Genomic DNA, 57,671 nt, shown 5'->3' on the forward strand with positions numbered 1-57,671 from the left:
CGCCGCCCGGCGCGTGGCCGGGCTACCCCTGCTGATCGTCCTCAGCGAGTCACCCCGGACCGGGCCGTGGCATCCCACCGTCTACGCGGAGCTGTTGCAGCCCGCGCGCCTGCACCGCGTCCGGCTCCCCCTGCTCAGCCGGGACGGGACGTACCGGGTCCTGGCCGACCGGCTCGGCGCGCCGGTGGCCCGGACCATCACGGAGGAGGCGCACCGGATCAGCGGCGGCAACCCCCTGCTGGTGCAGGCGTTGGCCGACGACCACCTGGCCGCCGGCGGGCGGGCCGACCGGCCGGTCGCCGCGGAGGCGTTCCGCGAGGCGGTGCTGAGCTGTCTCTACCGCTGCGACCGTCTGGTGCTGGAGGCCGCCCGGGCCCTGGCGGTGACCGAGGAGCCGTTGCACGGCCCCCTGCTCTCCCACCTCGTCGGTGTCCGCTCGGAGTGGAACCTGCGGGCGATCGACGCGTCGACCAGCGCGGGTCTGATCACCGAGGACGGGCTGTGTCACCCGGCGGTCGGCCAGGCGGTGCTCGACGGCATGACGGCGGAGGAGCGTGCCCGGCTGCACCGGGCCGCCGCCTGCCTGCTGCACTCCGACGGCGCACCGCCGGTGCGGGTGGCCGCGCACCTGGTCCGGACCGACGCCCTCAACGAGCCCTGGATGGCCCAGACACTGCTGGACGCCGGAGAACAGTCGATGCTCGACGGCGAGGTGGACACCGCGCGGCGGTTCCTGCGCCGCGCCAACCGCGACTGCGTCGACGAGTGCCTGCGGGCCCGGATCCGCTCCGCCCTGGCCCGCGCCGAGTGGCGCCTCGACCCCCAGGCCGCCGTCCCCCACCTGCTGGGGGTCGCCACCGCCGTGCAGGCGGGACACCTGGGCAGCCGGCAGGCGGCGGGACCGATCCAGTACCTGCTGTGGCACGGCCAGATCGACCGGGCGGTCGAACTCGTCCGCCATCTGGACCGGCGGGCCGACAGCGACGACCCCCGCTCCGCCGCCGAACTGCTCATCACCAGGGGCTGGATGGCCACCCTCTACCCCGGGGTGGCGGTGTGCGACCGGGGCCGGCCGCACGTCGCCGGCCGGGATCCGCTGACCCTGGCCCGGGTCAAGCGCCGTCTGCGCGGGGTCACCCTGCTGGGCTCCGTGCTCGAACGCGGGGACACCGGCGCGGTCGAGGACGCCGAACGGGCCCTGGCCACCCTCGGCCTGGACGACGAGGCGAGCATGTGGACCGCCGTCTGCGCGGTCACCGCAATGATCTACGCCGACCGGCTCGACCTCGCCGGGGACTGGTGCGAGCGGCTGGAGCGCGCGGCCGCCACCCGCGGACACCCCACCCCGACGGCCATGATCGCCGCCCTGGCGGCAGTTGTCGCCGGCCGGCGAGGTGAGCTGACGCGGGCACGGGACCTGGCCGAGGGGGCACTGGACCGACTCTCGCCGAAAGGGTGGGGTGTGGTCGTGGGCCTGCCGCTCGCCGTCCGGCTGGGGGCCCTGACCGGCCTGCAGGAGTGGGACGAGGCGGCGGCCTGCCTCCGGGTCCCGGTGCCGCAGGCGCTGTTCGAGACTCCGTTCGGCCTGCACTACCTGCACGCCCGCGGTGCGCACGCGCTGGCCTCCGGCAGCCCGGACACCGCGCTGGCGGACTTCCAGCTCTGCGGCCAGCTGATGACGTCCTGGCGACTCGACCTGCCGGCCCTCGTGCCGTGGCGGACCGAGTCGGCCCGGGCGCTGCTGCTGATGGGCCGCCGGCAGCAGGCCGAGCGGCTGGTCCGGGAGCAGCTGAGGCTGCTGCGCCCCATGCACGTGCGGTACCGGGCGGGCGCGTTGCGGGTGCTGGCCGCGACGGAGGACGGACCCGAGCGCGTCCGGCACCTGCGCACCGCCGTCCGACTGCTGCGCCAGTGCGGCGACCGGATGACGCTGGCACACACCCTCACCGATCTCGGCCAGGCCTACCAGCAGGCCGGTGACCTGCGGCAGGCCCGGGACGCGTCCCGGGCGGCCCGCACGCTCGCCCAGGAGTGCGGCGTCCCCGTGCTGCGCGCCGCCGCCTCCGCCGCCCGGGACGGATCCGTCGACCCCGGCGGCGAGGCGGCGCTGCTGGTGACGGGGCTCAGCGAGGCCGAGTCCCGGGTGGCCACGCTGGCCGCCCAGGGGCACACCAACCGGGAGATCGCCGAGCGGATGTTCCTCACGGTCAGCGCCATCGAGCAGCGGCTCACCCGGATCTACCGCAAGCTCGACGTCCACTCCCGCAGCGAACTGGCCGCCCGGCTCCGACCCGGCCGCTGACCCCGGCGACCCACGCCGTCCACCGCCGTCCTCCCGGGCCCGACGGTGGACGGTGGCACGGCCACGGACCGGCGGGCGAGAGCGGGACGTGGTCCCGCCGGGCGACGCCGGTATCCCCTGCCGGGACCACGATGGAGGCCACCGGGGGTGGCGGTCGGCCGGCGTTCCCGGCGGGCGACAGCGGCCCCGGCGGCCTGCCGCCGGAACGGACACACCGTCGCGCCACACGCGGGAAACCCGCTGTCCACCGTGGCGACACCTGCCGCCGCACAGCCGGCACCACACCCCCTGACGGCCGGTCGCGCAACCCCTAACGTGCCACCAGGGCCGCACGTTTACGGAAGAAACGATGGGGTCCCGGGCCCGTTGTCGCACGCCGAAGCCGGTGCCAGACTCCCTGCAACCGGATCGATCGCCGTCGGGGGAAGGCGCGGTCCGATGAGGACAGTCATGTCCACCCGGCTCGGTGGCCGGGTGCGTCCACCCCTACCCGAGGTCCTGACCGGGTGCGCGGAGTGGAACGGCCACCGTCCGGTACTGGGGGGGCGGTGTCGGCCAGCATCGGTACGTCTGGCGCGGCACCGCGCGGGAGAGGGGTCGACACACGGTGCTGGTACAGCGAGAAGAGCAGATGGCCCGACTGCGGCGGGCCTTCCACGCCTGCGAGGAGCAGCAGCGGGGACAGGTCGCGCTCGTCACGGGGGCGGTGGGCAGCGGCAAGACGAGCCTGCTGGAGGCGTTCGGCGAGTGGACGGTGTCCGCCGGGGGGCGGGTGCTGGCCGGGGCGGGCTCCCGGGCGGAACGCGGACTCCCGCTGGGGGTGCTGGGACAGCTGCTGCACAGCGCGCGCTTCGACGACGCGACGGCGGCCCGCCTGCAGGATCTGGTACGCGACGCCGTCGCCGTACCCCTGCCGGAGCCGGGCGCGGACGCGTCGTCCGCCGGGGACCGGGTCTGGGCACCCCTGCTGCACGGGCTCTTCACCGCGCTGCTCGACCTCGCCGGCCCCGGACCACTCGTGCTCCTCGTCGACGACGTGCACCACGCCGACCCCGCGTCCCTGCACTGCCTGCTCTACGTCACCCGCCGGCTGCGCCACGCCCCCATCATGGTGGTGCTCGCCGAGGCGTCGGCGCTGCGTCCGGCGCACCCGCTGTTCCGCGCCGAGCTGCTCAGCCAGCCGCACTTCTCCCGGATCACGCTGCCACCGCTGACCGTCGACGCCATCGCCCGCCTGGTCGACGACGAGGCCGGGGCCGCCCGGGAGACCGCCGAGCGCTGCCTCAGCATGACCGGCGGCAACCCGCTGCTCACCCGCGCGTTGATCGACGAGCGGAGCCCGGACGGGACGGACGACGATCCGACGCCGGAGCTCGCCCTCGGTGACGCCTTCGACCAGGCGGTGCTCGGCTGCCTCTACCGCCACGAGCCCGGCGTCCGGCGGGTCGCGCAGGCGCTGGCGGTGCTGAACCGCCCGACCCCGACGGAACTGCTCGGGCACCTGCTCGACATGGTGCCCGAGGCGGCCGTGCCGGCGGTACGGGTGCTGCGTACGTCGGGGCTGATGAAGAACGACCAGCTGCGCCACCCGCGGATCCTGCGCTCGATCCTGGCCGACATGTCCCCCGACGAGCGGCGCGGCATGCACCAGCGGGCGGCCGAGGTGCTGCACGAGCACGGCGCGGAGCCGACCACGGTCGCCGGGCACCTGGTCGCCGCGGGCTGGGCCGACGCCGGCTGGACGGTGCCGGTGCTGCAGGACGGCGCGGCCCACGCGCTGGCCTCGGGACGGCCCGACGTGGCCGCCACGTGCCTGCGCCTGGTGGCCCGCGCCGAGGTGGACGAGCCGCAGCGGGCCGCCACCGCCGCGATGATGGTCAGCGCCCGATGGCAGGTCAACCCGCTGGCCGTCAACGGGCAACTCGCCCACCTGGTGCAGACCGCCCGCGCCGGTCGGTGGCCCGCCTCCGACGCGCTGGCCGCCGTGCCGTACCTGCTCTGGCAGGGGCGCGCGGAGGAGGCCGCCGAGCTGGTCGAGGGCTGCGCGGCGGACGACGACGGGCCCGCCGGCGCCTCCGGTCGACTGCGCGCCACGCAGCTGCTGCTCTCCCTCTCGCACCCCGAGCACCTGGCGAGCCTGCGCGACACCCTCGGCGCCGGCGGTCGGGCGGGCACCGGCAGCCCCCAGTTGCAGGCGCTCACCACACTCGGCGCGGCGCTGACCCCGACGGGCGAGCACGACGCCGTGAACGCCGCCGAGCAGATGCTGCACCGGCACCACGGCGACGACGGGACCCTGCCCCTGCTGACCGCCCCGCTGCTGGCCCTGCTCTGGTCGGGTCGCGCCGACCGGGTCGCGTTCTGGGGCGACCTGCTGCTCGACCGGCCGGCCGTGCGGCACGCCCCGGTGTGGCGGGCGGTGATCCGGGCGCTGCGGGCCGAGGCGGCGCTACGCCTGGGCGACCTCCCCGGCGCCGAGGACCGCGCCCGGGCGGCGCTGGAGGACGTCCCGGCACCGGCCTGGGGGGTGGCCGTCGCCGGACCGCTGGCCACCCTGATCGGCTGCGCGACCGAGGCCGGCCGGTTCGGTGAGGCCGACCGCTGGCTGGCCCAGCCCGTGCCCCCGGGCATGTTCCGCACCCCGCTCGGCCTGCACTACCTGGCAGCCCGGGCGCGACACCACCTGGCGCTGGGTCGCCCGCACGCGGCGAGCGCCGACCTGCGTCGCTGCGGCGAGCTGATGCGCACCTGGGGCGTGGACGTCGCCGGACTGGCGCCGTGGCGGCTGGAGATGGCCCGGGTGCAGCTGGGCATCGGCAACAAGACGCACGCCACCCAACTGCTCCAGGAGCAGCTGCGCGTGCCGCACGGCGTGGACGACCGGACCCGGGGCCGTACGCTGCGGCTGCTCGCCACCACCGCCGCCCCCGACCACCGGCGCAAACTGCTCTCCGAGGCGGTCAACCTGCTCCAGTCGTGCGGGGACCGGCTCGAACTGGTCCGGGCCCTGGGCGACACCGGCCAGACGCTGCAACGGGCGGGCGACTCGGCGCGGGCCCGGCTGCTGGTCCGCCGGGCGTACCAGCTCGCGCAGGACTGCGGGGCGTCGGTGCTGGCCCAGCGGCTGGTCCGCCGCGAGCCGGGCGTCGGCGTGCCGGCCGGGTACCCGACGGCGGAGACGCCGGAGCCGGAGGACGGGCTGAGCGAGGCCGAGCGCCGGGTGGCCGCGCTGGCCGCCCAGGGGCACACCAACCGGCAGATCTCCAGCAAGCTGTTCATCACGGTGAGCACGGTGGAGCAGCACCTCACCCGGGTCTACCGCAAGCTGGACGTCAAGCGCCGCACCGATCTGCCGGCCCGGCTCGTCGCGCACGCCGAGCCGCTGGCCGAGGAGGTCTCCGGCGCGGCGGTGTGAGCGACCGTACCCGACGACGCCCCGGTGGACGACCCACCGGGGCACCGTCGTGCCGGGGTCCGGCCTCAGCGGCCGACGACGAACCGACCTGCCTCGTCGCGCAGCCGCAGCACCAGGTCGGCGGCTGCGGTCACCCCGCCGGCCTGCCGCAGCCGCCGGCGCCACAGCGCCGCCCGGTCGGCGAAGGTCCGCTCGGTGAGCAACCGGCGCAGCTTGGCCACGATGTCGGCGACGTCGAGGCTGTCGTCGTGCTCGACGGCCAGCGCCACGCCCGCGTCGACGACCCGGACCGCGCCGTCGTGGCAGTCGAACCAGAACGGCATCACCAGTTGCGGGACGCCGAACCAGGCCGCCTCGTGCACGGCGTTGGCGGCGGCGTGGTTGAAGAACACCCGTACGTGCGGATGGGCCAGGACCTCGACCTGCGAGGGCAGCCACGACTCGATCCGCAGGTTCGCCGGCAGGTCCGCGGCGGGCGGCAGGAACCGTTGCCGGTCGGCCGGCAGCTTCCACAGCACGTGGTGCTCCGGCCCGATCCGGGTGGCGACCTCGACCAGCGCGGCCACCTGGGCGGCCGACGGGCGCATGATGGTGCCGAAACCGATGTACACCACCGAGTCGTGCGCGTCCAGCCAGGCGCGCAGGTCGGCACCGTCCGGGCTCGAGGGGATCTCCCGGGGCACCATCGAGCCGACCATCCGCAGCTTCGCCGGAGCGGTGGCGAACGGGTACTCCAGGCCGAAGACCGTGTACGCCAGCAGCGCCTGCGCGGCCTCGGCGTACCGGGAGGGACGCAGCTCGACGTTGTCGATCCCGGCGGCCCGGCGACGTTCGGCGGCGGCGGTGTTGCGGGCCAGCCGCTCCGGCGCCATCAGGGTCCTCAGCAGCGCGTCCCGGTAGCGGCCGTTGGCGGCCTGCTGGCCGGGGCTCATGTGCAGCGGCAGGCCGGACAGCGGCATCGGGTACGTCGGCGGCAGGTTGTCCTGCAGGAAGTTCGACGGCGGCACCGAGACGCTGATGACGAACGGGACCCCCCGGGTGGTCATCGCGTCCATGCCGAACGAGGCGAACGAGTCGACCACGGCCAGCGCCGGGCGCACCTCGTCGACGAGGTCCAGGCAGCGTCCGTAGAGCTCGTGCAGGTGCTCGTAGTCCACGGAGGTGTCGACGTAGCTGGCGAAGTTGTCGACCCGCGACCCGGTCGACATCCGCCGGTGGGTCTCGTCGTCCCAGTGCTCCGGGCGTACCTCGAGCCGGGGCGGGCCGAGCGACAGGAAGCGCACGTCCCCGTCGCCCGGCAGGCCCTCGATGTCGGCCCGACGCTCGTCGGTGCAGGCGAACCGGACCCGCCGGGTCCCCCGGCGCTTCAGCTCGCCGGCCAGGGTCAGCAGCGGGTTGAACAGCCCGGAGCTGCCCGAGCTGACGATCAGCAGCGCGCCGTCGTCGGCCGTCACCGCGCCGGTCCCTAGTCCATCGCCCGGCGCATGAAGCCGCGGATGCCGATGGTGGTGAACAGCACGAACACCCCGGCCAGGACGAGCAGGTCCAACCAGAGCGGCACCGATTCGACCCCTGGCGGAGCGACCAGCGACCGGGTGGCCTCGCTGACGTAGGTCAGCGGGTTGATCGCGCAGACCACCTGGAACCAGGGCAACGAGTCCAGGGCCCGCAGCGGGAACTGGGTGGCGCCGGTGAACATCAGCGGCGTCAGGGTCACCGTGAACATGATCTGGATGCGGTGCGGCGGGACCAGGGTGCCGAACGTCAGCCCCATCGCCGCGCCGACCAACGCCCCGATCACCAGGACCCCGAGAACCTGGAACACCGTCGACAGCGGCCAGGTGACACCGAGCATGAGCATGCCGATCGGGATGAGGACGATCCCGGCGACGAGGCCCCGGATCGCCCCGAAGACGATCTTCTCGAAGGCGACCAGCGGGACGGCCATCGGCGCGAGCAGGCGGTCCTCGATCTCCCGGGTGAAGGAGAAGTCCATCACCATCGGCAGCGCGGTGTTCTCCAGGCCGATCAGGAAGGCGTTGAGCGCGATCACGCCGGGCAGCAGCACGTTGGCGAAGTCGTCGCTGGCGTACCCGAGGTCCTTGAGCACCTTGCCGAAGATCAGCAGCATGAACAGCGGCTGGAGGAACACCTGGGCGAAGAACGCGCCCAGCTCCCGTCCGGTGACGAACAGGTCGCGCCAGAGCACCGCCCGGAAGGTGGCGAGCTGGTCCAGCACTCGCACCGACGCGGGCGTGACGGCCGGCGACGGCATGGGCGGGCTGGCGGGGGCGGTGACGCTCACCGAAGTTCCCTTCCGGTCAGGTGGATGAAGACGTCTTCGAGGCTGGGCTGGCCGATGCTGAGGTCACGGACCTCGCACCGCAGGTCGGTGAGGATCTTCAACGCCATCGGCACGGCGTTGGCCGGCGCGGAGCCGGTGTAGAGGCGGAACGACAGGGTGGCGTCCGGGTCGGGCGCGGCCTCCGGCATCGGCATCGGCGGCATGCCCGGGAACATCGGCATGCCCACCGGGCCGCCGGCGCGCAGCCGCTCCACCCGCTCGACGTCGGGGACGTTGCCGAGGGCGGCCTGCACCTCCTCGGCGGGGGCGCCGGCGGCGACCACCAGGGTCAGCGTGCTGCTGCCCGGCAGGGTCCGGGTCAGCGCGGCCGGGGTGTCCAGGGTGAGCAGCTTGCCGTGGTCGACGATGCCGACCCGGTCGCAGAGCTTCTCCGCCTCGTCCATGTCGTGGGTGGTCACCACGACCGTGACCCCGGACTGCTTCAGCTCGGCGATCCGGTCGTGCACGAAGAGCCGCGACTGCGGGTCGAGACCGCCGGAGGGCTCGTCGAGGAAGAGCACCCGGGGCGAGTGCATCAACGCCCGGGCGATCATGGTGCGTTGCGCCAGGCCGCCGGAGAGGAAGTCCGTCCGGGCGTTGGCGAAGTCCTTGAGCCCCATCTGCTCCAGCAGCTCGTCGGCCCGCCGGATCCGCCGCGCCCGGGGCACCCGGTGGTACGCCGAGTGGAACAACAGGTTCTGCCGGACGGTCAACGCCCGGTCCAGGTTCACCCGCTGCGGCACCACCGCCAGCAACTGCCGGGCCACGGCCGGGGCGCGGACCACGTCCGCCCCGCAGACGGTGGCCCGTCCCGAGGTGGCCCGTACCCGGGTCGTCAGCACCCCGATCGTCGTGGTCTTGCCGGCGCCGTTCGGCCCGAGCAGACCGAAGACCTCACCGGCGGCGACGGAGAAGCTCAGTCCGTCCACCGCCGGCGGCATGTTGGGCTGGTACTGCTTGACCAGCTCCTCGACCACCACTGCTTCGTCCACGTCGCCATGCTCCCGTCCTGGTCCCCTCAGGGGACAGATGTCCGTCACGTCGATAGGGGGTGCTAGGGGCAGGCCAGGGGCGCGCCGCACCCCTGGTCACAAACCGCGTCCGGCCAGCCACTCGTCGACGGTCGCGGCCAGCTCCGGGCCCCGCTCGCCGACCATGGTGAAGTGGTCGCCGGTCGCGTCCACCGCCTCGTGCGGGTACGGCCACCGCGACCGCCAGCCGTCGGGCTCACCGGTCCACTCCCCCAGCGGTCGGCTGGCCCGCACCAGCAGGGTCGCCGCGTCCATCGGCGCGGGCTGCCAGTCGAGGAACAGCGGCAGGTACCCGGCCCAGGCCGTGGTCCGGTAGTCGTCCATCGGGGTGTACGCGCTGTCCCGCTCGACCATCCCGTCGAGCAGCTGCGACGTCCAGCCGCCGAGCACCTCGCTGTTCGCCGGGTAGGTGTCCATCAGCACCACCGCGGCCGGTGGGTGGCCCTGGTGTTCCAGCTCGCGGGCGAGCACGTTGGCCACCATCGCGCCACCGGAGTGCCCGGCCAGCACGAACGGGCCGTCGCCGACGGTGCGCAGCACGGTGTCGGCGTGCACCCGCAGCAGCGCGGGCAGGTCGGCGGGGAGTTCCTCGCCGACGCCGAACCCGGGGTTGGGCAGCGCCCACACGTCCCGCCGGCCACGGAAGCCGGCCGCGACGCGGGCGTACTCGTGCGGGCCGGAGAGCAGCGACATGGTGCAACAGCAGACGACCGGGACGCCGGGCCCCTCGGCCAGCCGCAGGACGCCGGCCGGGCGGGTGAGCTGCGCCGGCTCGGTGAAGGCGGGCCGGAACTGGGCGAGCTTGACCAGCAGCTCGGCGTACCCGGCCGCGTCCTCGCGCGCCTTCGGCTGACGGAACAGGCCGCCGAGGATGCCGCCCGCCCCCTCCGGGGTGCCCTCGGCGGCGCCGCCGTCCGGGTCGCCGGCCGCGTCCGCGCCGAGGATCCGGTCGAGCAGGTGCCGGGCCAGCGCGGTCGGGGTGGGATGGTCGAACAGCAGGGTGGCCGACAGTTCCGCGCCGGTGTCCTGGCGCAGCGCGTCGCGCAGCTCCAACGCGGTCAGCGAGTCGAAGCCCAGCTCCAGGAAGTCCCGGTCGGCCTCGATCGCCCCGGGTGAGGCGTGCCCCAGCACGGTGGCCACGTGCGCCCGGACCAGGTCCAGCAGGATGCGGTGCCGGTCGGCGGCGGCGCTGCCGGCCAGCCGGTCGCGCAACGCCCGGGCCGGGTCGGCCGGCTGAACGCCGTCGCGCCCGTGCGGGTCGGTCACCGCCTCGGGCACGCCGCGCAGCAGCGCGCTGGGGCGTACCACGGTGAAGGCCGGCATGAACGTGGGCCAGTCGACGTCGGCGACGGCGACCTCGTCGTCGCCGCGCCCGAGCGCCTGCTGCACCGCGGCGACGGCCAGGTCGGCGTCGAGCGGCCGGATCCCCCGGCGGCGCAGCGGGGCCGGCTCGGCGACCTCGTCGGCCCACGGCACCCAGGCGAGCACGGTCGCCGGCCGGCCGGCGGCCCGGCGGCGGGCGGCCAGCGCCGACAGGCCGGCGCCGGTGGCGGCGGCGACGGCCGCACCGCCGCTGCCCCAGGTGGCGGCGGTGGAGGTGAAGACGACGAACTCGTCGACCGGCCGGTCGGCGACGGCGGCGTCGAGCGCCGCCACGGCGCTGACCTGATCGGCGACGGCGGCGGCCAGCCCGGCCGGGTCGGTCGCGGTGACCGGGTCGCCGGCCCCGCCGGAGTCGGCGACGTGCACCACCGTGCGCACCGGCGTGCCGGCGGCGGCGAGCAGGTCCAGTGCGGCGGGCAGCGCGGCGGGGCCGTCGACCACGGTGACCGCGACGGGCAGGTCGGCGGGGGCGTCGGGTCCGGCGAGCAGCAGGTGGGACGCGCCGCGCTCGGCGAGCCAGCGCAGCAGGTGCGGGGCACGCACGGCCGCCGTCCCGTGCACCAGCACCGCACCCCGGGGCCGCCAGTCCTCGTCGGACGCCGGGCCGGTGGGGGCCCGCTCCAGCCGCCGGGCGTACACCCCGCCGGCCCGCACGGCGAGCTGGTCCTCGCCGCCGCCGCCCGCGACCACGCGGGCCAGCGCGGCGTACGCGGCGTCGTCCGGGTCGGCCGGCAGGTCCACCAGGCCGCCCCAGAGCCGGGGCGTCTCCAGCGCCAGCACCCGCCCGAGCCCCCAGACGGTTGCCCCGGCGACGTCCGGCGCGGCGTCGTCGGTGTCGGCGACGACCGCGCCCCGGGTCACGCACCACACCGGCGCGGTGGACCCGGCGGCGGCGAGGGCCCGGACCAGGGCGGCGGTGCCGGCCAGCGGACCCGACGCCCAGACCCCGCCGCCGTGCGGGGTGGCGGTGTCCACGGCGAGCAGCGAGAGCACCAGGGCCGGGGGCGGGCCGGCGAGGGCGGCCGGCAGGTCGTCCGGCGACACGGGCACCGGGGACAGGCCGGCGGCGGCCAGCGCGATCAGCAGCGGATCGGGGGTGGCGCCCGGGTCGGCGACGACCAGGCATGCGCCGGCCGCAACGGTGGCGGGCGGCGGATCGACGCGGGTCCACGTGCCGCGGTACCGCAGCGCGTCCAGCTCGTCGCGGCGACGCCGCCGGCCCCGGTAGGCGGCGAGGGCGGGCAGCAGGTCGGTCAGGGTGGCCCGCCGCTCGGCGTCGACGCCGAGGACGGCGGCCAGCGCGGCCGGCTCGTCGCTCTCCACGGCGGCCCAGAACTCCCCGTCGGCGGCGTCGGCCGCCGGCCGGGGGTCCAGGTCGAGCACCACCGGCTCGGGCCAGTACCGCTCGTGGTCGAAGGCGTAGGTGGGCAGCTCGACCCGGGTGGCGTCGGTGCCGGCGAAGAGGGCGGCCCAGTCGACGCCGGCCCCGCGCAGGTCGACGGCGGCCAGAGCGGCGAGCAGGGTGGCGGCCTCCGGCTGGTCGCGGCGGCCGACCGGGACGAAGGCCCCCGGGTCGGCGTCGGGCAGGCACTCCCGGGCCATCGCGGTGAGCGCGCCGTCCGGCCCCAGCTCCAGGAACGTGCCGGCCCCGGCGGCGGCGAGGGTGGCCATACCGTCGTGGAAGCGGACCGTGTCCCGGACGTGGTCGACCCAGTAGCCGGGGTCGGTGGCCTCGGCGGCGGTGAGCACCGCGCCGGTGCGGTCGGAGACCAGCGGCAGCGTCGGCGGGTGCCAGGTGACCTTCTCCGCGACGACCCGGAAGTCGGCCAGCACGGCATCCATCCGGGCGGAGTGGAAGGCGTGGCTGACCCGCAGCCGGCGCACCTGCCGGCCCTGGGCGCTGAGCCGGTCCCCGGCCGCCAGCACCGCGTCGGCGTCGCCGGAGAGCACCACCGACGCCGGCCCGTTCACCGCGGCCAGGGCCACCCCGTCGCCGAGCAGCGGGGTCACCTCGGCCTCGCCGGCGCGTACCGCCAGCATCGCCCCGCCCTCGGGCAGGGCCTGCATGAGCCGGCCCCGGGCGGCCACCAGGGCGGCGGCGTCGGCCAGCGACAGCACCCCGGCGACGTGCGCGGCGGCCAGTTCGCCGACGGAGTGGCCGAGCAGCTGCTGCGGGCGCAGCCCCCACGCGGTGACCAGCCGGTACGCGGCCACCTCGTACGCGAACAGCGCCGGCTGGGTGAACTCGGTGCGGTCCAGCAGGGCCGCCTGCGGCGTACCGGCTTCGGCGAAGACCACCTCGCGCAGCGGGCGGGCCAGGTGCCGGTCGAGTTCGGCGGCCACCTCGTCGAAGGCGGTGGCGAACACCGGGAAACGGCGGTGCAGCTCGGCGCCCATGCCGGGGCGTTGCGCGCCCTGGCCGGTGAAGAGGAAGGCGAGCTTCCCGGCGGGGCGGGCCAGGCCGCGTACCACGTGGGGGTTGGCGGCGTCCTCGGCGACGGCCCGCAGGCCGGCGCGCAGCGCGTCGACGTCGTCGCCGGTCACCACGGCCCGGTGCGGCAGCGCCGCCCGGGTGGTGACCAGCGAGTACGCCACGTCGGCCGGGCGCAGGTCGGGGTGGGCGGTCAGATGGTCCAGCAGGCGGCGGGCCTGCCCGGCCAGGGCCGGCGCGGAGCGGGCGGAGACGATCCACGGCGCCGCTGCGGCGGGTGCCCCGGCCGGCCGGACGGCCCCGGCGTCGGCGGGGTCGGCCTGCTCGACGATGGTGTGCGCGTTGGTGCCGCTGACCCCGAACGCGGACACCCCGGCCCGGCGCGGCCGGCCGGTCTCCGGCCATCCGGTGGCACCGGTCAGCAGGGTCACCGCCCCGGCGGACCAGTCGACGTGCGGGGTGGGCTCGTCGACGTGCAGCGTCGGCGGCAGCACCCCGTGCCGCATCGCGAGCACCATCTTGATCACCCCGGCGACACCGGCGGCGGCCTGGGTGTGCCCGATGTTCGACTTCACCGAACCGAGCAGCAGCGGACGGTCCGCCGGCCGCTGCCGGCCGTACGTGGCCAGCAGCGCCTGCGCCTCGATCGGGTCGCCGAGGGTGGTTCCGGTGCCGTGCGCCTCGACCACGTCGATCTCGTCGGCGCTCAACCCGGCGTTCGCCAGCGCCTGGGTGATGACCCGGCGCTGGGAGGGACCGTTCGGGGCGGTGAGCCCGCTGCTCGCCCCGTCCTGGTTGACGGCGCTGCCGCGCACCACGGCGAGGACCGGATGGCCGTTGCGACGGGCGTCGGAGAGCCGCTCCACGAGCAGCATGCCGACCCCCTCCGACCAGCCGGTGCCGTCGGCGGCGGCGGCGAACGACTTGCACCGCCCGTCGGTGGCCAGGCCGCGCTGGCGGGAGAACTCGACGAACACCGTCGGGGTGGCCATCACCGACACCCCGCCGGCCAGCGCGAGGGTGCACTCGCCGAGCCGCAGCGCCTGGCAGGCCAGGTGCAGCGCGACCAGCGACGACGAGCAGGCGGTGTCCACGGTGACCGCCGGCCCCTCCAGGCCGAGGGCGTACGAGATCCGGCCGCTGGCCACGGCGGCGGCGCTGCCGGTGCCGAGGTAGCCCTCGACGCCGCCGCCGACCCCGGCGAGCAGGGCCGCGTAGTCGCCCTGGCTGCTGGTGGCCGCGTACACCCCGGTGGGCGCGCCGCGCAGCGTGGTCGGGTCGATCCCGGCCCGCTCGAACGCCTCCCAGGCCGTCTCCAGCAGCAGCCGCTGCTGCGGGTCCATCGCGAGGGCCTCGCGCGGGCTGATGCCGAAGAACGCGGGGTCGAAGTCCCCGGCGTCGGGCAGGAATCCGCCTTCGCGCACGTACGAGGTGCCCCGGCTGGCCGGGTCGGTGTCGTAGAGCGCGTCGAGGTTCCAGCCCCGGTCGTCCGGGAACGGGGCCATCGCGTCCCGGCCCGCGGCGACCAGGTCCCACAGCTGCTCCGGCGAGCGGACCCCGCCGGGGAAGCGGCAGCTCATCCCGATGATCGCCACCGGTTCGGTGAGGGTGGCGGCGAGCTGCTGGTTCTGCTGCCGCAGTTTCTGGTTGTCGAGCAGGGACGCGCGCAGCGCGCTGACGACCTCGTCCAGTGAGACGCTCATCGGGGGCTCCTTGCGGCCGGCCGGGTCACGAGTCGGTGCCTTCGAGGGCCATCCGGACCAGGCCGGCGACGTCGAGTTCGCGGATCTCCGCCTCCGGCGCCGTGGTCGCGACGGCGGCCACCGGTGGGGCGGCCGGACCAGTGACCGTGCCGGCCAGCTGGAGCAGCTGGTCGAGCAGGCCGGCCTCGCGCAGCTGGTCCAGCGGGATCGCGGCGAGGACCCGGCGGACCTGCTCCTCGTCGCCGTCGGCGGCACCGACGTCGCCGAAGAGCTCCGCGTACAGGTGGTCGGCGAGACCGGCCGGGGTCGGGTAGTCGAAGACGACCGTGGTGGGCAGCTCGTGCCCGGTCGCCGCGGTGAGCAGGTTGCGCAGCTCCACGGCGGTCAGCGAATCGAAGCCGAGGTCGAGGAAGCCCCGGTCGGTCTCGATCGCGTCGCCGGAGGAGTGCCCGAGCACCTTCGCCGCGTCCACCCGGACCATCTCCAGCACCGCTGCCCGCCGCTCCTCGCCGGGCAGCGCCCGCAGCCCGGCCAGCAGGTCCCGGCCGGCCGACGCGGACGTCTCCGGCGCGGCGACGGGGGCGGTCAGCGCCCGTACGGCCGGCAGGTCGGCCAGCAGCGGGCTGGGCCGCAGCGCGGTGAACAGCTGGTGGAAGGTGGCCCAGTCGACGTCGGCGACGGTGACGCAGGTGTCGCCGGCGGCGAGGGCGTGCCGCAGCCCGGCCATCGCCACGCCCGGCGGCATCACCCGCAGTCCCCGGCGGCGCAGCTGCTCCGGCGCGCCGTCGGTGAACATGCCCGACTCGGTCCACGGGCCCCAGGCCACCGAGGTGGCCGGCAGGCCCCGGCCGCGCCGCCGCTGCGCGAACGCGTCCAGGTAGGCGTTGCCGGCGGCGTACGCACCCTGCCCACCGCTGCCCCACACCGCCGCGATCGACGAGAAGAGCACGAACGCGTCCAGCTCGACGCCGTCGAGCAGCTCGTCGAGCAGCTCCGCGCCGACCAGCTTCGGGGCGATGACGTACGCCAGGTCCTCCAGTGTCGTCTCGGCCAGCGGCACGACCTCGCTGACTCCGGCGGCGTGCACCACCGCGCGCAGCGGCGGGCCCTCCCGGCGCAGGTCGGCGACCAGGTCGGTCATGGCGGCCCGGTCGGCGGCGTCGCACCGGGCGACGCGGCAGTCCACGCCGAGGGCGGTCAGCTCGGCCAGCAGCTGCGTCGCGCCGGGGGTGTCGGCGCCGCGTCGGCTGGTGAGCACCACCCGTTCGGCGCCGGCGCCGGCCACCCAGCGGGCCACGTGCCCGCCGAGCGCCCCGGCCCCGCCGGTGATCAGCACGGTGCCCCGGGGCCGCCACGGCTCGGGCTCCCTGTCGGTCACGGCCGGGGCGAGCCGCCGTACCAGCACGCCGGACTCCCGCACGGCGAGCTGGTCCTCCGCGCCGTCGCCGGTGACGACGCCGCCGAGGCGCATCGCCGTCCAGCTCTCGATCGTGGCGGGCAGGTCGACCAGGCCGGCCCAGCGGGTGGGCTGTTCCAGGGCGGCCACCCGGCCCAGGCCCCAGAGCGCCGCCTGCCGGGGGTTGACCGGGGCGTCGCCCTCGCCGACGCCGACCGCGCCCTGGGTGACGCACCACAGCCGGGCCGCCGCGTCGAGGTCGGCGAGCTCCTGCACCAGCCGTACGGTCGCGGCGAGGCCCCGGGGCAGCGCCGGGTGATCGGTGTGCGGGGCGTCGTCCAGGCCGAGGAAGGACAGGATCGACAGTGGACCGTCGCCCCCGTCGAGCGCCTCGCCGAGCACGTCGGCGAGCTGCCCGCCGAGCGCGTCGGGGTCGGCGGCGGTGTCGACCGGCACGGTGGTGACGTCCGTGCCGAGGGTCCAGGTGCAGGAGTCCAGGTCCGCGTCGTCGGCCCGGTCGGCGGGCAGCAGCACCAGCCAGCGGCCGGGCTCCTGCGTCGCCGGGGTCACGGCGAGCGGCTCCCACACCTCCCGGTACCGGCTGGCGTCCACCAGCGACCGTTCCCGGCCGCGCCGCCGCCACGCGGACAGCGCCGGCAGCACCGTGCCGAACGGCTGGTCGCGGTCCACCTCCAGCTCGTGCACGAGGGAGTCGAAGTCCTCGGCCTCGACGGCCGCCCAGAACCGGCGCTCGACCTCGGTGCGGTCGTCCTCGGCGGGCAGGGTGGCCCAGGCCGGCGGCTCCGGCCAGTACCGCTGCCGGTCGAACACGTACGTGGGCAGGTCGACGCGCTGCGCGCCGGTGCCCTCGTACAGGGCGGACCAGTCCGGGCTGACGCCGTGGGTGTGCAGGGCGGCGACGGCCCGCAGCAGGGTGGCCGGCTCCGACCGCTCGCGGCGCAGGGTGGGCACGACCAGCGGGGGCCGGGCGCCGGCCGGGGCGCCGTCGGCGAGGACGGCCTGGGCGAGGGCGGTGAGCACCCCGTCCGGGCCGATCTCGACGTACCCGGTGCAGCCCTGCTCGCGCAGGGCGGCGACGGCGTCGGCGAAGCGCACGGCGTCGCGGGCGTGGCGCACCCAGTACGTCGGGGCGCCGAGGTCGGCCGCGTCGACGGGCCCGCCGGTGACGGTGGAGACCATCGGCACGTCCGGGTCGCGGTGCGCGAGCCGGCCGGCGACGGCGGCGAGGTCGTCGAGGACCGGGTCCATCAGCGGGCTGTGGAAGGCGTGGCTGACGGTCAGCCGCCGGACCCGCACGCCCCGGGCGGTCCACTCGGCGGCCAGGTCCTCGACGGCGTCGCCGGCTCCGGAGAGCACCACGGCGGTGGGGCCGTTGACGGCGGCGACGGAGACCCGGTCGGCCCGGTCGCCGAGCGAGGCGAGCACGTCGGCCTCGGTCGCGGCGACGGCGAGCATCGCCCCGCCGTCGGGCAGGGCCTGCATGAGCCGGCCCCGGGCGGCGACCAGCTCGGCGGCGTCGGCCAGGGAGAGCATCCCGGCGGCGTGGGCGGCGGCGAACTCGCCGATGGAGTGCCCGGCGACGGCGTCGGGGCGCACCCCCCACGCCTGTAGCAGCCGGAACAGCGCCACCTCGACGGCGAAGAGCGCGGGCTGGGTGAACTCGGTGCGGTCCAGCAGGGCGGCGTCGTCGGTGCCGGGCTCGGCGAAGAGCACCGGCCTCAGCGGGCGGGGCAGGTGCGCGTCGAGGGCGGCGCAAACCTCGTCGAGGGCGGCGGCGAAGGCGGGGAACGCCTCGGCCAGCTCGCGGCCCATCCCGGCCCGCTGCGCGCCCTGCCCGGAGAACAGGTACGCCACCTTCGGCCGGGCGGCGACCGTGCCGGTGACCACCAGCGGCGAGTCCTCACCCGCGCCGAGGGCGCGCAGCCCGGTGCGCAGCGCGATCCGGTCGGAGGCGAGGACCACGGCGCGGTGCTCCAGGGCGGCCCGGGACACCACGGAGGACCAGCCGACGTCGACCATCGGCGGGGCCTCCGGCCCGGTGAGCTGGTCGGCCCACGGGCCGGCCTGGGCGGTCAGCGCCGCCGAGGTACGCGCCGACAGCAGCACCGGCACCACCGGCAGCCGGCCCGGGTCCCCCGCGGGTGCGGCCGGCGTGGGCTCGTCGGGGGCCTGCTCCAGGATGGTGTGCGCGTTGGTGCCGCTGATCCCGAACGACGACACGGCGGCCCGGCGGGGACGCCCGGTCACCGGCCAGGGCCGGCCCTCGGTGAGCAGCTCGACCGCGCCGACGCTCCAGTCCACCTGGTCGGTCGGCTCGTCGACGTGCAGGGTCGGCGGAAGGTAGCCGTAGCGCAGGGCCAGGACCATCTTGATGATCCCGGCGACTCCGGCGGCGGCCTGGGTGTGGCCGATGTTCGACTTGACCGAGCCGAGCAGCAGCGGCGTACCGTCCGCCCGGTCCTGCCCGTAGGTGGCGAGCAGGGCCTGCGCCTCGATCGGGTCGCCGAGCCGGGTGCCGGTGCCGTGCGCCTCGACGGCGTCCACCTCGGCGGCGGTGAGGCCGGCGTTGGCGAGCGCCTGCCGGATCACCCGCTGCTGGGCGGGCCCGTTGGGGGCGGTGAGCCCGTTGGACGCGCCGTCCTGGTTGAGGGCGCTGCCCCGCACCACGGCGAGGACGGGGTGGCCGTTGCGGCGGGCGTCGGAGAGCCGTTCGACCAGCAGCACGCCGAGGCCCTCGCCCCAGCTGGTGCCGTCGGCGGCGGACGCGAACGCCTTGACCCGGCTGTCCGGGGCCAGCCCTCGCTGCCGGCTGAACCCGACGAACACCCCCGGGGTGGACATGACGGTGACGCCGCCGACGAGGGCGAGGGAGCATTCCGCGCGGCGCAGCGCCTGGCACGCCCAGTGCAGGGCCACCAGCGACGACGAGCAGGCGGTGTCCACCGACACGGCGGGCCCCTCCAGCCCGAGCGTGTACGACACCCGGCCGGAGAGCACGCTGCCGGCGTTGCCGGTCATCAGGTGTCCCTCGGCGCCCTCGGCGCTGAACATGAGGTTGCGGTAGTCCTGGTAGTTGGTGCCGACGAAGACACCGGTGGGGCTGCCGCGCAGCGCCTGCGGGTCGATCCCGGCCCGCTCGATGGCCTCCCAGGACGCCTCCAGCAGCAGCCGCTGCTGCGGGTCCATGGCCAGCGCCTCGCGCGGGCTGATGCCGAAGAACCCGGGGTCGAAGTCGGCGACCGAGGTGACGAAGCCGCCCTCCCGGGCGTAGCTGGTGCCCTCGTGCTCCGGGTCGGAGTCGAAGAGCCGGTCGAGGTCCCAGCCCCGGTCGGTGGGGAACTCGCCGATCGCGTCGCCGCCGGCGGCGAGCAGCTGCCACAGCTGCTCCGGGTTGTCCGCGCCGCCGGGCAGGCGGCAGCTCATCGCGACGATGGCGATCGGCTCGTCGTCGACCACGGCGGTGGCCGGGGCGGGGGCGGCGGTGGCCGGGGCGACGCCGGTGAGCAGCTCACCCAGGTGCGCGGCGAGCACCGTCGGGTTCGGGTAGTCGAACGCGAGGGTCGCCGGCAGCCGCAGGTCGGTGGCGGTGGCCAGGAAGTTGCGCATGTCCACGGCGGTGAGCGAGTCCAGCCCGAGGTCGCGGAACGGCCGGTCGGCCGGGACGTCGTCGGCCGCGCCGTAGCCGAGCGCGGTGGCCGCGCACTGGCGGACCAGCTCCAGCAGCGTCGCGGAGCGCTCCGCCGGGGAGAGCCCGGCGAGGCGGCGGGCCAGCGCGGACGGGGTGTCCGCGTCCCGCTCGGCGGCCTCCTCGGCGACCTGGCGGGCGGCCTCGCGTACCTCGGCGAGGTCGGCGATGAGCGGGCTGGGCCGGACCAGGGTGAACGCGGGCGCGAACCGGGCCCAGTCGATGTCGGCGATGAGCGTGGTGGCCTCGCCCCGGCGCAACGCCCGGGCGAGGGCCTCGACGGCCAGGTCCGGGTCCATGCCGACCATGCCGCCGCGGCGCAGCCGCTGCTGGGCGCGCTCGTTGTCGGCGGGCAGGCCGGCCCCGCGCCACGCGCCCCACGCCACGGAGAGCGCCGGCAGGCCCTCGGCGCGGCGTCGCTCGGCGAGGGCGTCGAGGAAGGCGTTCGCCGCCCCGTACGCGCCCTGCCCGGCGTTGCCGGTGGTGCCGGCGACCGAGGAGAACAGCACGAAGGCGTCGAGGTCGAGGTCACGGGTCAGCTCGTCCAGGTGCACGGCGGCGGTGCACTTGGGGGCGGCGACGGTGTGCAGGCGCTGCGCGGTGGCGGTGTCCACGATGCCGTCGTCGAGGACGGCGGCGGTGTGCAGCACCGCGGTCACCGGCGCGTCGTCGGGCGCGGCGGCGAGCAGGGTGGCGACCTGCGCGCGGTCGGTGACGTCGCAGCGCGCCACGGTGACCCGTACCCCGAGGTCGGTCAGTTCCGCCTCCAGCTCGGCGGCGCCGGGGGCGTCCGGGCCGCGCCGGCTGGCCAGCAGCACGTGCGCCGCGCCGTGGCGGGCCGCCCAGCGGGCCAGGTGCCCACCGAGGCCACCGGTGCCGCCGGTGATCAGGACGGTGCCGCGTGTCCACCGGCCGTCGTCGCCCTCGTCGACGGGCGGCTCGGGGTCGGTGACGCGGGTGAGCCGGCGGGCGTGGACGCCGGACTCGCGGACGGCGAGCTGGTCCTCGCCGCCGGTGTCGCCGAGCGCCGCGCAGAGCCGCATGCCGGTCCACGGGTCGAGGATGTCGGGCAGGTCGACCAGGCCGCCCCAGCGGGCGGGGTGTTCCAGGGCGATCGCCCGGCCGAGGCCCCAGACGGCGGCGGCGGCCGGGTTGGGCGGCAGGTCCCCGGCGTCGACGGCGACGGCCCGGCGGGTGGCGCACCACAGCGGCGCTTCGACGCCGAGCGTGCCGAGCGCCTGCACCAGCAGGACGGTCCCGGTGACGCCGAGTGAGGTGGCCGGGTGGTCGGGGTGCGCCCGCTCGTCCAGGCCGAGCAGCGACAGCACCGTGGCGGGCGCGCCGTCGGCGGGGAGGGCGACGCGCAGCAGGTCGGCCACAGCCGCCGGGTCGGCGGTCGGGTCCAGCTCGACGGGTACGACGTCCGCGCCGACGCTGCCGAGCGCGTCGAGCACCTCGGCGACCAGCGAGTCGTCGGCGAGCCCGGCGGGGACCGGGACCAGCCAGGTGCCGTCGAGGCCGTTCAGTGGCAGGTCGGGCAGGGCCGGCCAGGTGATCCGGTAGCGCCACCGGTCGATGTCCGGCTCGTCGTCGCCCTGGCTGAGGAACAGCGGCGGCGCGGGCCAGTACCGGTGGTGGTCGAAGGCGTAGGTGGGCAGGTCGACGGTCGGCGTGCGGGTGAGGATCTTGGTGAGGTCGACGGGTAGGCCGATGGTGTGGGCGGTGGCCAGGTTGGTCAGCAGCCGGGTCGGGTCGTCGTCGCCTCGGCGCAGGCTGCCCAGGGTGTGCCCGGTGGTGTCGGTGTCGTCCAGGATCGCCGTCACCGGCATGGTCAGCACCGGGTGCGGGCTGATCTCCACGAACGTGCGATGTCCCGCCGCGATCGCCACCCGCACGGCCGCGTCGAACTGCACGGTGCGGCGCAGGTTGTCGTACCAGTAGTCGGCCGTCATCGTGGCCGGGTCGACCCAGTCACCGGTCAGCGTGGAGACGAGACGGACGTGGCCGGGCTGCGGGGTGATGTCCGCGAGGTCGGCGCGGAGCTGTTCGGCGACCTCCTGCACGGCGGCGGAGTGGGAGGCGTAGTCGACGGGGATCAGCCGGGCGCGGATGCCGTCGGCCTGGCAGGCGTCGACCAGATCGGCCACCGGCTGCGGCGGACCAGACACCACCACCGTCGACGGCCCGTTCACCGCCGCCACACCGACACCCTCGAACGCCGGCAACCGCTCCGCCACGGCGTCAGCGGGCAGGTCGATCGAGGCCATCGTGCCCGTGCCCCGCAACACCGCCAGGGCCCGCGACCGCAGCGCCACCGTCTTCGCCGCATCGTCCAGGCTCAGGATCCCGGCGACACACGCGGCACCGATCTCCCCCTGGGAGTGCCCGATCACCGCCTGCGGGGTGACGCCCACGTGCTGCCACACCGCAGCCAAGGCGATGCCGACGGCCCACAGCACCGGCTGCACCACCTCGACCCGCTCCAGCCACGACTCGTCGTCACCGGTCAACACCGAGACGAGATCCACATCCAGGTAGGGGGCCAGGGCCTGCTGGCACTCGGCCAGCCGCGCGTCGAACACCGGCGTCCGGCCGACCAGACCGGCGGCCATCCGCGCCGACTGCGCGCCCTGACCCGGGAACACGAACACCGGACCGGCACCGTGGTTCGACACCGCCCCGGACACCACAGTGCCCGCCGGCACACCGGCGGCGACGGTGTCCAGGCCGGACAGCAACTCGTCGACGCTCGACCCGACCACCGCACAGCGCTGGTCGAACGCCGACCGGGTGGTGGCCAGGGACCACGCCACCGCCGCCGGATCCAGACCGTCGTGCTCCCGCAGGCGCCGGGCCAGCCGGGCGGCCTGACCGGCGAGCGCGCCCTTCGACCGCGCCGACACCGGCCACACCGACACCGCCGCGTCGACCAGCCCCGGGGACCGCACCTCGGCCGGGGCGTCGTCGGACTCCCCCGGCTGCTCGATGATCACGTGGGCGTTGGTGCCGGAGATGCCGAAGGAGGAGACGGCGGCCCGCCGGGGGCGGCCCGTCTCCGGCCACGGCCGCGCCTCGGTGGCCAGTTCCACCGCTCCGGCCGACCAGTCGATGTGCGGCGACGGCGCGTCCACGTGCAGCGTCGCCGGGACGACGCCCTCGCGCATGGCGAGCACCATCTTGATCACACCGGCGACGCCGGCGGCGGCCTGCGCGTGCCCGATGTTCGACTTGATCGAGCCGAGCAGCAGCGGCTCGTGGCCGTCGCGGTCCTGCCCGTACGTGGCCAGCAGCGCCTGCGCCTCGATCGGGTCGCCGAGGGTGGTGCCGGTGCCGTGCGCCTCGACCACGTCCACGTCGACAGTGGAGAGCCGGGCCGAGGCGAGGGCCTGGCTGATGACACGTCGCTGGGACGGACCGTTCGGGGCGGTGAGTCCGTTGGACGCGCCGTCCTGGTTGACGGCGGAGCCGCGTACCACGGCCAGGACCCGGTGGCCGTTGCGGCGGGCGTCGGAGAGCCGCTCGACGAGCAGCCAGCCGACTCCCTCGGAGAACCCGGCGCCGTCGGCGGCGGCGGCGAACGACCGGCACCGCCCGTCCGGCGACAGGGCACGCTGCCGGCTCGACCCGATGTACAGCCCGGGGGTGGCCATCACGGTCACCCCGCCGGCCAGGGCCAGGTCGCACTCCCCCGCCCGCAGCGCCTGCACCGCGAGGTGCAGCGCCACCAGCGACGACGAGCAGGCCGTGTCGATGGAGACCGCCGGGCCCTCCAGCCCGAGGGTGTACGACACCCGGCCCGACGCGACTGCCGCCGCGCCGCCGGTCATCGAGTGCCCCTCGTCGCCGTCCGGCGACATCATCAGCAGGGTGCCGTAGTCCTGCCCGTTGGTGCCGACGAACACCCCGGTCCGGCTGCCGCGCAGGGACGCCGGGTCGATGCCGGCGGCCTCGACCGCCTCCCAGGACGTCTCCAGCAGCAGCCGCTGCTGCGGGTCCATGGTCAACGCCTCGCGGGGCGAGATGCCGAAGAACGCCGGGTCGAAGTCGCCGGCCCCGTCGACGAACCCGCCCTCGCGGGCGTACGAGGTGCCGGGGTGGTCGGGGTCGGGGTGGTAGAGCCGCTCCAGGTCCCAGCCCCGGTCGTCGGGGAACGGGGCGACGGCGTCCCGCCCGTCGCGCAGCAGCTCCCACAGGTCTCCCGGGTTGCGTACTCCGCCGGGCAGGCGGCAGCTCATCGCCACGATCGCGACCGGCTCCAGTTCCTGGGACTGTGCCTCGCTGAGCCGGCGGCGGGTGTCGTGGAGATCCGCCATGACCCGCTTGAGGTAGTCGCGGAGCTTGTCTTCATTGGCCATCGGAGTGCCGCTTCCTCGGGAGGGACGGGTGAGAGCCGGAGCGGGGTCAGGAGATGCCGAGGTCCTTGTCCACCATCGCGAACAGTTCGTCGTCGGTGGCGTCGTCGAGGTGCCGGCCGATGGTGGCGCCGCCGCTGTCCTGGCCGAGCCGGGAGAGCATCGCCTGCAGGCGTACGGTGGCCCGCACCCGCGCCGCCTCGTCCCGGGCCACCACGTCGAGGCTGTCGGCGATCCGGTCGAGGTCGTCGAGGAGGACCGTCGGGGTGACCACGTCGTCGTGGGCGACCTCGGCGAAGAGGTACTCGGCCAGGGTCGTCGGGGTCGGGTAGTCGAAGACCAGGGTGACGGGCAGGGCCACGCCGGTGGCCGAGCCGAGCCGGTTGCGCAGTTCGACGGCGGTGACCGAGTCGAAACCCAGCTCCCGGAACGCCCGGTGCTCGTCCACCGACTCGGCGGACGGGTAGTTGAGCACGGCGGCGACCTGACCGCGGACGAGGCCGAGCAGCACGGCGAGCCGCTCGGCGGCGGGCAGCCCGGCCAACCGCTCCTGCAACGTGTCCGGGCTGTCGCCGGCGTCCGGGGCGGCGACCCGCTCGGTCGCGCGCAGCCGGCGCACGTCCGGCAGGTCGCTGATCAGCGGCCCGGGCCGGGTGGCGGTGAAGGCGACGTGGAACCTCTCCCAGGCGATGTCGGCGATGGTGAGGAACGCCTCGCCGTGGTCGACCGCCTGGTGCAGCGCGGTGATCGCCGCCTCGGGGGCCATCTCGGGTACGCCGTGGCGGTGCAGCAGCTCGCCGAGGGGTCCGTCGGCCATGCCGCCGCCGGCCCAGGCGCCCCAGGCGATGGAGGTGGCGGGCAGGCCGAGCCCGCGCCGGTGTTGGGCGAGCGCGTCGAGGAAGGCGTTGCTGGGGGCGTAGTTGCCGACGCCGGAGCTGGCCACGCTGCCGGCGAAGGACGAGAACATGACGAATGCCGACAGGTCCAGGTCGAGGGTCAGTTCGTGCAGGTGGTACGCGACGTCGACCTTGGCCGCGAGGACCCGTTGGATCTGCTCCAGCCGGATGTCGTTGATCATGGCGTCGTCGAGCACCGCGCAGGCGTGCACGACCGTGGTGAGCGGCTGTTCGGCGGGGATCGACTCGATCAGCTCGGCCAGGGCGTCGCGGTCGGAGGCGTCGCAGGCGACGACGGTGGCCTGCGCGCCCAGTTCGGTCAGCTCGTCGACGAGCCGCTGCGCACCGGGGGCCGCCATGCCGCGCCGGCTGACGATGACGATGTTCTGCACCCCGCTGCGGGCCAGCCAGCGGGCGGCGTGCCCGCCGAGCGCGCCGGTGCCGCCGGTGACCAGCGCGGTGCCGAAGGGCTCCCACGGGTGCGCGGGTTGGCTGTCGCCGAGCGGTACCCGGGTGAGCCGGCGGGCCAGCAGGCCGCTGGGGCGTACCGCGATCTGGTCCTCCTCGCCGGCGGCGGTGAGGGCCGCGACCAGCAGGTCGGCGCTGCGCTCGTCGACGGCCTCGGGCAGGTCGACCAGGCCGCCCCAGCGCTGCGGGTGCTCCAGCGCGGCGACCCGGCCGAAGCCCCAGACCAGCGCCTGGATCGGGGAGCGCAGCAGGTCGGTGCGGCCGACGGAGGCGGCGCCGGAGGTGACGCTCCACATCGGCGCGTGCAGTCCGACGTCGCCGAGGGCCTGGAAGAGGGCGACGGTGGCGGCGAAGCCGCCGGGCACGGACGGGTGCAGCGGGTGGACCAGTTCGTCGAAGGCGAGCAGGGACACCACGCCGGTCACCTCGGTGACCTCGTCGCCGTGGCCGGGCGCGGTGGTGACCGCTTCGCGCAGCAGCTTGCCGAGCAGGTCACGGTCGGCGTCTGTGGTGGAGACGGGCACCGGGACGACGGTGGCGCCGGCGGCGGCGATCGCCGCCACGGCGGCGTCCTGCCAGGGCTCGACGATGTCACCGGTCGGCATGACGACGAGCCAGGTGCCGCTCATGCCCCGGTTGGCCACCCCGGTCAGCGGCTTCCAGGTGTCCTGGTAGCGCCATCGGTCGATGTCGGACTGCCGGCGGCGCTGCCGGCGCCACGAGGTGAGCAGCGGCAGCGCGGGGGCCAGCACGTCGAGGGCCCGGTCGGCGGGGGTGTCCTCGGTGGCGACGGTCTCGGCGAGGGCGGTCAGGTCGCCGCGTTCCACGGCGGCCCAGAAGGAGGCGTCGGTGGGCTCGGCCGCGGCCTGGAGCAGGGTCTCCAGGTCGACGCCGCCGCTGCCGTCCAGCCAGAACCGCTGGTGGTCGAAGGCGTAGGTGGGCAACGGCACGATGTCGGTCGTGGCGAGCACGGCGGTGAGGTCGACGGGCAGGCCGAGGGTGTGGGCGGTGGCCAGGTTGGTCAGCAACCGGGTCGGGTCGTCGTCGCCCCGGCGCAGACTGCCCAGGGTGTGGCCGGAGACCCCGGCGTCGTCCAGGATGCCGGTGACCGGCATGGTCAGCACCGGGTGCGGGCTGATCTCGACGAACGTGGTGTGCCCGGCGCCGATCGCGGTCCGGACGGCGGCGTCGAACTGCACGGTGCGGCGCAGGTTGTCGTACCAGTAGTCGGCGGTCATCGTGGCCGGGTCGACCCAGTCACCGGTCAGCGTGGAGACCAGGCGGGTGTGGCCGGACTGCGGGCGCACGTCGGCCAGGTCGGCGCGCAACTGCTCGGCGACGTCCTGGACGGCGGCGGAGTGCGAGGCGTAGTCCACCGGGATCAGTCGGGCCCGCACACCGTCGGCCTGGCAGGCGTCGACCAGATCGGCCACCGGCTGCGGCGGACCCGACACCACCACCGTCGACGGACCGTTGACCGCCGCCACACCGACCCCCTCGAAGGCGGGCAACCGGTCGGCGACGGCGTCGGCGGGCAGGTCGATCGAGGCCATCGTGCCGGTACCCCGCAGCACCGCCAGGGCCCGGGACCGCAACGCCACCGTCTTCGCCGCGTCGTCCAGGGTGAGGATCCCGGCGACGCAGGCCGCCCCGATCTCCCCCTGCGAGTGGCCGATCACCGCGTCCGGCACGACGCCGGCCGACCGCCAGACGGCGGCGAGGGCGACGCCGACGGCCCACAGCACCGGCTGCACGACCTCGACCCGTTCCAGCCACGACTCGTCGTCACCGGTCAACACCGAGACGAGATCCACGTCGAGGTAGGGGGCGAGGGCCTGCTGACACTCGGCCAGCTTCGCGTCGAACACCGGCGTCCGGCCGACCAGCCCGGCCGCCATCCGCGCCGACTGCGCGCCCTGGCCCGGGAAGACGAAGACGGGGCCGGCGGACGAGCCGGTGACCGTACCGGCGACGAGGTTGCCGGCCGGGGAGCCGGCAGCCAGGGCGTCCAGCCCGCCCAGCAGCTCCTCGACGGTCGACCCGACCACGGCCGCCCGCTGGTCGAACGTCGAACGGGTGGTGGCCAGTGACCAGCCCACCGCCGCCGCGACGTCGCTGTGCGCGCGTACGTGCCGGGCGAGCCGGTCGGCCTGCCGGGCGAGCGCCGCCTTCGACCGCGCCGACACCGGCCACACCGTCACGTCCGCGTCGACCAGGCCGGACCGGTCGACGGTCTCGACGGCGACCTCGGGGACCTGCTCCCCGTCGACGGTCTCCGGGGCGGCGGCACGCGGCTGGTACTCCTCCAGGATCACGTGGGCGTTGGTGCCGCTGACCCCGAACGAGGAGACGCCGCCACGGCGGGGACGCCCCAGTTCCGGCCACGGCCGGGTCTCGGTGAGCAGGGACACCGCCCCGGCGGTCCAGTCCACGTGCGGGGACGGCTCGTCGACGTGCAGGGTCTCCGGCATCACGCCGTTGCGCAGCGCCATCACCATCTTGACCAGGCCGGCGACCCCGGCGGCGCTCTGCGTGTGGCCGATGTTCGACTTGACCGAGCCGAGCCAGAGCGGCTGGTCGGCGGGCCGGTCCTGCCCGTACGTGGCGATGAGCGCCTGCGCCTCGATCGGGTCGCCGAGGGTGGTGCCGGTGCCGTGCGCCTCGACCATGTCGACGTCGGCGGTGCCGAGCCGGGCGTTGGCGAGGGCCTGCCGGATGACCCGCTGCTGGGAGGGGCCGTTCGGGGCGGTGAGGCCGTTGGACGCGCCGTCCTGGTTGAGGGCGCTGCCCCGGATGACGGCGAGGATCGGGTGGCCGTTGCGTTCGGCGTCGGCGAGCCGTTCGACGACGAGCACGCCGCCGCCCTCGCCCCAGCCGGTGCCGTCCGCGCCGGCCGCGAACGCCTTGCACCGGCCGTCGACGGACATGCCGCGCTGCCGGGAGAAGACGACGAAAACGCCGGGGGTGGCCATAACGGTGACGCCACCGGCGAGCGCGAGGTCACACTCGCCACGGCGCAGCGCGTTCACCGCCAGGTGCAGCGCCACCAGCGAGGACGAGCAGGCGGTGTCGACGGTGACGGCCGGGCCGTTGAGGCCGAGGGTGAACGAGATCCGCCCGGACGCCACGCTGGTGGTGTTGCCGGTGCCGAGGTACATGTCGACGCCCTCGGGCACGTGCGGCAGGCCCATGCCGTAGTTGGAGGTGCTCAGCCCGACGAAGACGCCGGTGGAGCTGCCGCGCAGCGACAGCGGGTCGATGCCGGCCCGCTCGACGGCCTCCCAGGACGTCTCCAGCAGCAGCCGCTGCTGCGGGTCCATCGCCAGGGCCTCACGCGGCGAGATGCCGAACAGGGTCGGGTCGAACGCCCCGGCGTCGTCGAGGAACCCGCCGACCCGGGTGTAGCTCTTGCTCGGCTTGTTGGGGTCCGGGTCGTAGAGCGACTCCAGGTCCCAGCCCCGGTCGGCCGGGAACTCGGTGAGGGCGTCGCGGCCGTCGGCGACGAGGTCCCACAGCTCCTCCGGTGACCGGACGCCGCCGGGGAACCGGCAGCTCATCGAGACGATGGCGAGGGGTTCGGCGTCGCGCGCCTCGACGGTCTGCAGTTTGCGCCTGGTGTCGTGCAGGTCGGCGGTCACCCGCTTGAGGAAGTACCGCAGCTTGTCGTCGCTCATCGGGTCGCACCTGCCTCGATCCGGAAGTCGGTCATCTCAGGAGATTCCAAACTCTTTGCTGATGAAGTCGAAGATCTCGTCGTCGCTGGCCGAGTCGAGATCGGGCCGGTCCTGGTCGGCGGCGGGGCCGGCGGCGAGGTCGGACGCCTTGGCGAGCAGGTCCTGCATGCGGGCGGTGAACCGGGCCCGGGCCGCCGGATCGAGTGGGATGGTGGTGAGCAGGCTCTCCACCGTGTCGATGCCCTGGAACAGCGGCTGGGTGGAGGGCGCCGCGTCGGCGGCGATCTCGCCGGCCAGCCGTTCGGCCAGGGCGGTCGGGGTCGGGTAGTCGAAGACCAGCGTCGCCGGCAGCCGCAGCCCGGAGAGGGTGTTGAGCCGGTTGCGCAGGTCGACCGCGGTGAGCGAGTCGAAGCCCAGGTCGGTGAAGAGCCGGCCCGGGTCGACCGCGTCGGCGCCGGCGTGGCCGAGGACGGCGGCGATGTTGGCCCGGACCACGTCGAGCACCACCTTGAGCCGTTCCGGGCCGGCCAGGCCGGCGGCCCGCTGGCCGAGCGGCACCCCGCCGGTTCGGGCGCCGGCGGCGTCGGCCGAGCGGCGCAGCGGCACCCGGACCAGGGCGCGCAGCATCGGGGTCAGGGCGCCGGACTCCGCCTGTGTGCGCAGCGTGCCGACGTCCAGTCGCATCGGCACGACGGCCGCCGCGTCGAGCCGCCACGCGGCGTCGAACAGGTTCAGCGCCTGCCCGGTGGCCAGTCCCGCCGCGCCCTGCTCGGCGATGCGCCGCACGTCGGCGTCGGCGAGGTGCCCGGTCATGCCGCTGGCCTGCTCCCACAGGCCCCAGGCGAGGGAGATGCCGGGCAGGCCCCGGGCCCGCCGGTGCGCGGCGAGGGCGTCGAGGAAGGCGTTCGCCGCCGCGTAGTTGGACTGCCCGGCGCTGCCCAGGGTGGCCGCCGCCGAGGAGAACAGCACGAACGCGGCGAGGTCGTGTCCCTCGGTGAGCCGGTGCAGGTGCCACGCCGCGTCGATCTTCGGCACCGCCACCGCGTCGATCCGGTCGGGGGTCATCGACTCCAGCACCCCGTCGTCGAGGACACCGGCGGCGTGCACCACGGCGGTGAGCGGGTGCGCCTCGGGCACCCCGGCGAGCAGCGCCGCCAGCGCGTCCGGGTCGGCGGCGTCGCAGGCGGCGACGGTGACCCGCGTACCGGTGCCGGCGAGTTCGGCGACCAGGTCGCCGATCCCGTCGGCCGCCGCGCCGCGTCGCCCGGCCAGCAGCAGGTGCCGTACGCCGTGGGTGGTGGCGAGGTGCCGGGCCAGGAGTCGGCCGAGCACGCCGGTGCCGCCGGTGATCAGCACGGTGCCGTCCGGGTCGATGCCGCCGGGCAGCAGGTCCACGCCGGCCGGGACCCGTCCGAGGCGCGGGGTGCGCACCTGCCCGGCGCGGACCGCGAGCTGCGGCTCCCCGGAGCCGATCGCGGCGGCCAGCACGGCGGCGCTGTCCGGGTCGCCGTCGCAGTCGACGAGCTGCAACCGGCCCGGGTGTTCGAGCTGGGCGGTGCGCAGCAGGCCCCAGACCGGGGCCTGGCGCAGGTTGACCACCGGCTGCTCCCCCGCCGCGACCGCGTCGCGGGTGACCAGCACCAGCCGGGCCCCGGCGAACCGGTCGTCGGCGAGCCAGGTCCGCACCGCCGCGAGGGTACGGTGCGTCGTGGCGCGCGCCTGCACGGCGAGCGCCGGGTCGGTGTCGTCCCCGCCGCCGCCGACGGCGACGATCACCGCCTCGGGCGCGGGTTCGCCGCCGGCGAGCAGGTCACCGAGGGAGTCCAGGTCGACGTCGGTACGCACCCGCGCCCCGGCCGACTCGCAGGCCCCGCTGACGGTCAGGTCGTCGCCGCCGAGGACCACCCAGCGGGTGGCCGCCGGCACCGGGCCGGTGGGCACCGGCAGCGCCGGCCAGTCCACCTGGAACAGCGACTCGTGCCGGCCGGAGCGGGCCGCGCCGAGGGAGTCGCCGGAGACCCGGCGCATGATCAGCGAGTCGACGTGCAGCACGGGCGCGCCGGTGGCGTCGGCCACCTGGAAGGAGACGCCGACCTCGCCGGCTGCGGCGACGCGGACGCGTAGGGCGGTGGCCCCGGCGGCGAGCAGGGACACCCCGGTCCAGGCGAACGGGAGGCGGGGGACGGTCGCGTCGGCGCCGTCGCCCATCCGGCCGAGGAAGCCGCCGATCGACATGGCCTGCAACGCGCCGTCGAGCAGCGCCGGGTGCACGCCGAAGCGGCCCGCCTCGGCGTGGTGGTCGGCGGGCAGTTCCACCTCGGCGAAGACCTCGGTGCCGCGGGTCCACGCGGCGCGCAGGCCGCGGAACGCCGGGCCGTACCCGAAGACGGTGGCCTCGATGCCGGAGTAGAAGTCGTCGTTCTCGACGCGGGTGGCGCCGGGCGGCGGCCACACCCCGAGGTCGAAGGCGGGCGCGTCGGTCTGCTGCGGGGCGACCAGGCCGGTGGCGTGGCAGGTCCACGCCACGTCGGCGAGGATCTCGTCGGAGCCGTCCCGGTACGGGCGGGAGTAGAGCTGCACGGCGCGGCGGCCGTCGTCGTCGCGCTCGCCGACGGTGAGCTGGACCTGGAGGGAGCCGAGTTCGGGCAGGACGAGCGGGGCGAGCAGGGTCAGCTCCTCGACCTTCGGGCAGCCGGCCTGCTCGCCGGCGTACGTGGCCAGTTCCACGAAGGCGGTGCCGGGCAGCAGGATGTTGTCCATCACCCGGTGCTCGCCGAGCCACGGGTGGGTACGCACCGACAGCCGTCCGGTGAAGACCATCCGCTCGCTGTCGGGGAAGGTCAGTGTGGCGCTGAGCAGCGGGTGGCCGGCGTCCTGGAGGCCGGCGGAGGCGACGTCGCCGCTGCGGTGCACGGGCGGGTCGACCCAGTACCGCTGGTGCTCGAAGGCGTAGGTGGGCAGCGGCACGGTGTCGGTGCCGGCGAGCACCCGGGTGAGGTCGACGGGCAGGCCGATGGTGTGGGCGGTGGCCAGGTTGGTCAGCAGCCGGGTCGCGTCGTCGTCGCCCCGGCGCAGGCTGCCCAGGGTGTGGCCGATGGTGTCGGTGTCGTCCAGGATCGCCGTCACCGGCATCGTCAGCACCGGGTGCGGACTGACCTCCACGAACGTGCGATGCCCGGCCGCGATCGCCACCCGCACGGCCGCGTCGAACTGCACGGTGCGACGCAGGTTGTCGTACCAGTAGTCGGCCGTCATCGTGACCGGATCCACCCACTCCCCCGTCAGGGTGGAGACCAGCCTGGTGTGGCCGGACTGCGGGGTGACGTCGGCCAGATCCGCGCGGAGCTGTTCGGCGACTTCCTGCACGGCGGCGGAGTGGGAGGCGTAGTCGACGGGGATCAGCCGGGCGCGGATGCCGTCGGCCTGGCAGGCGTCGACCAGATCGGCCACCGGCTGCGGCGGACCGGACACCACGATGGTCGACGGGCCGTTGACGGCGGCCACACCGACGCCCTCGAACGCGGGTAGGCGTTCGGTGACGGCGTCGGCGGGCAGGTCGATCGAGGCCATCGTGCCCGTGCCCCGCAGCACCGCCAGGGCCCGGGACCGCAACGCCACCGTCTTCGCCGCATCCTCCAAGGTGAGAATCCCGGCGACACACGCGGCACCGATCTCCCCCTGCGAGTGACCGATCACCGCCTGCGCAGTGACGCCCACGTGCTGCCACACCGCAGCCAGAGCGATGCCGACGGCCCACAGCACCGGCTGCACCACCTCGACCCGCTCCAGCCACGACTCGTCCTCGCCCGTCAACACCGAGACGAGATCCACGTCCAGGTACAGGGCGAGAGCCTGCTGACACTCGGCCAGCCGCGCGTCGAACACCGGCGTCCGACCGACCAGACCGGCCGCCATCCGCGCCGACTGGGCACCCTGACCCGGGAACACGAACACCGGGCCGGCGCCGTGGCCGGAGACCGGGCCGGTGACGACGGTGCCGGCCGGGGTGCCGGCGGCCAGGGCGTCGAGCCCGGTCAGCAACTCCTCGACGGTCGACCCGAGCACGGCGGCCCGCTGGTCGAACGTCGACCGGAGGGTGGCCAGCGACCACGCCACCGCCACCGGTTCGACGTCGCACTGCTGGCGCACGTACGCGGCCAGGCGGGCGGCCTGGCCGGCGAGCGCGCCCTTCGACCGGGCGGAGAGCGACCACAGCGTCGCGTCCGCCTCGACCAGGGCAGGCCCCGATTCGGTGCGGGCCGGCGTGGCCGGCGCGTCGGCCTGCTCGATGATGACGTGGGCGTTGGTGCCGGAGATGCCGAACGACGACACCGCCGCCCGGCGCGGCCGGTCCACCTGCGGCCACGCCCGCGCCTCGGTCACCAACTCCACGGCCCCGACCGACCAGTCGATGTGCGGCGACGGCTCGTCCACGTGCAACGTCGCCGGCACCAGACCGTGCCGCATCGCCTGCACCATCTTGATCACACCGGCCACACCCGCCGCCGCCTGCGCGTGCCCGATGTTCGACTTCACCGACCCGAGCAGCAACGGCTCATGCCCGTCGCGGCCCTGCCCGTACGTGGCCAGCAACGCCTGCGCCTCGATCGGATCACCCAACGTGGTGCCCGTGCCGTGCGCCTCGACCACGTCCACGTCGGCGGACGTCAGCCCGGCGTTGGCGAGGGCCTGCCGGATCACCCGCTGCTGCGACGGACCGTTCGGAGCGGTCAGACCGTTCGACGCGCCGTCGGAGTTGATCGCCGAGCCGCGGACCACCGCGAGGATCTGGCGGCCGTGGCGGCGGGCGTCGCTGAGCCGCTGCACGAGCAGCATGCCGACGCCCTCGGACCAGCCGGTGCCGTCCGCCGAGGCGGCGAAGGACTTGCACCGCCCGTCGGGGGCGAGGCCACGCTGGCGGGAGAACTCGACGAACGCCGTCGGGGTGGCCATCACCATCACGCCGCCGGCCAGGGCCAGGTCGCACTCGCCGCGGCGCAGCGCCTGGCCGGCCCAGTGCAGGGCCACCAGCGACGACGAGCAGGCCGTGTCCAGCGACACCGCCGGCCCTTCGAGCCCGAACGTGTACGCCACCCGCCCGGAGATGACGCTGCTGGTCATCCCGGTCAGCATGTATCCCTCGGCGGCCTCCGGCGAGTACGCGAGCAGGGAGCCGTAGTCCTGGCCGCTGGTGCCGACGAAGACGCCGGTGCTGCTGCCCCGTGCGGTGGCCGGGTCGATGCCGGCGGACTCGAAGGTCTCCCAGGTGGTCTCCAGCAGCAGCCGCTGCTGCGGGTCCATCGCCAGGGCCTCGCGCGGGCTGATGCCGAAGAATCCCGGGTCGAACCGGTCGACGCCGTGCAGGAAGCCGCCGCCGCGGGCGTAGAAGGTGCCGCTGGCGTCGGGGTCGGGGCTGTACAGCGAGTCGAGGTCCCAGCCCCGGTCGGTGGGCAGGTCGGTGATCGCGTCGACGCCGTCGGCGACGAGCCGCCACAGGTCGTCCGGCGACCAGACGCCGCCGGGGAGCCGGCAGGCCATGCCGATGATGGCGAGGGGCTCGTCGTCGCCGACGGCGACGGTGGTCGTCGCGGGTCGCACCGGGACCGGGGCGCCGGCGATCTCGGTGCCGAGGAACGCGGCCAAGTCGTGCGGGGTCGGGTAGTCGAAGACGAGGGTGGCCGGCAGCCGCATCCCGAACGCGTTGTTGAGCCGGTTGCGCATCTCGACGGCGGTGAGCGAGTCGAAGCCGAACTCGCTGAACGCCCGGCGCGGCTCGATCGCGGCCGGGTCGGGGTAGCCGAGCACGGCGGCGGCCTGGCCGCGCACGATCTCCACCAGCGCGGCGAGCCGGTCGGCGTCGCCGAGCGCGGCGAGCTGCCCGACGAGGGACGCGCCGGTGCTGGTCGCCGCCGCGGCCCGGGCGGGGACACGGATCAGCGCCCGGTACAGCGGTGGGATGCTGCCGCCGGCGAACTGCACCTTCATCGCGGCGAGGTCGAGGCGGGCCGGGACGAGCGCGGCGGCGGGGGTCCGGCAGGCGGCGTCGAAGAGGGCGAGGCCCTCCTCGGCCTCCATGGCGGCGACGCCGGAGCGGGAGATCCGGTTGAGGTGGACGTCGTCCAGCTCGGTGGTCATGCCGCTGCGGTCGGCCCACAGACCCCAGGCGAGGGTGAGGGCGGCGAGACCATGTGCCGTGCGGTGGTGGGCCAGCCCGTCGAGGAAGGCGTTCGCGGCGGCATAGTTGCCCTGGCCGGGGCCGCCGGCGGTGGCGGCCAGGGACGAGTACGAGACGAACGCCTTCAGGTCGAGATCGGCGGTCAGCTCGTGCAGGTTCCAGGCGGCGTCGACCTTCGGGCGCAGCACCCCGTCCATCCGTTCGGGGGTGAGCGAGGAGATGACGCCGTCGTCGCGGACACCGGCGGCGTGGACGACGGCGGTCAGCGGGTGCGCGGCGGGGATGCCGGCGAGCAGGTCGGCCAGGGCGTCCCGGTCGGCGACGTCGCAGGCGGCGACGGTCACGGTCGCGCCCAGCGCCGCCAGGTCGGCGCAGAGTTCGGCGACTCCCCCGGCGGCCCGGCCCCGCCGGCTGGTGAGGATCAGATGGCGCACGCCGTGCACGGTCACCAGGTGCCGGCTCATGAGCTGGCCGAGGGTGCCGGTGGCGCCGGTGATCAGCACGGTCCCGTCGCCGTCGAACGGGGCGGCCGGCGGCTCGGCCGGAGCGGGCACCCGGGTGAGCCGGGCCCCGGCGGCGACACCGGCGCGGATGACGACCTGCGGCTCGTCGGTGTCGACGGCCGCCACCAGCGCGGCGGCGCTGCCGGCCACGTCGTCGACGTCGACCAGCACGATCCGGTCGGGGTTCTCCGACTGGGCGGAGCGGACCAGGCCGATGACCGCGGCTCCGGCGAGGTCGGTCAGGTCGGCGTCGGCGTCGGTGGCGACCGCGCCCCGGGTCAGCACGACCAGCCGGCTGGTCGCGTACCGGTCGTCGGCGAGGAACCGTTGGAGCACGGCGAGCGCCCGGTGGGTCGCCTCGGCGACGACGCGGGGCACGTCGGCCGCCGGGGGCGGGTCGAGCAACGGCACGACCAGCACGCCGGGCGCGTCCGTTCCCTCGTCCAGCGCGCCGCCCAGGGCCGTCAGGTCCGGGTACGCCGCGACGGCCGTCCCGGTGGCGGCGACGGCGTCGGTGAGGCCGGCGTCGTCGCCGACGACCGCCCAGCCGACGGTCGACGGGCCGGCGGGCAGGGCCAGCGGGGTCCACTCGATGCGGTACAGCGACTCTGCGCCACCACCGGAGGCGACCCGGAGCTGGTCGGCGGAGACCGGCCGCAGCACGAGGGAGCCGACGGAGATGATCGGCGCGCCGGTGACGTCGGCGAGCAGCAGGGAGACGCTGTCGGTGCCGGTGTGCGAGACGCGCACCCGGGCCGCCGCCGCGCCGGCCGCGTGCAGGGCGACGTCGTTCCAGGAGAACGGCAGCCGGCCGTACCCGGGTGGAACGTCCGCGCCGGACGGTTCGCCGGTGGGGGTGGTCAGGCCGAGGGTGTGCAGGGCGGCGTCGAGCAGCGCCGGGTGCAGTCCGTACCCGCCGGCCTCGGCGGCCGGGGTCTCCGGCAGGGCCAGTTCGGCGAAGAGGTCGTCGCCGCGCCGCCAGGCGGAGCGCAGCGCGATGAAGGACGGGCCGTAGTCGTAGCCCTGGGCGGCGAGGTTGAGGTAGAGGTCGTCGGTGGGAACCTCGGTGGCGTCCGGGGGCGGCCAGGCGGTCAGGTCGGACCAGCCGGGCGGGCCGGCCGGGCTCGCCGGTCCGGAGGCCAGCACACCGCTGGCGTTGCGGGTCCAGGCCCGCTCACCCTCGGCGGGCTCGCCGTCGGGCGCGGAGTGCAGGGAGACCGACCGGCAGCCGGTCTCGTCGGCCGGGCCGATCCAGAGCTGGATGTCGACGCCGCCGGTCTCGGGCAGGATCAGCGGGGATTCCAGGGTCAGCTCGCGGACGTGGTCCGCGCCGACGTGCGCGCCGGCCTGCAGGGCGAGTTCGACGAAGCCGGTGCCGGGCAGCAGCACCGTGTCGAAGACGACGTGGTCGGAGATCCACGGGTGGGTACGCCGGGCCAGCCGCCCGGTGAACAGGAACCCCTCCGCGTGGGCGACGCCGACGGCGGCGCCGAGCAGGGGGTGCTGCGCGGGACGCAGGCCGACGGCGGTGACGTCGCCGGTCCACCCGGCACCGGCCTCGGGCCAGTACCGTTGGTGCTGGAACGCGTACGTGGGCAGGTCGACCCGGGTCGCGCCGGTGCCGATGAACCAGGGCTGCCAGGTGACGGGCACACCGTGCACGTGCAGGTCGGCCAGGCCGGCGAGCAGCGCCGCCACCTCGGGCCGGTCCTTGCGCTGGACGGCGACGGCGAGCACGCCGTCGGCGTCGGGCAGCACGTCGGCGGTCATCGCGGTCAGGACGCTCTGTGGACCGATCTCCAGGAACGTGTCCACCCCGGCCGCCCGCAGGGCGGTGATCCCGTCGGCGTAGCGGACGGCTTCGCGGACGTGCCGCACCCAGTAGTCGGCGGTGCGGATCTCGTCGCCGTCGGCGAGCGCGCCGGTCAGGTTCGACACGACCGGCAGCAGCGGCGCGGCGAAGGACAGCCCGTCGAGGACGGCCCGGAACTCGTTAAGCATCGGCTCCATCAGCGGGCTGTGGAACGCGTGACTCACCGTCAGCCGGCGGGTCCGGGCCCCCTTCTCCCGCCAGACCCGCTCCACCTCGTCGAGGGCGTCGAGCGCACCGGAGACGACGACGGAGGCCGGGCCGTTGACGGCGGCGATGCCGACCCGGTCGGTCAACCCGGTGATCGACTCGGCCACCTCGGCCTCGGACGCGGCCACCGCGAGCATCCCGCCACCGGCCGGCAACGCCTGCATCAACCGGCCCCGGGCGGCGACCAGAGCGCACGCGTCGGCCAGGGACAGCACCCCGGCGACGTGCGCGGCGGTGATCTCCCCGATGGAGTGCCCACCGACGAAGTCGGGCACCACGCCGAAGGACTCGACCAGGCGGAACAACGCCACCTCGACCGCGAACAGGCCGGCCTGGGTGAAGACGGTCTGGTCCAACAGCCCCGCCTCGGGGGTGCCCTCGTCGGCGAAGAGCACCGACTTCAGCGGCTGCGGCAGCAGCGGATCCAGGTGCGCGCAGACCTCGTCCAGCGCGGTGGCGAACCCCTCGACGTACCCGTACAACTGTCGGCCCATGCCGGCGCGTTGCGCGCCCTGACCGGAGAAGAGCACCGCGAGCGGACCCCGGTCGCCGGCCTGACCCGCGATCACCGCGCCGGACGGCTCCCCCGCCGCCAGCGCCCGCAGCCCGGCGAGCAGGTCGTCGCGGTCGGTCGCCGTCACGACCGCACGGCTGTCCAACGTGGAGCGGGTGGCCACCGACGAGAACGCCACGTCGAGCGGGCGCAGGTCGGTGTCGGCGTCCAGCCGGTCCGCCCACCGGCCGGCCTGCGCGGCGAGTGCTGCGGCGTCGCGGGCCGACACCGTCACGGGCAGGACCGGCCGCTCGACCATCGGCGCGGCGGTGGCCGGGGCCGGTTCGAGGGCGGGGGCCTGTTCGAGGATGGTGTGCGCGTTGGTGCCGGACACGCCGAACGACGACACCGCCGAGCGGCGCGGCCGGTCCACCGCCGGCCACGGCGTCGCCTCGGTGACCAGCTCCACGGCGCCCGCGTCCCAGTCGACCTGCGGGGTCGGGGCGTCCACGTGCAGGGTGGGCGGCACGACGCCGTGCCGCATCGCCATCACCATCTTGATCACACCGGCGACCCCGGCGGCGGCCTGCGCGTGCCCCAGGTTCGACTTGACCGAGCCGAGCAGCAGCGGCGCCGCCGACCCCCGGTCCTGCCCGTACGTGGCGAGCAGCGCCTGCGCCTCGATCGGGTCGCCGAGCCGGGTGCCGGTGCCGTGCGCCTCGACCACGTCCACGCCACCGGCGGCGAGACCGGCGTTGGCCAGCGCCTGCTGGATCACGCGCTGCTGCGACGGGCCGTTCGGGGCGCTCAGTCCGTTGGACGCCCCGTCCTGGTTGACGGCGCTGCCCCGGACCACGGCGAGGATCGGGTGGCCGTTGCGCTGGGCGTCGGAGAGCCGCTCCAGGAGCAGGACGCCGACGCCCTCGGACCAGCCGGTGCCGTCGGCGGCGGCGGCGAACGCCTTGCAGCGACCGTCGGCGGCGAGACCGCGCTGCCGGGAGAACTCGACGAACGCGGCCGGGGTGCACATGGCGGTGACCCCGGCGACCACGGCCAGGGTGCACTCCCGCTGCCGCAGCGCCTGCCCGGCGAGGTGCAGGGCCACCAGCGAGGACGAGCAGGCGGTGTCGACGGTGACCGCCGGGCCCTCCAGCCCGAAGGTGTAGGAGATGCGGCCGGAGACGACGCTGCCGGCGTTGCCGGTCATCAGGTGCCCCTCGAGGCCCTGCGCGGCGCCCATCAGCACGCCGCCGTAGTCCTGGCCGGTGCTGCCGGCGAAGACGCCGGTGCGGCTGCCGCGCAGCGAGTGCGGGTCGATACCGGCCCGCTCGAAGACCTCCCACGAGGTCTCCAGCAGCCAGCGCTGCTGCGGGTCCATGGCCAGCGCCTCGCGGGGGGAGATCGCGAAGAACCCCGGGTCGAAGTCCGCCAGGTCGTGCACGAATCCGCCCTGCCGGGTGTACGACGTGCCGGCCTGCTCCGGGTCGCTGTCGTACAGCGAGCCCAGGTCCCAGCCCCGGTCGTCCGGGAAGTCGGAGACCACGTCCCGGCCGGAGGCGACCACCTCCCACAGGTCCTCCGGTGAGCGCACCCCGCCGGGGAAGCGGCAGCTCATGGCGACGATGGCGACCGGCTCCTGCTCACCGGCCTCGACCTCGCGCAGGCGCTGGCGCACCTGGTGCAGGTCGGCGGTGACCCGCTTGAGGTAGTCGAGAAGTTTCGCCTCGTCAGCCATGGACCGCCCACTCCTTGTGTTGACCCGTCGACCCAGCAGCGATCACGTCAGGACACCCCCAGCTCCCGGTCGATGAAGTCGAAGACCTCGTCCGGGGTGGCGTCCTGGAGCTTCTCGGCGACGGTGTCCCCGCCGCCGCCGGCCGCGCCGTCGTCCTCGTTGAGGGAGGCCAGCAGCGTCCGCAGCCGCTCGGTGATCCGAATCCGGGCGCTGCGGTCCGGCGCGGAGCCGGCGAGCGCCGCTTCCAACCTGTCCAGTTCGCCGAAGACCGGCGCGACCCCGACCACCCCGCCGTCGACGATCGCCGCCCGGACGTACTCGGCGAGGCCGGCGGCGGTCGGGTAGTCGAAGACGACCGTGGCGGGCAGCCGGACCCCGGTCGCCGCAGTGAGCCGGTTGCGCAGCTCCACGGCGGTCAGCGAGTCGAACCCGAGTTCCCGGAAGGCCCGGTCGGGTTCGACGGCGTCCATCGAGGCGTGACCGAGCACGGCGGCGGCCTGGCCGCGTACCAGCTCCAGCAGGGTCTTGCGCCGCTCGGCGTCGCTCTGCCCGGCGAGCAGGGTGGCCAGCGACTCCGCGGACGCTGCGGCGTCGTCGGCCCGCTCGGCGACCGCCCGCGCGGCCTCGGGGACGCCGCCGAGCAGCGGGCTGGGCCGCACGGCGACGAAGCCGGGCACGTACCGGGCCCAGTCGACGGCCGCCACCAGCGTCGCCGGCTCGCGCCGCGCCATGGACCGCGCCAGCGCGGCGAACGCGGGCGCGGTGTCGAGGCGGGCCACGCCGGTACGGCGGCGGCGTTCCTCCACGGCCTGGTCGGCCGAGGCCATCCCGCCGGCGGCCCACGGGCCCCAGGCGATCGAGGTGGCGGGCAGGCCCTGCCGGCACCGCTGTTCGGCGAGCGCGTCGAGGTACGCGTTCGCGGCGGCGTAGCTGCCCTGCCCGGCGGCGCCGAGCTGGCCGGCCATGGCCGAGAAGAGCACGAACGCGCGCAGCTCCCGGCCGACGGTCAGCTCGTGCAGGTGCAGCGCGCCGAGCACCTTGGGCCGCAGGACGCCGGCGATCCGCTCGGCGGTGAGCCCGTCGAGGACGCCGTCGTCCAGCACGCCCGCCGCGTGCACCACCGCGGTCAGCGGCACGTCGGCCGGCACCTCGTCGAGCAGCTTCGCCAGCGCCGCCCGGTCGGCCACGTCGCAGGCCGCGACGGTGACCCGGGTGCCCGCGTCGGTCAGCTCCCGGGCCAGCTCGGCGGCGCCCGGCGCGTCCGCGCCCCGGCGGCTCACCAGCAGCAGGTGTTCGGCGCCGTGGGCGGCCAGCCAGCGGGCCACCTCCGCGCCGAGCGCCCCGGTGCCGCCGGTGACCAGCGTGGTGCCCGAGTGGTCGGGTTCGTCGGCGGCGGCGTCGCCGCCGGGGGCCCGGACGAGCCGGCGGACGAGGACGGTGGCGCCGTCGATCGCCAACTGGTCCTCGCCGTCGAGGCCGGCGAGGGCGGCGCAGAGCAGGTCCCAGCCGTGCTCGTCGAGGGTCGCCGGCACGTCGACCAGGCCACCCCAGCGCTCGGGGTGCTCCAGTGCGACGACCCGGCCGAGGCCCCAGAGCAGGCACTGTTCGGGCCGGTCGGCCGTCCCGCCCCGGGTGGTGCCGGCGGCGCCCCGGGTGACGCACCACAGGGGCGCGGCCACGTCGAGGTCGCCGAGGGCCTGGACCAGGGCGAGGGACCGGGCGAGGAACGGCGGCACCGGCTGGGTGTCGTCGACCGCGCCGTCGGCGAGGGCGAGCAGCGACAGGACGCCGGCCGGCACGCCGTCGGCGGTCGCGGCGCTCAGCTGCGCGGCGACGGCGGCCCGGTCGGCCGTCTCATCCGGCAGCAGCACCAGCCGGACGTCGGCGCCCCGGCGGGTCAGTTCGGTGACCGCCTGCTCGCCCTCGTCGGCGTGGCGGTCGTCGGCGACGACCCACCAGGCGCCGGAGAGGAAGCTGACGGGCGTGCCGGTGTACGGCTGCCAGACGGCGCGGTAGCGCAGGTCGTCCAGGGTGGAGCGGTCGCGCTGCTGCCGTCGCCAGGAGGCGAGCACGGGCAACGCCGCGCCCAGTCGCTGCAGGGAGTCGGTGGCGTTCTGCGCGGTGAGTTCGGCGAGCGCGGCCAGGTCCTCCCGCTCGACGGCCGCCCAGAACACGGAGTCGTCACCGGTGCTCTCCGGCGCGCCGGCCTGCCCGGCGGTCGCGGTGGGCCAGTACCGGTCCCGGTCGAAGGCGTAGGTGGGCAGCGGCACGGTGTCGGTGCCGGCGAGCACCCGGGTCAGGTCGACGGGCAGGCCGATGGTGTGGGCGGTGGCGAGGTTGGTCAGCAGGCGGGTCGGGTCGTCGTCGCCTCGGCGCAGGCTGCCCAGGGTGTGCCCGGTGGTGTCGGTGTCGTCCAGGATCGCCGTCACCGGCATCGTCAGCACCGGATGCGGACTGACCTCCACGAACGTGCGATGCCCCGCCGCGATCGCCACCCGCACGGCCGCGTCGAACTGCACGGTGCGACGCAGGTTGTCGTACCAGTAGTCGGCCGTCATCGTGACCGGATCGACCCACTCACCGGTCAGCGTGGACACCAGGCGGGTGTGGCCGGGCTGCGGGGCGACGTCCGCGAGATCCGCGCGGAGCTGTTCGGCGACGTCCTGCACAGCAGCGGAGTGAGAGGCGTAGTCGACCGGGATCAGCCGGGCGCGGATACCGTCGGCCTGACACGCGTCGACCAGATCGGCCACCGGCTGCGGCGGACCGGACACCACCACCGTCGACGGACCGTTCACCGCCGCCACACCGACACCCTCGAACGCCGGCAACCGCTCCGCCACGGCGTCGGCGGGCAGGTCGATCGAGGCCATCGTGCCCGTGCCCCGCAGCACCGCCAGGGCCCGCGAGCGCAGGGCAACGGTCTTCGCCGCATCCTCAAGCGACAAAATGCCCGCGACGCAGGCCGCGCCGATCTCCCCCTGCGAGTGCCCGATCACCGCCTGCGCAGTGACGCCCACGTGCTGCCAGACGGCCGCCAAGGCGATGCCGACGGCCCACAGCACCGGCTGCACCACCTCGACCCGCTCCAACCACGACTCGTCCTCGCCCGTCAACACCGAGACGAGATCCACATTCAGGTAGGGCGCAAGCGCCTGCTGGCACTCGGCCAGCCGCGCGTCGAACACCGGCATCCGGCCAATCAGACCGGCGGCCATCCGCGCCGACTGGGCACCCTGACCGGGGAACACGAACACCGGACCGGCACCGTGGTTCGACACCGCCCCGGACACCACAGTGCCAGCCGGCACACCGGCCGCGAGGGTTTCCAGACCGGACAGCAGCTCGTCGACCGTCGACCCGACCACCGCGGCCCGGTGGTCGAACGTCGAGCGGGTGGTCAGCAGCGACCAGGCGACCACGGTCGGATCCAGGTCGCCGTGCTCCCGCAGGTGCCGGGCCAGCCGGGCGGCCTGGCCGGCGAGGGCGACCTTCGACCGCGCCGCGACGGGCCAGAGCGTCGCCGCGCCGGCGAGCAGGCCGGGACTCCGGGCGTCCTCGGGGCGGCCGGTGGGCGGGTCGTCGGGCTGCTCGATGATGATGTGCGCGTTGGTGCCGGAGATGCCGAACGAGGAGACGGCCGCGCGTCGGGTCCGGTCCGTGTCGGGCCAGGGCCGTGCCTCGGTGGCCAGTTCCACCGCCCCGGCCGTCCAGTCGATGTGCGGGGACGGCGCGTCGACGTGCAGGGTGGCCGGCACGACGCCCTCCCGCATGGCGAGCACCATCTTGATCACTCCGGCGACGCCGGCCGCGGCCTGGGTGTGCCCGATGTTGGACTTCACCGACCCGAGCAGCAGCGGCTGCGTGCGGTCCTGCCCGTAGGTGGCCAGCAGCGCCTGCGCCTCGATCGGGTCACCCAACGTGGTGCCGGTGCCGTGCGCCTCGACCACGTCGACGTCCGCCGCCGTCAGGCAGGCGCTCGCGAGGGCCTGCCGGATCACCCGCTGCTGCGAGGGGCCGTTCGGGGCGGTCAGCCCGTTGGACGCGCCGTCCTGGTTGACGGCGCTGCCGCGCACGATCGCGAGGACCTGGTGTCCGTTGCGGCGGGCGTCGGAGAGCCGTTCGACGAGGAGCACACCGGCGCCCTCGCCCCAGCCGGTGCCGTCGGCGCCGGCCGCGAAGGCCTTGCACCGGCCGTCGGCGGCCAGTCCGCGCTGCCGGGAGAACTCCACGAAGAGTCCGGGTGTCGCCATCACCGTCACCCCACCGGCGAGGGCGAGGTCGCATTCGCCCCGCCGCAGCGACTGCACCGCCAGATGCAACGCGACGAGGGAAGACGAACAGGCCGTGTCCACCGACACCGCAGGCCCCTCCAACCCCAACGCATACGCCACCCGACCCGACACCACGCTCGCCGCGTTCCCCGTCCCGGCGAACCCCTCCACCTCGTCGCCCGAGACCATCAACAAGGCCCCATAGTCCTGGCCGTTCGTGCCCACGAACACCCCTGTTCGCGAACCCCGCAACACCCCCGGGTCAACCCCTGCCCGCTCGACCGCCTCCCACGAGGTCTCCAGCAGCAGCCGCTGCTGCGGGTCCATGGCGAGGGCCTCGCGCGGAGAGATCCCGAAGAATCCGGCGTCGAAGTCGGCGGCCTCGTACAGGAAGGCGCCGCTGCGCACGTAGGAGGTGCCGGAGGAATAGGGGTCGGGGTCGTACAACCGGTCGATGTCCCAGCCCCGGTCGCCGGGCAGGTCCGACACGGCGTCGCGGCCGGCGGCGAGCATCTGCCAGAACCGTTCGGGATCGGTGGCGCCGCCGGGGAACCGGCAGGCCATGGCGACGATGGCGACGGGCTCGTCGTCGGCGAGGGTGACGGGGGCGGCCTGCGCCGCCGTCTCGGCCCCGCCGCCCAGCTCCTGGTGCAGGTGCCGGGCGAGGACGGTCGGGGTGGGGTAGTCGAAGACCAGGGTCACCGGCAGCCGCAGCCCGGTGGCGGTGGCGAGCCGGTTGCGCAGCTCCACGGCGGTCACCGAGTCGAAGCCGAGGTCCCGGAACGCGTGGTGCGGGTCGACGGCCTGACCACCGGCGTACTTGAGGACGGTGGCCGCCTGGTCGCGGACCAGGTCGAGCAGCGCCTGCTGCCGCTCGGTGGCGCTCATCCGGGCGAACCCGGCGGCGGGGCTCGACTCGTCGGTCTCCTCCGCCCGGTCGAGGCCCTTGGTGGCGGCGAGCCGCTGCGCCTCGGGGATCTCGGCGATCAGCGGCCCCGGGCGGGTGGCGGTGAACGCGACGTAGAACCGGTCCCAGGCGATGTGGGAGATGGTCAGGAACGTCTCGTCGTGCTCGACGGCCTGGTGCAGGGCGGCGACGGCGAGCCTCGGGTGCATCTCGGGCGCGCCGTGCCGGTGCAGCATCCGGCCGAAGTCGCCCTCGGCCATGCCGCCGCCACCCCAGGCGCCCCAGCCGATGGAGGTGGCGGGCAGGCCCAGGTCGCGGCGGTGCTCGGCGAGCGCGTTGAGGTACGCGTTGCCGGGGGCGTAGTTGCCGACGCCGGAGCTGCCGACGGTGCCGGCCATGGAGGAGAAGAGGACGAACGCGTCGAGGTCGTGGTCGAGGGTCAGCTCGTGCAGGTGCCGCGCGGCGGTGACCTTGGCGCCGAGGGCGTAGTCGACCTGGTCGAGGGTGAGCGAGTTGATCACCGAGTCGTCGAGGACCGCGGCGGTGTGCACGACGGCGGTGAGCGGGTGCTCGGCGGGCAGGTCGGCGATGACGGCGGCCAGCGCCGCCCGGTCGGCGGCGTCGCAGGCGGCCACGGTGACCCGCGCGCCGAGGCCGACGAGTTCGGCCTCCAGCTCGGCGATCCCGTCGGCCTGCCGACCCCGCCGGCTGAGCAGCACGAGGTGCGCCGCGCCGTTGGCGGCGAGCCAGCGGGCCATGTGCCCGCCGAGGGCGCCGGTGCCGCCGGTGACCAGGACGCTGCCGGAGGGCCGCCAGGTGCGGGTGGCGGGGGCGTCGCCGAGCGGGGCGCGCAGCAGCCGCCGGCCGAACACGCCGGCGCGGCGCAGCGCCACCTGGTCCTCGGAGTCGGCGCCGGCGAGGACGCGCACGAGGCGGCGGCCGGCGGCGTCGTCCAGGTCGTCGGGCAGGTCGACCAGGCCGCCCCAGCGGTCCGGGTGTTCCAGGGCGGCGACCCGGCCGAAGCCCCAGGCGAGCTGCTGCATCGGGTGCGGCAACGGGTCGGCGGCGTCGGTGGAGACGGCGCCCCGGGTCAACGTCCACAGCGGGGCGCGCAGCCCGGCGTCGCCGAGGGCCTGGACGAGGGTGACGGTGCCGGCGAAGCCGACCGGCACGTGCCGGTGCGCGGGCATGGGCGTCTCGTCGAGGGCGAGCAGGGACACGATCCCGGCGACCGGTCCGGCCGCGGCGAGGTCGCGCAGCCGGGCCGCGAGGACGTCCCGGTCGGTCCGCTCGGCGTCCAGCGCCACGGGTACGACGGTGGCGCCGTGCCGTTGCAGGGCGGCCCGGGTGAACGCGGCCTGCGCGGCACCGGTGTCGTCGGGGCCGGTGACCAGCCACCAGAGGCCGGTGACGGCGGGCTCACCGGCGCTGTCTTCGGCGACGGGCAGCCAGCCGTCGCGGTAGCGCCACGAGTCGACGGTGGCCTGGTCGCGGTGCCGGCGTCGCCAGGCGGCGAGGGCGGGCAGCACGTCGGCGAACGCGGCCTCGGGCACCGCGTCGGCGGCGTCGGCGAGTTCGGCGGTGAGCGCGGTGAGGTCCTCGGCCTCGACGGCGGCCCAGAACCGGGCGTCGAGGCCGTCGTCGGCGGCGGGCACGGTGCCCGGGGCGGCCGGGGCGGCGGCCGGCTGCGGCCAGTAGAGCTGCCGCTGGAACGGGTACGTGGGCAGGTCACGACGGTGCGCGGCGAGGCCGGCGAACGCGGGCCGCCAGTCGACGGCCGTACCCCCGGTGTGCACCTCGGCGAGGGCACGGTGGAACCGGCCGAGACCGCCGTCGTCGCGGCGCAGCGTGCCGGTGACGGTGACCGCGCCCGGGTCGGCGGCGGCCAGCTCGACGCTCTCCTGCACCGCCATGGTGAGCACCGGGTGGGCGCTGACCTCGATGAACGTCTGGTAGCCGGCGGTGACGAGGCTGCGCACCGCGTCGTCGAAGCGGACGGTCTGCCGCAGGTTGCGGTACCAGTAGTCGGCGTCGAGGACGGCGGTGTCGAGCCAGTCGCCCTCCACCGTGGACCGGAACCGGATCTCGGCGGTGCGCGGGCGGAGCCCGGCGAGCAGGTCCCGCAGCTGGTCGCGCAGCGGCTCGACGTGGGCGGAGTGGGAGGCGTAGTCGACGGGGACGCGACGCACCCGCACGTCGCGGGACTCGTAGTGGGCGACCAGCTCGTCGAGGGCGGCGCTGTCGCCGGAGACGACGACGGAGGTGGGGCCGTTGACGGCGGCCAGGGCGACCCGGCCGTCCCACCGGGCGATCGTGGCGGTGGCCTCGTCGGCGGTGGTGGCGACGGAGACCATGCCGCCGTCCCCGGCGATGCCGGCGATGATCCGGCTTCGCAGGGCGACCACGGCCGCCGCGTCGTCGAGGCTGAGCGCCCCGGCGACGTACGCGGCGGCGATCTCGCCCTGGGAGTGGCCGATGACGGCGGCCGGGCGCACCCCGTACGACTGCCAGAGCGCGGCGAGGGAGACCCCGACCGCGAACAGGGTGGGCTGTACGACGTCGACCCGCTCAAGGGAGGGCGCGTCGGGCGCCCCGCGGACCACGTCGGTCGGCGACCAGTCGACGTACGGGCGCAGCGCCTCGGCGCAGGCGGCGAAGGTGTCGGCGAAGACCGCGGCGGTGTCGAGGAGTTCGGCGGCCATGCCGACCCACTGGGAGCCCTGGCCGGGGAAGACGAACGCCACCTCCCCGGGGGTGCCGGCGGCGCCGGTGACGGTGTCGGGGGCGGGGCGGCCGTCGGCGAGCGCGTCCAGCGCGGCGGTCAGCCCGGCGCGGTCGGCGGCGAGGACGACGGCCCGGTGGTCGTGCGACGCCCGGGTGGCGACCAGCGACCAGCCGACGTCGGGCAGCGCGGCGTCGGTGACGGTGTCGAGGTGGGCGCGCAGGTCGCGGGCGCGGGTGGCCAGCGCCCCGGCGGTACGGCCGGAGAGCACCCAGGGCAGCTCGCCGACCGGCCCGTCGGCGGCCGGCGCGGCCAGCTCCGGCTCCGGAGCGTGTTCGAGGATGGTGTGCACGTTGGTGCCGCTGATGCCGAAGGAGGAGATCCCGGCGCGGCGGACGCCGTCGACCGGCTCCCAGGGGCGGGCCTCGGTGAGCAGCGCGACGCTGCCGGCGGACCAGTCGACGTGCGGGGTGGGCTCGTCGACGTGCAGGGTGGGCGGCAGCACCCCGTGCCGCATCGCCAGCACCATCTTGATCACCCCGGCGACGCCGGCGGCGGCCTGGGTGTGCCCGATGTTCGACTTGATCGACCCGAGCCAGAGGGGACGGTCCTGAGGCCGGTCCTGCCCGTACGTGGCGATGAGGGCCTGCGCCTCGATCGGGTCGCCGAGGGTGGTGCCGGTGCCGTGCGCCTCGACGGCGTCCACGTCGGCGGCGGTGAGCCGGGCGTTGGCGAGGGCCTGCCGGATGACCCGCTGCTGGGCGGGCCCGTTGGGGGCGGTGAGGCCGTTGGACGCGCCGTCCTGGTTGACGGCGCTGCCGCGCACGACGGCGAGGACGGGGTTGCCGTCGCGCCTGGCGTCGGAGAGTCGTTGCAGGACGAGCAGGCCGACGCCCTCGCCCCAGCCGGTGCCGTCGGCGGCCCCGGCGAACGGCTTGCACCGGCCGTCGGCGGCGAGGCCACGCTGGCGGGAGAAGCCGACGAAGATGCCGGGGGTGGCCATGACGGTGGCGCCGCCGGCGAGGGCGAGGTCGCACTCCCCCGCCTGGAGGGCCTGCGCGGCGAGGTGCAGGGCGACCAGCGACGACGAGCAGGCGGTGTCGACGGTGACGGCCGGACCGTGCAACCCGAAGGTGTACGCCAGCCGCCCGGAGATGACGCTGGCGGAGGTGCCGGTGGCGAGGTAGTTCTCGTCGACGTCCCCGGCGGCCATCAGCAGCGAGCCGTAGTCCTGGCCGTTGGTGCCGACGTACACGCCGGTGCGGCTGCCGCGCAGCGCGGTCGGGTCGATCCGGGCCCGCTCGAACGCCTCCCAGGTGGCCTCCAGCAGCAGCCGCTGCTGCGGGTCCATGGCCAGGGCCTCGCGCGGGCTGATGCCGAAGAACGCGGGGTCGAACTCGCCGGCCCCGGCGACGAATCCGCCTTCCCGCACGTAGCTGGTGCCGAGGTGTTCGGGGTCGGGGTGGTACAGCTCGGCGATGTTCCAGCCGCGTTCGCCGGGCATCAGGGTCATCGCGTCGGTGCCCCCGGCGACGAGGTCCCACAGCTGCTCCGGTGAGCCGACGCCGCCGGGGAAGCGGCAGCTCATCGCGACGATGGCGACGGGTTCGCGGCGCAGGTCGGCACCGTCGGCGACCACCTCGCCGGTGGTGTGGCCGGCGGTGAGGCCGTGCAGGTGGGCGGCGAGTTCGGCGACCGTGGGGTGGTCGAAGGCGAGGGTGGCGGGCAGGGTCATGCCCGTCTCGGCGGCCAGCCGGTTGCGCAGCTCGACGGCGGTGAGCGAGTCGAAGCCGAGGTCGCGGAAGGTGCGCTCGGGCAGCGGCTGGCCGGCCGGGTAGCCGAGCACCACGGCGGCCTGGGTCCGGACCAGCTCGGTGAGCTGCGGCAGGGACCGGCCGACGACCACCGCTCGGACGGGACCGGCGGGCACGGCGGGCACCCCGGGCAGGGCGGCGATGAGCGGGTCCGTGCGGCCCCAGGAGGCGGCGAGGCGTCCCCAGTCGACGTCGGCGACGGTGACCGCCGGCGCGGCGGTGTTGACGAGGCGTCCGAGGGCGGTGACCGCCTCGGCGGCGGGCAGCGGGTTGATGCCGCCGCGGATCAGTCGGGCGGTCAGCGCGGCGGTGGCGGCGGCCATGCCGTCGGCGGCCCAGGCGCCCCAGGCGACGGCGGTGGCGGGCAGCCCCTGGCCGCGTCGCCAGGCCGCGAACGCGTCGAGGTAGGCGTTGGCCGCCGCGTAGTTGCCCTGCCCGGCGCTGCCGACGACGCCGGCGAGGGAGGAGAAGAGCACGAACGCGTCGAGGTCCCGGCCGGCGGTGGCCTCGTGCAGCACCCGGGCGGCGCGGACCTTGCCGTCCAGGACGGCCTGCATCCGGGTGAGGTCGAGGCGGTCGAGCACGCCGTCGTCGACGATCCCGGCGGTGTGCACGACGGCGGTGAGCGCGGGCAGACCGGCGACCAACGCGGCGACCGCCTCGGCGTCGGTGACGTCACAGGCGACGATCCGCGCCGAGGCGCCCAACTCCCCGGCCAACTCCGCCGCACCGGGAGCGTCCGGGCCACGCCGGGAGACCAGCACCACCTCAGCGGCCCCGTTCGCCGACAACCACCGGGCCACGTGCCCACCCAACGCGCCGGTACCCCCGGTGACCAGCACCGTGCCCGACGGCCGCCAACCCGACCCGGCAGGCGGGACGGCGGCCACGAGACGGCGACCGAAGACGCCCTGCGGGCGGATCGCCACCTGGTCGTGGCCGCCGTCGGCGAGCACGGCGAGCAGCGCGTCCCCGGTGACCCGGTCGAGCGGCGCGGCGTCGTCGGTGCGGGCGGGCAGGTCGATCAGGCCGCCCCAGCGGTCGGGCTGTTCGAGGGCGATCACCCGGCCGAGGCCCCAGGCCGCCGCCGACGAGGGATCGGTGACGGTCTCGCCGCCGCCGACGCCGACGGCGCCCCGGGTGAGGCACCAGAGCCGGCCGGGCAGGCCGGTGTCGGCCAGCGCCTGGGTGAGGGTGAGCAGCAGCGCCGTGCCGGCGGGCACCGCGGGGGCGTCCGGCAGCGGCCGGTCCCGCTCGGGCAGGACGCAGAGCACCCCGGCCCAGCCCTGTTCCCCGTGCCGCCGCAGCGCCTCGGCCAGCTCGGAGCGCCCGGTGTCGGGGCGCACGGCGAGGTGGTCGACCGGCACGCCCGCGCGGGTCAGCGCGTCCACCGGGTCGGGGGCGTCGCCGTCGGTGGTGACGACCAGCCACCGGCCGGCGAGGTGCGGGGCGGGCGCGGGGCGGACCGGTTCCCAGTCGATCCGGTACGACCAGCCGTCCACCACGGCGTCGCGCAGCCGGGCCCGTCGCCACGTGGAGAGCACGGGCACGGCGGGCGCGAGGGCCTCGACGGCGGCCGGATCGTCCTGCACGGCGAGGTGGGCGGCGACCTCGGTCAGGTCGCCGCGTTCCACGGCGGCCCAGAAGTCACCTTCGACACCGTCCGGCTGTCCGGCGGCCACGGTGGGACCGTCGGGCCAGTAGCGCTGGTGCTGGAAGGCGTACGTGGGCAGGTCGACCCGGTGCGCGCCGGTGTCGGTGAACCAGGGCTGCCAGGTGATTCCGACGCCGTGCACGTGCAGTTCGGCGAGGGCGGCGAGCAGCGCGGCGACCTCGGGCCGGTCCTTGCGCTGTACGGCGACGGCGAGCACGCCCTCGTGCCCGGGGAGCACGTCGGCGGTCATCGCGGTCAGGACGCTCTGCGGACCGATCTCCAGGAACGTGTCCACCCCGGCCGCCCGCAGGGCGGTGACCCCGTCGGCGTAGCGGACGGCTTCGCGCACGTGCCGCACCCAGTAGTCGGCGGTGCGGATCTCGTCGCCGTCGGCGAGCCCACCGGTCAGGTTCGACACGACCGGCAGCAGCGGCGCGGCGAAGGTCAGCTTCTCCACCACCGCCCGGAACCTCGCGAGCATCGGCTCCATCAGCGGACTGTGGAACGCGTGGCTGACCGCCAGCCGACGGGTACGCACACCCCGCTCCCGCCAGACCCGCTCCACCTCGCCCAGCGCGTCGACCGCGCCGGACACCACCACCGAGGACGGGCCATTGACCGCCGCGATCCCGACGTCAGCCAGGCCGTCGATCGACGCCGCCACCTCCGCCTCGGGCGCGGCGACCGCCAGCATCCCACCACCGGCGGGCAGCGCCTGCATCAACCGGCCCCGCGCCGCCACCAGGGCGCACGCGTGCTCCAGCGACAACACCCCCGCCACATGCGCGGCGGTGATCTCCCCCACCGAATGCCCACCGACGAAGTCCGGCACCACACCGAACGACTCCACCAGACGGAACAACGCCACCTCGACCGCGAACAGACCAGCCTGCGTGAACACCGTCTGGTCCAACAGCCCCGCCTCCGGCGAGCCCTCCGCAGCGAACAGCACCTCCCGCAACGGGCGCGGCAACGCCCGGTCCAGGTGCGCGCAGACCTCGTCCAACGCCGCCGCGAACACCGGGAAGGCGTCGGACAGCTCCCGGCCCATGCCGGCGCGCTGCGCGCCCTGACCGGAGAAGAGCACCGCGAGCTGGCCGCGCGCCGCGCCCGTACCGGTGCGGATGTTGCCGGCCGCAGCGCCGGCGGCCAGGGCACGCAGCCCGGCCAGCAGGTCGTCGCGACCGGCGGCCGGCACCACGGCACGGCTGTCCAGGACGGCCCGGGAGGCGACCGACGAGTACGCCACGTCGAGCGCACGCAGGTCGGCGTCGGCGTCCAGCCAGACCGCCCAGCGCCCGGCCTGCGCGGCGAGCGCGACGTCGGTACGGGCGGAGAGCAGCACCGGCACGACCGTACGGTCGGCGGTGGGGGCCGGCGCGGCCTCGGCCTCCTGCTCGGGGGTGGGCGCCTGCTCGATGATGGTGTGCGCGTTGGTGCCGGAGACACCGAACGACGACACCGCCGCCCGGCGGGGCCGGTCCACGGCCGGCCACGGCGTGGACCCGGTGGCAAGGCGGACCGCGCCCGCGTCCCAGTCGATGTGCGGGGACGGTTGGTCCACGTGCAGGGTGGGCGGGACGACCCCGTGCCGGATCGCCTGCACCATCTTGATCACCCCGGCGACCCCGGCGGCGGCCTGGGTGTGGCCGATGTTCGACTTGACCGAGCCGAGCAGCAGCGGCGCGGCCTCGCCCCGCTCCTGCCCGTACGTGGCGAGCAGCGCCTGCGCCTCGATCGGGTCGCCGAGCCGGGTGCCGGTGCCGTGCGCCTCCACCACGTCGATCTGCTCGGGGGTGAGCCGGGCGTTGGCCAGCGCCTGTCGGATGACCCGGACCTGGGAGGGGCCGTGCGGGGCGCTGAGCCCGTTGGACGCGCCGTCGGAGTTGACGGCGCTGCCCCGCACCACGGCGAGGACCGGGTACCCGTGGCGGTGGGCGTCGGAGAGGCGGGTGAGCAGCAGCATCCCGATCCCCTCGGACCAGGAGGTGCCGTCGGCGGCGGCGGCGAACGCCTTGCACCGGCCGTCGACGGCGAGGCCACGCTGGCGGCTGAAGCCGACGAAGACCGCCGGGGTGGGCATCACCGTCACGCCACCGGCCAGCGCCAGCTCGCAGTCGCCGTTGCGCAGCGCCTGCGCGGCGAGGTGGATCGCGACCAGCGACGACGAGCAGGCGGTGTCCACGGTGACCGCCGGCCCCTCCAACCCGAGGGTGTACGCGACCCGGCCGGAGATGACGCTGGTGGCGTTGCCGGTGAGCAGGTGACCCTCGCCGTTCTCGGCCTGGGCCATGACACCGTCGTAGCCGTGCGAGGCCGCCCCGACGAACACCCCGGTACGGCTGCCCCGCACGGTCGCCAGCGGCAGGCCGGCCCGCTCGAACGCCTCCCACGACGTCTCCAGCAGCAGCCGCTGCTGCGGGTCCATGGCCAGGGCCTCACGGGGGCTGATCCCGAACAGGTCGGGGTCGAATTCGGCGGCGTCGTAGACGAAACCGCCCTCGCGGACGTAGCTGGTGCCCGGGTGGTCGGGGTCGGGGTGGAACAGCCGGTCGAGGTCCCAGCCCCGGTCGGCGGGGAACGGGCCGATGCCGTCCCCGCCGTCGCGCACCAGGTCCCAGAGCTGCTCGGGTGAGGACACCCCGCCCGGGTAGCGGCAGCTCATCGCCACGATGGCGACGGGCTCGGCGTCCCGGGCCTCCAGCTCCCGCAGCCGTCGCCGGGTGCGCCGCAGCTCCGAGGTCGTACGCTTCAGGTACTCGACGTACTTCTCGTCCTCGTTGCTCACCGTGGACCCACCTCACTCGGCATGCCGTGGTCGTTGCGGCTGGCGGTCACGACGTCTCCAGCTCGCGGTCGATCAGGTCGAAGATGTTCTCGGCGGTGGCCGACTCGAGGTCGTCGTCGCCGCCGGCGTCGGACTGCCGCTCGTCCAGCCGGTCGAGCAGGCCGTGCAGCCGGTCGGTGATCCGGCGGAACGCGTCGTCGGCCGGGTCGAGGCCGGCGAGCGCCGCCTCCAGCCGGTCGAGTTCCCGGCCGGCCGCCGCCGACGGGTCCGCCCCGTCGGCCGGGCCGAACTGCCCGGCCAGGTGCGTGGCGAGCGCGGTCGGCGTCGGGTTGTCGAAGACCAACGTGGCCGGCAGCCGCAGCCCGGTGGCCGCGCCGAGCCGGTTGCGCAGCTCGACCGCGGTGAGCGAGTCGAAGCCGAGTTCCCGGAACGCGCGGGTCGGCTCGACGGCCGCCGGGTCGCCGTGGCCGAGGACGACGGCCACGTGCGACAGCACCAGGTCGCGCAGGGCGCGTAGCCGCTTGTCGTCGCTCAGGGCGCGCAGCGTCTCGGCGAACGCCTGCCCGTCGGTGACCTCGCCGGCGACGGCCCGGCGGCCGGCGGGGCGGACCAGCCCGGACAGCAGCGGGTGCACCGGCGTGCCGGCCGCCGCCGTCCCCGTGCTGATCTTCGCGGGCACCAGCACCGCCCGTTCGGACCGCCAGGCGGCGTCGAACAGGGCCAGCGCCTCGTCGGTGGAGAGGGCGGCCATGCCACCGCGGTCGAGCCGGCGGATGTCGGCGGCATCGAGGTGTCCGGTCATGCCGCTGGCCTGCGCCCACCGGCCCCAGGCGAGGGAGACCGCCGGCAGGCCGAGGGCCCGCCGCTGCTCGGCGAGGGCGTCGAGGAACGCGTTGCCGGCGGCGTAGTTGCCCTGCCCAGGGCCGCCGAACACGCCGGCGGCGGCGGAGAAGAGCACGAACGCGGTCAGCTCGTGGCCGAGCGTGGCGCGGTGCAGGTGCCAGGCCGCGTCGACCTTCGGCCGCAGCACCGCGTCGAGCCGGTCGGGGGTGAGCGATTCGACGGTGGCGTCGTCGAGGACCCCGGCGGCGTGCACGACGGCACGCAGCGGATGCCCCGCGTCCACCATGGACAGCACGTCGGCGACGCTGTCCGGGTCGGCCAGGTCGGCGGCGACGACGGACACCTCCGCGCCGAGCGCCTTGAGCTCGGCCAGCAGCGCGTCGGCGCCCTCGGCGTCCGGGCCGCGCCGGCTGACCAGCAGCAGGTGCCGGGCGTCGTGCGCGGTGACCAGGTGCCGGCAGAGCAGCGCGCCGAGGGTGCCGGTGGCGCCGGAGACCAGCACGGTGCCGTCGAGCCGGGGCGGCTGCGGGATGCTCAGGGCGAGCTTGCCGACGTGCCGGGCCTGGCTGAGGAAACGGAACGCCTCCGGGGCCCGCCGCACGTCCCAGTCGCGGCGGGGCAGCGGACGCAGCGCGCCCGCGGCGAACAGCCGCATCAGCTCGGCGAGCATCCGACCGATGGCGTCCTGGCCGGCCTCGATGAGGTCGAAGACCTGGTAGCTGACCCCGGGGTGGTCGGCGGCGACCCGCTGCGGGTCCCGTTTGTCGGTCTTGCCCATCTCGACGAACCGGCCGCCGGGGGCCAGCAGCCGCAGCGACGCGTCGACGAACTCACCGCTGAGGGCGTTGAGCACCACGTCGACGCCGCGCCCGCCGGTGCGGTCGCGGAACTCCTCGACGAAGTCGAGGCTGCGGGAGGAGGCGACGTGCGTGTCGTCGAAGCCGGTGGCCCGCAGCGCGGGCCACTTGCCGGGGCTGGCAGTGCCGTAGACCTCGGCGCCGAGGTGGCGGGCGATCTGCACGGCGGCCATGCCGACGCCGCCGGCCGCCGCGTGCACCAGCACGGACTCCCCCGCCGTCAGGCGGGCCAGCTCGACCAGTCCGTACCAGGCGGTCAGGAACACCACGGGCACGGTGGCGGCCTCCGCGTACGACCAGCCGTCGGGGATGCGGGTGACCAGCCGGTGGTCGGTGACCGCGACCGTGGCGAAGGAGCCGGAGAACAGGCCCGTCACCCGGTCGCCGGGCGCGACGCCGGTGACCCCGGGGCCCACCTCGAGCACCACGCCGGCGCCCTCGTTGCCCAGCACCTCCTGGTCGGGGACCATGCCGAGGGTCAGCACCACGTCCCGGAAGTTGAGGCCGGAGGCGCGCATCGCGACCCGGACCTGGCCCGCCGGCAGCGCCTCGGTGACCTCCGGGCAGGGCAGCACGGCCAGGTTCTCCAGGGTGCCCTTCTCGGTGACGTCGAGCCGCCACGGCACGCCGTCGCCGGGCAGCGGCAGCGCCCCGGCGTCGCGGGCCCGGACCAGCCGGGGCGCGAGCAGCACGCCGTCGCGGACCGCGACCTGCGGCTCGCCGGCCGCGACGGCCGCCGGGACGGCCCCGAGGGAGGCGGTGGCGGCGTCGGTGTCGAGCAGCGTGAACCTGCCGGGATGCTCGGCCTGCGCCGAGCGGACCAGCCCCCACAGGGCGGCCCGGGCGAGGTCGCGGGGGGCTTCGCCGGGGGCCGCGCCGACCGCGCCGGCGGTGTGCAGGACCAGGCGGGTGCCCTCCAGCCGGGGCTCGCCGAGCCAGTCCTGCACGAGCGCGAGGGCGTCCCGGGCGGCGTCGTGCGCGGCGTCGCCGGTCCGTGCCGGGTCCGTCGCGGCCTCGCCGCTCCGTGCCGGGCCGGCCTCGTCGACGCGTGCCGGGTCCGCGTGGGTGTGCTGCGCGACGACCACCTCGGGTACGTCCCCGGTGTGCCCGATCGCGGCGACCAGCGCCGCCAGGTCGGCGTAGGTGCTCACGGCCTGTCCGGCGGCGGTCAGCGCGGCGGCGAGGCCGAGGGTGTCGTCGCCGAGCACCGCCCAGCCGGTGGCCTGGGCCACCGGGTCGGCCTGCTCGGGCAGCGGCGTCCAGTCCAGGTGGAACAGCGAGGTTCGGCGCAGGGCGGCGGCCTCGTCGGCGCGGCCGGCGGCGACCGGGCGGAAGGTCAGCGACTCCACGGTGGCGACCGGCTGACCGGCGGTGTCGGCGAGGGTGACCGCGACGGTGTCGGGGCCGAGGGGCTGCAGCCGCACCCGCAGCCGGGTGGCGCCGTGGGCGTGCAGGGCGACGTTGCGGAACGCGAACGGCATCCAGCCCGTCCCGGTGGCGTCACCGTCGCCCAACAGGGCGGTGAGCCCGCTGGCCTGCAGCGCCGCGTCGAAGAGCGCGGGGTGCAGCCCGAACCGGGGCGCGTCGGCGGCCACCTCGTCGGGCAGGGCCACCTCGGCGTACACCTCGTCGGCGCCGCGCCACACCCGGCGCAGGCCCCGGAAGGCGGGGCCGTAGCCGAGACCGCCGGCGGCCATCTCGGCGTACCAGGTGTCCAGGTCGGCG

General features: G+C 75.7%; 11 protein-coding genes (2 of these 11 running past the window's edge). 2 read left to right on the top strand and 9 right to left on the bottom strand.

Annotation, left to right across the window (positions count from 1 at the left end):
• Positions 1-2,302 carry the 3' portion of an AAA family ATPase gene (locus tag ACPFP2_RS09795; protein WP_424088200.1) on the top strand. The gene continues 470 nt to the left of window position 1, outside the view, so only the last 2,302 of its 2,772 coding nucleotides appear in the window; the start codon falls outside the window, past its left edge; its stop codon occupies positions 2,300-2,302.
• A 607-nt stretch (positions 2,303-2,909) separates the two neighbouring features.
• A complete protein-coding gene (locus ACPFP2_RS09800) occupies positions 2,910-5,717 on the top strand; it encodes a helix-turn-helix transcriptional regulator (protein WP_424088202.1) in 2,808 nt (935 codons plus the stop codon).
• 65 nt (positions 5,718-5,782) lie between these two features.
• Here the strand turns inward: ACPFP2_RS09800 and ACPFP2_RS09805 are convergent, their stop codons facing one another.
• The 9 genes from ACPFP2_RS09805 to ACPFP2_RS09845 form a co-directional block, all read right to left on the bottom strand.
• Complete coding sequence (locus tag ACPFP2_RS09805) at positions 5,783-7,171, bottom strand: glycosyltransferase (RefSeq protein WP_424088204.1); 1,389 nt, start codon at positions 7,169-7,171, stop codon at positions 5,783-5,785.
• Positions 7,172-7,182: 11 nt separating this feature from the next.
• Complete coding sequence (locus ACPFP2_RS09810) at positions 7,183-8,022, bottom strand: ABC transporter permease (protein WP_424088206.1); 840 nt, start codon at positions 8,020-8,022, stop codon at positions 7,183-7,185.
• Positions 8,019-9,053, bottom strand: coding sequence for an ABC transporter ATP-binding protein (locus tag ACPFP2_RS09815; protein WP_424088208.1), 1,035 nt, complete (start codon positions 9,051-9,053; stop codon positions 8,019-8,021). Before ACPFP2_RS09815 ends, ACPFP2_RS09810 begins: the two co-directional genes overlap by 4 nt.
• Before the next feature lie 96 nt (positions 9,054-9,149).
• Positions 9,150-14,609: a type I polyketide synthase gene (locus tag ACPFP2_RS09820; protein ID WP_424088210.1), complete on the bottom strand. Its 5,460-nt coding sequence runs from the start codon at positions 14,607-14,609 to the stop codon at positions 9,150-9,152.
• A 25-nt stretch (positions 14,610-14,634) separates the two neighbouring features.
• Positions 14,635-24,066, bottom strand: a complete 9,432-nt coding sequence (locus ACPFP2_RS09825) for a type I polyketide synthase (RefSeq protein WP_424088211.1) — start codon at positions 24,064-24,066, stop codon at positions 14,635-14,637.
• A 46-nt stretch (positions 24,067-24,112) separates the two neighbouring features.
• Positions 24,113-29,101, bottom strand: coding sequence for a type I polyketide synthase (locus ACPFP2_RS09830; RefSeq protein WP_424088214.1), 4,989 nt, complete (start codon positions 29,099-29,101; stop codon positions 24,113-24,115).
• Positions 29,102-29,137: 36 nt separating this feature from the next.
• On the bottom strand, positions 29,138-40,087 hold the full coding sequence (locus ACPFP2_RS09835; RefSeq protein ID WP_424088216.1) for an SDR family NAD(P)-dependent oxidoreductase: 10,950 nt from the start codon (positions 40,085-40,087) through the stop codon (positions 29,138-29,140).
• A 47-nt stretch (positions 40,088-40,134) separates the two neighbouring features.
• Positions 40,135-54,246, bottom strand: coding sequence for a type I polyketide synthase (locus ACPFP2_RS09840; RefSeq protein ID WP_424088218.1), 14,112 nt, complete (start codon positions 54,244-54,246; stop codon positions 40,135-40,137).
• Positions 54,247-54,292: 46 nt separating this feature from the next.
• On the bottom strand, positions 54,293-57,671 hold the final stretch of the coding sequence (locus ACPFP2_RS09845) for a type I polyketide synthase (protein WP_424088220.1). It continues 7,856 nt past the right edge of the window; only the last 3,379 of its 11,235 coding nucleotides appear in the window; its start codon lies beyond the right edge, outside the window; it ends in the stop codon at positions 54,293-54,295.

It is taken from the genome of Micromonospora citrea, assembly GCF_049629545.1.
In the GTDB taxonomy this organism is placed as follows: Bacteria; Actinomycetota; Actinomycetes; order Mycobacteriales; family Micromonosporaceae; genus Micromonospora; species Micromonospora citrea_A.

Excerpts from the sequence above, each read along its gene's own strand:
- ACPFP2_RS09820 (WP_424088210.1), bottom strand. The coding sequence starts at position 14,609 with ATGAGCGTCTCACTGGACGAGGTCGTCAGCGCGCTGCGCGCGTCCCTG.
- ACPFP2_RS09825 (WP_424088211.1), bottom strand. The coding sequence starts at position 24,066 with ATGGCCAATGAAGACAAGCTCCGCGACTACCTCAAGCGGGTCATGGCG.
- ACPFP2_RS09830 (WP_424088214.1), bottom strand. The coding sequence starts at position 29,101 with ATGAGCGACGACAAGCTGCGGTACTTCCTCAAGCGGGTGACCGCCGAC.
- ACPFP2_RS09835 (WP_424088216.1), bottom strand. The coding sequence starts at position 40,087 with ATGGCTGACGAGGCGAAACTTCTCGACTACCTCAAGCGGGTCACCGCC.